Here is a 56,763-nt window from a genome sequence, read left to right on the forward strand (position 1 = left end):
GTGAACGGCGGCTTCGCGGAATATGTGATCGCCTCTGCGGCATTCGCCGCGCGCCTGCCGGCCAATGTGAACTTCGCCAAGATCGCTCCGATCCTCTGCGCAGGCGTGACGACCTACAAGGGCCTCAAGGAAACCGACACGCGTCCGGGCGAGTGGGTGGTGATCTCCGGCGTCGGCGGCCTTGGTCACGTTGCGATCCAGTATGCAAAAGCGATGGGGCTGAAGCCGATCGGCCTCGACATCGCCGAGGACAAGCTGAAGCTCGCGCTGGAGGCGGGGGCCGAGCATGCGGTCAACGCGCTCGACAAGGATGCCGTGGAGCGGGTGATCGCCATCACCGGCGGGGGCGCTCATGGCGTGCTGGTCACGGCGGTGTCGACGCCGGCTTTCGCGCAGGCGCTGCACATGGTCCGCCGCAAGGGCACGGTCAGCCTCGTGGGCCTGCCGCCGGGTGAATTCCCGACGCCGATCTTCGATGTCGTGCTGAAGCGCATCACCGTCCGTGGCTCGATCGTCGGTACCAGGCGCGACCTCGACGAGGCGATCGCCTTTGCCGCCGAAGGCAAGGTGACGGCCGAGGTGACGACGGCGCCGCTGTCGGAGATCAACACGATCTTCGACCGCATGAAGGCCGGCAAGATCGACGGTCGTGTGGTGCTCGACTTCAACTGATACGTCGGCCCTCATTGAGGCGCCGCCCCGCAAGACGGAGCGGTGATTTGATCTGGATCAGGATGCTGACGCGCGGCGCTGGCACAAATTGCCGATGACCGCCGTCACCAAGATCGTCTTCCTCGGCGCGAGCAGCGCCTCGTTCGGTCTCAGCGTGTTTCGGGACCTGTTCTCGACGCATGATCTGGCCGGCTCGACGCTGGTCCTGGTCGGGCGCGATCCGACCCGGCTGGCCCGATCGGAGCGATTGGCCAGGCTGCTGAACGAGATGTCCGGCGCGGGGCTCAAGATCGAGGCGACGACGGATTGGCGAGCGGCTCTCGACGGCGCCGGCTTTGTGATCCATGCCACCGCGATCGACCGCAACCGGCTCTGGAAGCTCGATTTCGAGGTGCCGCGCAAATACGGCATCCGCCATACGCTGGGCGAGAATGGCGGGCCGGGCGCCTTGTTCTTCACGCTGCGCACCCTGCCGGTCGTCTTCGATTTCGTGCGCGAGATGGAGCTGCGCTGCCCGGATGCGCTGTTCATCAATTTCTCCAATCCCGAGAGCCGCATCATCCTCGCGCTGGGGCGTCACAGCCGCCTCAAACATATCGGCCTCTGCCACGGCATCTTCATCGCGCGCAGCCAGGTGGCGTCCATCCTGGGGCTGGCCGAGGAACGCGTCGAAGTATGGGGCGCCGGGCTGAACCATTTCCAATGCCTGACGCAGATCCGGGACCGCGAGACCGGCGAGGATCTCTATCCGCAGCTTCGCGAGATGGAGCGGAGTTACGACGCCAAGGTCGCCCCGTTGACGCGCGCGCTGCTGCGCGACTTCGGGGTCTGGCTCGGCTGCGGTGACAGTCACGTCGGCGAGTATCTCGCCTATGGCTGGGAGGCGGGCGAGGGCGGTTACGACTTTGCGTGGGACGAGGCGGAGCGGGCCAAGCTGATCCGGCAGATCGATGAGGTCCTGTCCGGTCGTGCCGAGATGCCGGACTGGTGGCGAATGCCCTCCGGAGAGCGTGCCATCGCCGTGATCGGCTCGGTGCTGCACGACCGCAGGCAGGTCATCGAGTCCGGGGTCGTGCATAACCGTCACGTCATCCCCAACCTTGCTGCCGACGCGGCCGTCGAGGTGCCCGTGGTGGCGGATCGCGTCGGCATCCATCCGGTCTCTCTGGGCCCACTTCCCGATGCTGTGGCGAAGCTGATGTCGATCCAGGTGCAGGTGCAGCAGCTGGCGGTGCAGGCGGCCATGACGGCATCCAAGGAGATCGCGCTGCACGCGCTGCTGATCGATCCCGTCGTCAATTCGGCTGCTGCCGCGCGCCAGCTTCTGGACGAGCTCTGGGAGATCAATCGGCCCTACATCAGGCCCTGTGTCTGACCCGTCCGGTTGACTGTCTCGGACGTCCGAGCCGTCGCCTGGGAGGGCCCTCCCAAACCAGCTCACGTGAAACCGCTTTACATTGACTGACTAGTCAGTCATATATCTTCCATGAAGGAACCAACGAAACTGCGTCGAGGCAAGGCTCAGGCGGGCAGGCCAGCGGAAACGGGAGCCGCCCCCTCGCGCCGGGCCGATCGAGCGGCCGAGCGGCGCACCGCGATCGTGCAGGCCGCGATGGATGAGTTCATCGCCCGGGGCTTTGCGGCGACCCGGCTCGACGACATCGCCAAGCGCGCGGGCGTCGCCAAGGGCACGATCTATCTGCACTTCAAGGACAAGGAATCGATGTTCGAGGAATTGATCCGGACCGCGATCGTGCCTTTTGTCGGCCGTCTTGCGGCCCCACTGCCGGCAGGCGGCTCGGTCCGCGACATGGTCGAGGCCCTCGCGAAGATGTTTCTCCAGGAGGTCGCCGGCACGCGCCGTGGCGATCTCGTCCGGCTCATCATCGCGGAAGGGCCGCGCTTCCCGGCGATTGCCGACTTCTACTACCGAGGGGTTGTGTCCCGCGGGCTCGCCGCGATGCGTGCGCTGATCCAGTTGGCGATCACGCGCGGCGAGATCCGCGAGCCAAAGCTCGTCCAGCATCCGCAGCTGATGATCGCACCGATGATGGTGGCGGTGCTCTGGAAGAGCCTGTTCGAGCGCCATGCGCCGCTCGACGCGGAGGCGATGCTGCAGACGCATCTCGATCTGATCTTTGGCCCGAGGAGGCCGACATGAGCCTGCTGCACTGCCTCGCCGTGCTGGTCACGGCGTTCAGCTTCAACGGCTGCAAGGACACGCGCGATCCCGGCTATCAGGGCTGGGTCGAGGCCGACATGATCTTCGTGAGCCCCGACGAGGCGGGGCGGATCACGAAGCTGAACGTGCATGAAGGGGACGAGGTCAAGGTCGGTGATCCGCTCTATTCGGTCGATGACGACCTGCAGCAGGCCGATCTCAATCAGACCAAGGCCACGCTCGCCAATGCGCAGCAGACCTATGATCGCGCGGCGGCCCTGAGCAAGACCGGGGCGGGAACGCAGGCGACGCTGGACTCGGCCGTCTCGGCGTTGCGCGTCGCCGAGGCTCATCTGGTGACATCGCAGACCCGGCTGGCGCGGCGCAAGGGCGTGGCGCCCGTCGCCGGCACCATCCAGCAGATCTATTTCCGCGAGGGCGAGATGGTCGCTGCGCAGCGTCCGGTGCTGTCGATCATGCCTCCGGGCAACATGAAGCTGCGCTTCTACGTGTCGGAGCCGGATCTGCCGAAGTTCGCCGTCGGCGACGAGGTCCGCGTGACCTGCGACAATTGCGCCGCCGACCTCACCGCGCGGGTCTACTTCCTCGCGACGTCCGCGGAGTATACGCCGCCGGTCATCTACAGCCTCGATGAGCGCCACAAGCTGGTCTACCTGATCCAGGCACGACCTTCGCGGCCGGATGCGCTGCGCGTCGGTCAGCCCGTCAGCATCTATCCAAATCCCAAGACTCCGGTGGCGGACAAGCAATGATCGGCGCCGCGCCAGCCGAGATCGCGATCGACGTCCGGGGACTGACCAAGTCCTTCGGCGGCCGCGAGGTCGTGCATGATCTGTCGATGCAGGTCAGGCGCGGCTCGATCTACGGCTTCCTTGGGCCCAACGGCTCAGGCAAGACGACGACGATCCGCATGCTGTGCGGTCTGCTGACGCCTGATGGCGGCGAGGGCACCTGTCTCGGCTTCGACATCCTTCGCGATGCCGACAAGATCAAGCGCCGCGTCGGCTACATGACGCAGCGCTTCAGCCTGTATCAGGACCTGTCGGTGCGCGAGAATCTGGAGTTCGTCGCAAGGCTCTACGGCATGACCGATCCGCAAGGTGCGGCGCGCGATATGGTGCGGCGGCTCGGTCTCGCAGGGCGCGAGCGCCAGCTCGCCGGCGAATTGTCCGGCGGCTGGAAGCAGCGGCTCGCGCTCGGTGCCTGCACCCTGCCGAACCCTCAATTACTGCTGCTCGACGAGCCCACCGCCGGCGTCGACCCCAAGGCGCGGCGCGACTTCTGGAACGAGATTCACGCGCTGGCCGGCGAAGGCCTGACCGTGCTGGTCTCGACCCACTACATGGACGAGGCCGAACGTTGTCATGAGATCGCCTACATCGCTTATGGCCATCTGCTGGCGCACGGCTCCGTCTCCGAGGTGATCGCGCAATCGGCGCTTACCACATACACGGTGAGCGGCGCTGATCTGCGCGAGCTCACCACGGCGCTGGCCGGCAAGCCCGGGGTGGACATGATCGCGCCGTTCGGCACCAGCCTGCACGTGTCCGGCCGCGACCGCCGCGCGCTGGATGCCGCGATCGCGCCCTGGCGCGACAAGGCTGATCTGCGCTGGGAGGAGGCAGCGCCCTCGCTCGAGGACGTCTTCATCGACCTGATGAACCGCTCGCGGGACAATTTCCAATGAGCACCCCGGGCAGGCTCGATCATTCCGCCCCCGAGCGGTGGTTCGGCTTCTGGCGCCGCACCTATGCAATGCTGGTCAAGGAGTTCATTCAGCTCAGGCGCGACCGGGTGTCGTTCGCCATGATCGTAATGATCCCGGTGATGCAGCTGATGCTGTTCGGCTACGCCATCAACACCACGCCGCACCACCTGCCGGCGGCGGTGCTGCTGCAGGAGGACAGCGATCTCGGCCGATCGATCCTGAAGGCGATGGAGAACACCGCCTATTTTCGCTTCACCCGCGAAGTCAGCAGCGTCGCCGAGTTCGACGACCTCCTGCTGTCCGGCAAGGTGCTGTTCGGCGTCGAGATCCCGCGCGGCTTCGAGCGCGCGGTGCGTCGCGGCGACCGTCCGGCGCTGCTGGTGGCCGCGGATGCCACCGATCCGGTGGCGGCGTCCTCGGCGCTGTCCTCGCTCGGCATGATCGTGCAGACCGCGCTCGCCCACGATCTCTACACCGGCAACCCCGTCACGACCCCGTTCGAGATCAGGGCCCACGCCCGCTACAATCCGGCGGCGTCGTCGCGGCTCAACATCGTGCCGGGCCTGGTCGGCACCATCCTGACCATGACGATGCTGATCTTCACCGCCCTGTCGGTGACCCGCGAAATCGAGCGCGGCACGATGGAGAGTCTGCTGTCGATGCCGATCAAGCCGGTCGAGGTCATGCTCGGCAAGATCATCCCTTATGTGATGGTCGGATTCCTGCAGGCCACGATCATCATCGGCATCGGCGTGCTCCTGTTCGGCGTGCCGATCATGGGAAGCCTGCTGCTGCTGGCGCTGCTCTCGACCCTGTTCATCGCGACCAACCTCTCGATCGGCTACACGTTCTCCACCCTGGCGCAGAACCAGCTGCAGGCGATGCAGCTGTCGATGATGTTCTTCCTGCCCAGCATCCTGCTGTCCGGATTCATGTTTCCGTTCCTGGGCATGCCGCAATGGGCGCAGATCCTCGGCGAGTGCCTGCCGCTGACGCATTACCTTCGGATCGTCCGGGCCATCATGCTCAAGGGCTCGACGCTCCAGAACCTGCAACATGATACGATCGCCCTGGTCGGCCTCATGCTGTTTGCGATGACGGTCGCCGTCTTCCGCTTCCGCCGCACCCTCGATTGAGGCACAATGCCGGCCGGGCATGGAGGCGGCTGGGGCACGATGACGATCTCCGGGGGGCTAGAGACCGGCGAGAGGTTGGCGGGAACGTCGGCAGCGTTCGATCTGGCGCTGATGCGTCAGACGTTGAACACCGAGCTGCTGCGCGTGAAGGCCCTGATCGCGACCGCCGCGTTGTTTCTCGTGATCTCTGTGCTGGTCGAGATCTTCCAGCCGAAGATCTCGGAGTGGATCTGGCCGAGCCGGGTGGGGGTGCTCTACGTCTACGCGATCATCGCTGCATTCATCGGCTTCGAGACGCTCATCCTGTTCAGGATCAAGGCGGACATCCGCCTCGGCCGGGATGTCCCTGTGATCTGGCGCTACGTCAGCGCGCTGGTCGAGACGTCGCTGCCCACATTGGTGCTCATGCTGCAGATCGAGGGCATCGGCCACGACAAGGCGCTCGGCTTCGGCGCGCCGCTGGTCTATTTCATCTTCATCATTCTCTCGACGCTTCGGCTCGATTTCTGGCTGTCGAGCTTTACCGGCCTGGTGGCCGCGGCCGAATTGCTGATCGTGGCGCTGGTGGATCGTCCCTCCATCGACGTGAGCCAGAATCCCGAGATCTATTATCATGGTGAGCGCAGCTTCATCATCCTGCTGTGCGGCCTGCTCGCGGGAGCCGTCAGCGTGCAGCTGCGCCGGCAGTTTGCGGCGAGCATCGAGGCCGCATCGGCGCGCGATCGGGTCACCGATCTGTTCGGCCAGCACGTCTCACCGCAGGTCGTCGAGCGTTTGATGAAGGAAGGCACGGCAGAGGCACGCGACATCCGCGAGGTTGCCGTCATGTTCGTCGATTTCCGTGGCTTCACCGCCGCCGCGCGATCGAAGCCCCCGCAAGAGGTCGTGGATCGTCTGGACGGCGCATTCGCCGTGCTCGTCGAAATCCTCGAGCGGCATGGCGGCATCGTCAACAAGTTCCTCGGTGACGGCTTTCTGGCGCTGTTCGGTGCACCGTTCGAATCGCGCGATGCCGCCGCGCAGGCGGTCCTGGCGGCGCGCGAGATGGTGATCGCGATGGAGCGCGTGAATGCCTTGTCGTCCTGGCCGCTGCGGATCGGGATAGGCATTCACCTCGGCGAGGTCGTCGCCGGCAGCATCGGCTCGCCACGCCGCAAGGAGTACACCGTCATCGGCGACACCGTGAACTTCGCCTCGCGGCTGGAGGCGCTGAACAAGGAGTTCGATTCGCAGCTCCTGATCTCTTCCGAGGTGCGGCAGGCGGCGGGAGACGGGGCGCACGACGCCGTCTTCCACGGCGAGGTTTCGGTGCGGGGCTATGACAGGCCCTTCGAGGTGTGGCAATTGCAATAGGCCGTGCGCGGATGCTGCACGACCTGGGCAATTTACATTGCCCGAAACCCGCGCTTAACTGCGCGCAACGAACAGAATATCAGGGGGGAATGCATGATCCGAACCGGTATGTCGCTTGTGGCCGGGCTGGCGCTCGTAGGCGCGGCCGGCTCTGCGCAGGCCGAGGATGCTGGCTGCAGCAAGGTGACCGCGGAGGCGCTGAAGGTCTCCGGGCTGACCCTGACCGGATCGAAGCTTCAGGAGGCTGCGGATGGCCTGCCGCGCCACTGCATCCTCTCCGGCAAGGTCAACGAGCGGACCGGTGTCGACGGCCGTGCCTATGCGATCCAGTTCGAGATCCGCCTGCCGGAGACTTGGAATGGCCGCTTCCTGCATCAGGTCAATGGTGGCAATGACGGCGTCGTGGTCCCGGCGCTTGGCGACAAGGCCGATGGTCTCGTCAGTGGCGGCGTGACGCCGCTCGCCCGCGGCTTCGCGGTGCTGTCGTCCGACAGCGGCCATTCCGGAAGCGATCCCGCCAACAAGCCGCGCGGCCTTGCGGCCGGTTCGGCCTTCGGTCTCGATCCGCAGGCCCGGCGTGATTACGGCTATTCGGCCGACATCACCCTGGCGCCGATTGCCAAGGCGATCATTGCGGCGCACTACGGCAAGAAGCCGGATTATTCCTACATTGCCGGCTGCTCCAATGGCGGTCGCCACACCATGGTGGCTGCCGAGCGCATGCCCGAGCAGTATGACGGCTTTCTGGTGGGCAATCCCGGCTTCAACCTGCCGCGCGCCGCCGTGCAACACGCCTGGGACGTGCAGGCGCTGACCAAGGCCGACGCGGACATCCGCAAATCGATCACCCGCGAGGATGCCAAGCTGATCTCGTCCAAGATCATCGAGCTCTGCGACGGGCTCGACGGCGCCAAGGACGGGCTGACGGCGAACCTCAAGGCCTGCCAGAAGGCATTCAGTTTCGACAGCCTGCGCTGCGCGGCGGGGGCCACGGAGGCCTGCCTTCCGGCCGCCAAGGTCGACGCGCTGAAGAAGAGCTTTTCCGGTCCGCACAATTCGAAGGGCGAGCCGCTCTACTCGGATTGGCCGGTCGATGGCGGCGTCGGCACCGGCAACTGGCGTGCCTGGAAGGTCGAGAGCCCGGTTGCGCCCTGGAATAACCTTCCGATCATTGCCACCATGGGCGGGGCTTCGCTCAACTACATCTTCTCGACTCCGCCGGTCGAGATCGAGGGCTCGCCCGACAAGCTGGTCGAGAAATTGCAGACCTACGACTTCGACAAGGACGCACCGAAGATCTACGCCAAGGACGGACCGTTCACGGAATCCGCGATGGATTTCATGACGCCGCCCGCCGTGGACAATCCGACCTTGCCGGCCTTCCAGGGCGGCGCGCGCAAGATGCTGATCTATCACGGCCAGGCCGATCCGGTGTTCTCGGTCAACGACACCATCCGCTGGTACGAGAAGCTCAACGCCAATCTGCAGGGCAAGGCCGACGGTTTCGCGCGGCTGTTTGCGCTGCCCGGCGAGACCCATTGCGGCGGCGGCGTCACCCTGGAGAAGTTCGATGCGCTGGGCGCGCTGATGGACTGGGTCGAGAAGGGCAAGGCGCCGGAGGCGATCACGGCGACGGTGAATGCAGCCAACAAGGAGGTCCCCTCGAACTGGAGCCCGCAGCGCACCCGGCCGCTTTGCCCGTGGCCGAAATTTGCCAAGTATGTCAGCGGCGACATCGAGCAGGCGTCGTCCTTCAGCTGCGCTGCGGAGTAACAGCCGGAGCGCAACGGCCTAAACCTGAGGCGCGACCAGATTCTCGATCCGGACCTTGTCGCGTTCCTCGATGATCTCGGCGATCCATTGCCGGTGACAATGGGCGTGGTCGCGCTCGTAGCACAGCAGGCATACCGGGCCGGCGCTCTTCACCAGTGACGCCAATTCGTCCATCTGCTCCTTTGCCTGCGGCGTCTTCAGATGCTGGCTGTAGATCCGATGCAGCGTATCGTAGTGGCCGCTGCGGGCGGCCTCGCGGCCTTCCTTCGGCGTGCCGAGCCCGCGCAGATGAACGTAGGCGATGCCGCGCTCGTCGAGCCCGGCCGCGAGCTGGCTCTTGGAGAAGCCCGGCCGGCGCGAGGCGGCGACGGCACGGACATCGACCAGCAGCTTGACGCCGGCCGATTGGAGCTCGTCGAGCACGGCCTTGGCCGGGGTGTGCTCATAGCCGATGGTGAACAGCGTCTTGCTCTTGGCCATTATGTTCTTGGCCATCATGCGCCTCCTTGACGTCAGCTCACGCGCTCGATGAGCTCCATTGCACCCGCCGGCGCGCGCACCTTGCCTTCGTGGATGACATAGGCGAACACGTCGCGCGGCGTCTTCTTCAGCGACGTCTCGTCAACCCGCGGCAAATCATCCGGTTCGTCACCGGCGGCCCAGAGCTGCAGCCGCTTGGCCCAGGCATCGAGCTGCTTCGGCGGATAGCAGGTCTTCAACTCGTCATTGCCCTTCTGCAAGCGCGCATAGACGAAGTCGGCGGCGACGTCGGCAATTGCCGGATACTTGCCGTGCTCCGCGAACACCACCGGCGTTGCGAATTCGCGCAGCAGCGCGACGAAGCCGGGCACGCAGAAGCTATCGTGCCGCACTTCGACCACATGGCGCAGCTTGCGGCCGTCCAGCTCGCGCGGCAGCAGCTCCAGGAACTTGCCGAAATCGGCCTCGTCGAATTTCTTGGTCGGCGCGAACTGCCACAGCACCGGGCCGAGCCGGTCGCCGAGCTCGAGCACGCCGGTGTCGTAGAAGCGCTTCACGGAATCGCCGGCCTCGGCGAGCACACGGCGATTGGTCGCGAACCGCGGGCCCTTCAGCGAGAAGATGAAGCCGTCCGGCACCTCGCGCGCCCATTTGCGAAAGCTCTCCGGCTTCTGCGAGCCGTAATAGGTGCCGTTGATCTCGATCGAGGTCAGCTTGGACGCGGCGTATTCCAGCTCCTTTGATTGCGGCAGCTTGTCCGGATAGAACACGCCGCGCCAGGGCGCGAAGGTCCAGCCGCCGATGCCGATATAGATCTGGCTCTTGGATTGCGAAGCGCGTGCAGGAGCTTTGCTCACTGGAGGTTCCGTTGCTGGCAAGAGGGGAGGTAGCCTGCGGCAGAGTAGTCAACTGCGGCGCTTCTGACCAGTTTCGGCGGTGTTGCGTTGCCGCTCTTCCAGCCATGCTGAGCCTCGTGTATCGAGGGGACGGCTGGGAAGGGGAGATGTGACCATGAAAGCGGAATCGGTCGGCGGCCTGCTGGGCGCGATCGTCGCGGCGGCCGTGCTGGCGGCGGCGTTCTATTACGTTCCTGTGGGGCCGATGGCCCGTCCGGTGCAGCCGGCCAAGGTCGAGGTGCCTCCGACGGCCGTGCAGACCGTCCCGGTCGCGCCGGCGGTGCGTGGTCCCGTCGTGCGCGAGGTTCCAAACTAGGAGGTCAAATGAGCGTAAGCGACATCCGGGACCCGACGAGCTGGACCGGAGAACCCGGATGTCGCTGCGCTCATCTGGGCTACGGAATTGGGCGCCTCTTGAATCCCGTCCGGGGCACCCCATTTGGGTACAGACGGTGACGTCGAGCTCCGCAAGGGTTCCGGCACCGAGACGACCACGGCAGAGCGGCTGCGCCGGATGTACGCGCACCCTTTGTTTGTGGTCGTTGTCGTTTTTGGGCCGGGCGGCCTCGAGCCATGCCTTCTGGGCCCGTTGCGCAGCAGCGCCACATGCCGGGCTTTTTGCACCGTTGGCCGACCGCCGCGCTTGGCAGGGTGGGGTGCGGCGGATATACGCATCCGCACCATGAACGAAGCCATCCGAACGGCCCCGCCAGTGCCGCTGCAAACCGCTGATATTCCGATCGTTTCGGTGGTCGTGCCGACCTTCAACGAGCGCGACAATGTCACCACGCTGTACCGGCGGCTGGAGGCGACGTTCAAGGACGTGCCGTGGGAGGTGGTGTTCGTCGACGACAACTCCCCTGACGGCACCTGGCAGGTGGTGCGCGAATTGTCGCGCAACGACAACCGGGTCCGCGGCATCCGCCGCATCGGACGCCGTGGATTGTCGGGCGCCTGCATCGAGGGCATCCTCGCCGCCAGCGCGCCCTATGCGGCCGTGATCGACGCCGATCTGCAGCATGACGAGACCCAGCTGCCCAAGATGCTGGCTCTGTTGCAGAGCGGCGCTGCCGAGCTCGTGGTCGGCAGCCGCTACATCGCAGGCGGCAGCGCGGCCAGCTTCGACAGCAAGCGGGCAGGGGCCAGCGCCTTCGCCACCGAGATCGCGCGCCGCGCGCTCAAGGTCGAGGTCAACGACCCCATGAGCGGCTTCTTCATGATCCGCCGCGACCGCTTCGAGGAGATCGCGCCGAAGCTCTCGACCCAGGGCTTCAAGATCCTGCTCGACATCATCGCCAGCGCGGAAGGTGGGCTGCGCACCCTGGAGGTGCCCTATACGTTCGGCTCGCGCCTGCATGGCGAAAGCAAGCTCGACTCGATGGTCGCGCTCGACTTCCTCGGCCTCGTGCTGGCCAAGATGACCAACGACGTGGTGTCGCTGCGCTTCCTGCTGTTTGCCATGGTCGGCGGCACCGGCCTCGTCGTGCATCTCGTCACGCTCTTTCTCGGTCTCAACGCGTTCGACCTGCCGTTCGCGGAGGCGCAGGCGCTCGGCGCCTTCGTCGCGATGACCTCGAACTTCATCCTCAACAACTTCCTCACCTATCGCGACCAGCGGCTGAAGGGCTTTGCCATCCTGCGCGGCCTGCTTGCATTCTATCTGGTCTGCTCGGTCGGACTGCTCGCCAATGTCGGCGTCGCCTTCTCGGTCTACGACCAGGAGCCGATCTGGTGGCTGGCGGGCGCCGCCGGCGCGCTGATGGGCGTGGTCTGGAATTACGCGATCTCCGGATTGTTCGTCTGGCGCAAGCGATGACCTCTGCGGCAGGCGCCGACGATGCCCGGCTGGTCCGCAACGTCTGGCTGACCATCGCGGGCCTCGTCGTGCTCAGGCTGGCCGCTGCAGCGGTCACGCCGATCACCTTCGACGAAGCCTATTACTGGATGTGGTCGAAGCATCTGGCCGGTGGCTACTACGACCATCCGCCGATGGTCGCCGTCGTGATCCGCCTGGGCACGCTGATCGCCGGCGACAGTGAGTTCGGCGTGCGTCTGGTCTCGATCCTGCTCGGCCTGCCGATGAGCTACGCGGTCTATCGCACCGCGCAGATCCTGTTCGGCAGCGTGCGCGTGGCGGCCACCGCGGCGCTGCTGCTCAACGTCACCCTGATGGCGGCGGTCGGCACCCTCATCGTGACCCCTGATGCGCCGTTGCTCGTGGCCTCCAGCTTCGTGCTGTTGTTCTGCGCCAAGGTACTGGAGACGGGCAGGGGCGTGTGGTGGCTCGCCGTCGGTGCCGCAGTGGGCGCGGCGCTGCTGTCGAAATACACCGCGATGTTCTTCGGCGCGGCGATCCTGATCTGGCTCGTGGCGGTGCCGAAGCTGCGGCATTGGCTGGCCTCGCCTTGGCCCTATCTCGGCGGCATCGTGGCGTTCGTGATCTTCTCGCCGGTGATCCTGTGGAATGCCGATCACCAATGGGTGTCGTTCATCAAGCAGCTCGGCCGCGCCAAGGTCGAGGACTTCCGGCCCGTCTACATCGCCGAAATCGTTCCGACCCAGTTCGCCTTCGCGACCCCGCTCGTCTTCATCCTCGGCGTGATGGGCCTCTATGCCCTGGCGCGGCGCCGGGCAGGCGAGGCGGCGTCGCGCGTCCTGATCGAGGCGATGGTCTGGGTCATCGTGGCCTATTTCGTCTGGCACTCCCTGCATGCACGGGTCGAAGCCAACTGGTTCGCACCGATCTATCCGGCCTTCGTCGTTGCCGCTGCAGCTGCCGCGCATCTCGTCGCCTGGACGCCGCGCGAGCGGCGCACCGCCGCCTTCTGCCTGCGCTGGGCGCTGCCGGCCGGCATCGTCATGTTCGTCGCCCTGATCGTGCAGGCCAACACCGGCTGGCTCTCGGGCTACAAGCGCGATGCCACCGTGCGCAGCGTCGGCGTCGGCTGGCAGCCGCTCGCGGCGGCGATCGAGGCGGCGCGCGCTCGCGCCGGCGCGAACTGCGTCCTCGCGATGGATTATGGGACCACCGCCTGGCTGTCGTTCTATCTGCCGCCCGGGACCTGCGTGCTGCAGCCGATCCAGCGCATTCGCTGGGTCAATTTCCCCGAGCCTGATCCGGCCAAGCTCGCGGGCACGCAGTTGCTCGTCGACGAGGCGCAGATCGCGACGCGGTTCTACGTCGAAAACACGTTCGCCCGGGTCGAGAAGGTCGGAGAGGCCGAACGCAGGCGCGGACCCCTGACCATCGAAACCTACGCCTTCTATGCGCTCAGCCAGCCGAGGAGCGAGATCATCGATCGCACGCCGCCGCCCGAGCTGCTGCGCTGAGGCGCGCCTCAGGCCTGCTGCGGGATGACGTCCGCCAGCGTCCTGTCCCGGCCATGGATTGCGACCATGTTGATGCCGGCGTCGATGGTCTTGTAGCCGCGGCGTTCGAGCCATTGCCGCAACTGCTCGGCATCGGTCTTGATCTTCTCGATCAGCATGATCGGCGTGCAGCGCTCGATCGTCGCCGCTGCCCCTTCGAGCGCCTCGATCTCCATGCCCTCGACGTCGAGCTTGATCAGATCGCAGCGTGGCAGGTTGAAATCGTCCAGCGGCAGCTTGCGTACCTCGACGGTGTTGTTCGCGTAGTCGATGGCCTGACCGATGAACTCGGTGTTGGGCCGCTGGCGCAGTTCGAGGCTGCCGAAGCTCGACGGCGTCAGATAGTTCGGGCTGGGAATGTCGAGCACGCCGCGCTCCGAGGACACCGCGGCATGGACGGCAATGGCGTTGAAGCAGTTGTTGATCGCGATGTTGCCGGCGAGCGCGTAGTAGATGCGCTCCTGCGCCTCGATGGAGAGCACGGAGCCCCAGCCGGTCATCGCCTTCGCCCACTCGATGGTATGGACGCCGATGTTGGCGCCGCAGTCGATCGCGACCGCGCCATCGCCATGGTGCCTGCGGCGCAGGTTGAGCAGGCGCACCGCGAGCTGCACCTCGCTTGGATCGAAAGCTCCCGTCTCCAGGATCTGGTAGCCGACGCCGTAGCCCCTGTTGGCATCGACCATGCGGTAGTCGAGCCGGTTGACGATCATCGTGCCGTTGTTGCTGGAAGCCAGGACGAAGGCCAGCTTCCGGTCGGGGATCTGCATGGAAGTCCTTCTCGTGTCGTCTCGGCAGGAGCGGACGCGGTACGATATGCCGACGGGGTGATGCGAAGAATCGGCCGCTACCATACTGCCGCCAATCGAAAGAAGCCGCCAAATCCGGACTCTTACGGACGCAATCGGCCGGCCGTGGTCGCGGCTGACCGGAGAGCCGTGGCCATCCGGCGCCGTAGAGAGCGATCTGCGCCCGCGCGCCGGCTCGGCCGCCGGCTGCGCCTCGGCAACCGGTGCTTGCACGGCTTGACGTATTCAATACTTGCGCGGGGAGCGGGAACGTCGGTTTCGCAGCGGCTGGGCCGGGACCTTTGACGACCCACGACTTGGACTTTTACCTGGTTGATCTGCCGAAGCGAGAGATCATCGGCCGCCCCCCTGTATTGGAGGCCAATCGTTAACGCGACCTGCGATGTTTTACGGATTCCGGCGGCCGTCGAATGCTGCCGCCCCGGAATGCCCCGGTGCGGCATTATTGCTTCCGCCTGCAATTTTGCCCTGTTTCCGCCCTCTTTGCCGGCAAAACAGACCTTCATGGTTAACCCGCCCTTAATCCGCCAAAACTTAATCAGCATTTAACTAAAAGTCGCCTTAATGAAGCTTGGTGCTTCTGCGAGATGCAAAGCGGGTGTCCGTGACGCATCGCGTGAGAGTTTTCGAGTATTCGTTCGGGCGTGAGTGAATGAGTAAAAGTCGAGCTGCGTTGACCGCACGAAACCGCAGGAAGTCTTCCCTGGTCGCTTTCTCTCATAAATTGATCGGTGGCGCGGCGATCGCATGCCTGATCGGCGGCTGCGCCGTGACGGTCTACACCAAGATCATCGCCGCCGACGCCTATCCCACCCTTGGCAGCATCGAGCAGGACGAGCCCGTCGTGCGCCCGACGCCGCGGCTTGTGACGCGGAACGCTGCGGATGCCGTGGGGGACGCCTTCTCCGCATTTCCAGAAACTCCGGCCGTGACCACCGTCGCCGCCATCACGCCGCAGATGTTCAACGACCGGTTCGGCGCCGCCGTGCCGCAGGGCGTCGCCTCCAATGCCGCCGCCGGCGCCCCGCCGCTGCCCCGGCTCGCTGAGGCCGCGCCGCCCAAGCTGCTCGAAGCTCCGAAGGCGCCGGAGGCGCCCAGGGTCGCCGAGGCGCCGAAGAAGGACGCCCGGCCGCCGATGCAGCTGGCGCTGGCCAACACCAATTCCAAGCCGCAGGCGCAGCCGGCCACCACGCCGGCGCAGGCCGCCGAGGCGAATGCGCCGAAGAACAGCTTCTCGCTGCGCGCGATGACCGAGCGCGCCAAGGCGGCCGTGCTGTCGATCGCCGGCGAGCGTCACTCGATCCAGGAAAAGCTCTGGGGCAAGCCGGAGAGCCAGGACGGTGGCCTGCTGGCATATGCCTCGGCTGACTCCAACATCACCGCGTCGATCGCCAAGGATCCGACCCGTGGCGGCCGTCCGCCTTACGATCTGAGCACGGCGGTGTACGACATCTCGGCCAAGGCGGTGTATCTGCCCGACGGCACCAAGCTCGAGGCGCATTCCGGCCTCGGCGACAATCTCGACAAGCCGAGCTCGGAGAAGATCAAGATGCGCGGCGTCACGCCGCCGCACATCTACGAGCTGAAGCCGCGCGAGGCGCTGTTCCATGGCGTGCCGGCGCTGCGGCTCAATCCGATCGGCGGCGAGGACGCCATCCACGGCCGCAACGGCCTGCTGGCGCACACCTTCATGCTCGGACCAAACGGCGATTCCAACGGCTGTGTGTCGTTCCGCGATTACTACGCGTTCCTCGATGCCTACAAGAACAAGGGCATCCGCAAGCTCGCCGTCCTCGCCCGCATCGACTGAGCCGGGCAGGGGGCGACGTCCTCCTGTTGCGATCTCCGTCATCCCTCCAGATCTTCCCGCGTCGTCATTCCGGGGCAGCCCACAGGGCTGAGCCCGGAATCCAAAACTCTATCGGGCCTATGGATTCCGGGCGCAGCCGCGTGCGCGGCTGTCCCGGAATGACGAACTGAGTTAGCAGACCGCATCACAGTCTTGTTGCTACGAGGCGCAATGCTCCGAAGCAGCCCCGCGATCCTGCGAGAGCAATTGCGTCGCTTCGCTCGCAATGACGCGGCATGCATCGTCGTTCTCGCACCCGCTTTCGCGTCCGAGCGTTGGATCGAATCGCCCCTCGAAATTCACGAGAGGGCGCGGGGAATGCCGGGTGAGGGCCTCACCCATGGCCCGCCTGCAGAAAAAAAGCAGGCGGCAGTCACCACAGGTTCAGCCGGTCACTCCGGCATTCCCCGCGCGATGGCTTGACGGCTTATACGTGGTCTCCCTGGTGCGCCGGCTGTCTGGCCACCATCGGTCGGAGCATGTCGGGCCCCAAGACCTTGACACCAGCGTCGGGGTGTCAGGACATCACGACTTCGCCGTGCGCACCGTCTCGTTCGTCGGCATGACCGAGGTCACGCTGCGAGGCGACACGCCCACCGCATCCCGCCCTCCACGTTCGTGACGATCGCGAAGCGCCCCTCTCATGAGGACGGGACGGAGAGCAGAATGCATAAATTCCGATTTTTGGAAACAGAAAATGCGCGGCCTGTCGGACGGAGCGGCTGATCTCATTGAAGGGTTTCAACAAATGAGTTCTTCCGCGCGGGCGTTTGGCCGCCGTCCGACGGGGCTGATGAGCCTGATGATCAGGCAAAACGCACAACTGATTTGCCCGACGAGCAGTCCGGCTGTTGCCGATCTGCCGCGCTCGACCGCATCGCTATCATCTGCCATCGCCATCCGGCCTTGACGGCTTCGGAAAATTCTGCGCATAGCTCTGCCCCATCGAAAATGGGCAGCCGCTATCAGGCGCTCCCTTGAGGACCACGACCGTGTTGAGCCTAAGCTCACATCTCGCGAACACCCCCGCCAACGAACGGCCATTCACCTGGTCGCGCGGCTGGTTCGGCATGGGCGTCGCCTGTCAGGGTCCTGACAATCTCGCACTGTCCCCGGCGAAACCGGGACTTCAAATTCCAGCAGACGTGTAATTCGCGGCGGGATCCGACCCTCCGCACATCGAGCGGAGGGTCAGATGACCCGCATGACGAGCGAAGACCCTGAGATTTGCGACCACGCACGCGCGCTGTCCTCGCCGGTGGCGCTTGCCTTCGTGCGCATCGCGATGGCCTGCCGCGGCGTCAGCGAGGCAGCCGCGCGGGAGATCTATCTCGACTACATCCATGGCGCCGCGACCGCGCACGCGCCTGACGAATCCGGTCGTCCCGTCGGACATCCGCAATCATGAGCCGGCCGAGCCCGAGAAAGGAGGTCGACGATGTCAGCAACACATCCCGCGCTCGTTCTCAACGCCGACTTCCAGCCGCTGAGCTACTTTCCGCTGTCGGTGGTCAGCTGGGAGGATGCGATCCGCGCGGTGGTCAGCGGCTCTCACGTCGTGGCCGCGGAGTACGACCGGGTTGTCCGCAGCCCGAGCGTCAGCATGCGGCTGCCGTCGGTGATCGCGTTGCGCGACTATGTGAGGCCTGCGATGCGCGTGCCGTTCACGCGCTTCAACGTCTTCCTGCGCGACCGGTTCGAATGTCAGTATTGCGGTGGCCGTTATCTCCACGGCGAGCTGACCTTCGACCACGTCGTGCCGCGCGCCGATGGCGGCGAGACGTCGTGGGCCAACATCGTCGCGGCCTGCAGTCCGTGCAACGCGCGCAAGGACCGTCGCTACCTCAAGCCGCGGCGGCCGCCGTTCGAGCCGACGCGGCACGAGCTGATGGCCGCCCAGCGCCTGTTCCCGCCGAGATTCCTGCATGTGACATGGCAGGATTATCTGTATTGGGACGTGGAGCTGGAGCGGTGAAAGGGCGTGGAGCCCGGATGCGCCTGCGTCGATTCCCAAAGGGCGTCGGCGCAGGCGGCGTCCGGGTTCCTATCGGCTGCGCGTGTGAACCCGGATGTCGCTTACGCTCATCCGGGCTACGAAGTTGCGTGCCGTATCATGATCTGCATCGACACAGCGGTCATTCCGGGGCGCGCGTAGCGCGAGCCCGGAATCCATAGCCACATCTGCTCATGTGGCGCGAGATGCGAGTGGCGCTCATCTTCGTCAAATGTCCGCTCGTGGTTATGGATTCCGGGCTCGCGCTGCGCGCGCCCCGGAATGACGACGTGGCGAGATCCCGAGGTCATTAGCTGAGTTCGAGTCAAAAATATTGATGCATCTACAAACTAACACTTGCCATGTCGTATTAGTCGATCTATACGCGCGGTCCTTCGCTTCGGCCATGGGTTCGGGCTCGTTGAGATCCCGACTTGTGCGCGCCGGTCTCCGGTGGCGTATTCCGCTGAAGAGAAGATACGCGTCGAAGCTCATGGTGAGCATCGGGTGAGAGCCCGACGGCATCGGTTCGAATCCGATCGACACCACCAAGGATAGCTCAGATGGTTAGAGCAGATGACCATGAATCATCCTGTCGCGGGTTCGACTCCCGCTCCAGCGCTCCGCGCGTTAGCTTTGCAAGCTAATTTCCTCTGACGAGGACCGGACGCGCGCTTCAGTCGCGGTTCGGCCGTTCTGCTCCGGGGCAATGCCTCGGTCATGGCGACCTGATCAGGACACTGCAGAGCCGGCTCTGCGCCGCGGTGGATACCGCGTCGGATAAGGCCGGGACAGCTCGCGCATCGCCACGTCCGCTTCGGCGGCCATGAGGTGTGCGGGCGCCCGGCCGCACCCGACGCTCAAGCCGCGGCCCGCTCGGTTCAGGCAGGAAGCGCCGTCCGGTCCTCACGTCCTTTGAATTTCAAACTGCTGCGGGCGTGGGCCGGCAGCCAACAGAGCGGGGCCCGGCATCCGGCCGGACCTTGCGTGACAGGAGAGTGCCATGAGCTGGCATGTGATGATGAAGACGCAGACGGTGGCGGATGGCGAGCGGGCGCTGGTCTGGCGCGATGGCCAGCTCGTGCGCGTGCTCGGTCCCGGCCGTCATGCGCTGCTCGATCCGGTGCACCGGCTGACCGTGCAGGTGTTCGACGTGGTCAAGGCCGAATACCCGGCCGATCGTTTCGCGGTGCTGAAGGCGGCGCGGCCCGATCTCGCGGCCGAGCTGTTCGAGGCGGTGGAGACGGGCGCGAACGAGATCGCGATCGTGAGCCTCGACGGCCGGCCGGCGCACCTGCTGACGCCGTGGCAGACCCGCGTCTACTGGAAGGTGGCGACACGGGTCGAGGCCGAGCGGGTCGACATCACCAGCGACGTGCGCGTGAGCGCGCGGCATCTGGCGATGATCGAGCGCAACCGCCCGGGCATCGTGACCGAGGTCGTGGTCGAGAACCACGAGGCCGGTCTGCTCCACGTCGACGGCAAGCTGACGGAGCGGCTGGCGCCGGGCCGGCATGCGTTCTGGGCGATCGGCCGCAAGGTCGAGGTCAAGCGCCTCGATCTCAGGCCGACCGCGCTCGAGATCACCGCGCAGGAGATGCTGACCAAGGACCGCATCGCGTTGCGGGTGACGCTCACCGCGTTCCGCCGGATCGTTGATCCGGAGGCGGCGCTGGCGACGACGCCGGACGTGGATGCGTGGCTGTACCGGCTGGTGCAGTTCGCGATCCGCGAGGCGGTGGCGTCACGCACGCTCGACGAGGTGCTGGCGGCGAAGGCCTCGCTCGACGCCGAGCTGCGCGACTACGTGCGCGCGCGGCTCGACGGCTCGGGTGTGGAGGTGACGGAGCTCGGCGTGAAGGACGTGATCCTGCCCGGCGAGATCCGCGAGCTCGTCAACAAGGTGGTGGAGGCGGAGCGGCTGGCGAAGGCCAATTTGATCCGCCGCCAGGAGGAGACCGCGGCGACGCGCTCGCTCCTGAACACCGCCAGGTTGATGGAGGAGAACCCGCTGCTGCTGCGGCTCAAGGAGCTGGAGTCGCTGGAGCGCCTGGTCGAGAAGGTCGGCCGCATCGACCTGCATGCCGGTGAGGGTGCGGGCTTGGATGCGCTGCTGACGAGGCTGGTGCGGCTGAAGGCGCCGGATGCGGCGTGAGGCTGCATCGCCGAGTGACTGATGAGAAAGGCCGCCTACGGGCGGCCTTTCGTTTGTTTGTGTGATGGGAGGAGCAAGTTGCAAGTTCAACTGAGTTTCGGGAGTATGGATTCCGGGCTCTCGCTTCGCGAGCCCCGGAATGACGAGCGGATAGGGTACGGGCTCTCTCCGCCGTCATTCCGGGGCTCCCGAAGGGCGAGCCCGGAATCCATAACCACGGCTGTCCGATGGCGTACTACGTCTATCTGCCTGCGAGCAAGAAGCATGGCACGCTGTACCTTGGCGTGACGAATGATCTCGTCCGCCGGGTCCATGAGCATCGGTCTAAGGCCACGCCAAGCTTCACGTCCCGCTACGACGTCGGCAAGCTCGTCTGGTTCGAGATCTATGATGATCCAACGAGCGCCATCTCCCGCGAGAAAGAGCTGAAGAAGTGGCGGCGGGATTGGAAGATCAGGCTGATCGAGGAGCAGAACCCGAGCTGGGATGATCTGTATCCCGGAATCTGTAGATGAGCAGCTCGGCTCAAATCCTCATAATGAGTATGGATTCCGGGCTCAGCCGCTGCGCGGCTGCCCCGGAATGACGGGAGGAGAGAGTACGTGGTCTCTCCGCCCGTCATTCCGGGGCTCGCGTAGCGAGAGCCCGGAATCCATAGCCACGATCCTTAGTGATGAGGTCGATCGAAGCCACATCGCAATGATTTCCGACGAGCTGCACCATCGTCACTTTACAAGTCCAAAAACACCCTGTATCTGCACGCGCCAACTTCCACGCGGTTGATCCGCAGCGAGAGACCCATGTCGTATCCGACCCCACGCCACATCAAGGACAGCGCGCTGCCGCAATCGCGGCGCCGTGAGCTGGTCCTGCGCGTGCCGGCGGTCTCCGCAGCCAACGTGCTACCCGTCAATATCAGACTGATAGCCTAACGCGGCAGCGGGATCGTCCCTCTGCCGACCCGGCCAGAGCGACGATCATCCCGAGACTGGGCTCCCCACGCGGAGTCTCCCTCAACTCAGATCCACCTCCTGGCCTGCACAACCCGCTTGCGCGACGGTTCGCGCGAGCGTCGATGGCGGAAGCACCGTGTTGGTGCTCCGCGTCCTGATGCGAGCAAAGAGGAGGATCCGATGCGAGCCGATCCCTACAAAGACCGTGCGCGAGAGTTGGCCGTCGAGGCCGGGCTCGATCCGGATGCGCGGGTCGAGCGGCCCGGCCAGCGCTCGATGCCGTTGTGGTGCACCTTCCGCGACGCCGCGCGCAAGGAGCAGCTCGCGCGCGAGGCCGCGGCGCTGCCCGACACGGTGGCCAACCGGCCGCAGGCGGCGCAGTACCAGAACAGCCCGCTGAAGGTTTTCGGGACGCATGAGGCTGCCACGATCGCGCAGATGAAGAACTGCATGGCGGTCGGCAATGCCGTCGCCGGCGTGATCTGTGCCGACGGTCATCTCGGCTACGCGCAGCCGGTCGGCGGGGTGATCGCCTATGAGAAGCAGATCAGCATCTCCGGCGTCGGCTTCGACATCGGCTGCGGCAACATGGCGGTGCGGCTCGACACGCCGTTCAGCGCGATCGAGGACAAGGTCGGCGCGATCATCAAGGACGTGTCGAAGGTGATCTCGTTCGGCGTCGGCCGCAAGAACGCCGAGCGCGTCGAGCATGAGCTGTTCGATGATGCCGATGCGTGGCGGGAGTCCGACATGGACGCCTACCGGCAGAAGGCGGTCGGGCAGCTCGGCACGGTCGGGTCGGGCAACCACTATGTCGATCTGATGCGCGACGAGGACGGCTTGGTCTGGATCGGCGTGCATTTCGGTAGCCGTGGTCTCGGCCACACCTCGGCGACGCGCTACCTCAAGGCCGCCGGCGGCAAGGACGGCATGAACGTGCCGCCCGCCGTCGTCGACGAGGACTCGGAGGTCGGGCAGCGCTACATCGCCGCGATGCAGCTCGCCGGGCGCTACGCCTATGCGGGCCGCGAGTGGGTGGTGGAGCGCGTGCGCCAGATCATCGGCGGCGCGGTGACCGACAGCGTGCACAACCACCACAACTACGCCTGGCGTGAGACCCACGACGGGCGCGATCTGTGGGTGGTGCGCAAGGGCGCCACGCCGGCCTTTCCGGGGCAGCGCGGCTTCGTCGGGGGCTCAATGGGCGACGACGCCGTCATCATCGAGGGCGTCGAGTCGGAGGAGGCGAAGGCGTCGCTGTACTCGACGGTGCATGGGGCCGGGCGAATGTTCGGGCGGCGTGAGGCAAAGCGGCGCTTCACCCGCGACGAGATGGACGCCTGGCTGCAGAGCCGCGGCGTCACCCTGATCGGCGCCGACCTCGACGAGAGCCCGATGGCCTATCGGCGCCTGCCCGAGGTGCTGGCCGAGCACGCCGGCTCGGTGAAGGTGGTGCACACGCTGCGGCCGTTCGCGGTCGTGATGGCCGGCGAGGGCGAGTTCGATCCGTTCAAGGATTGAGCGCGTCCTCGTTCTCCCCTCGTCATTCCGGGGCAGCCCGCAGGGCTGAGCCCGGAATCCATAACTACGAGGGGAGTTGAACGAACGGGAGCGCCATTTGCATCTCGTACCACACGAGCGGCAGTGGCTATGGATTCCGGGCTCGCGCTGCGCGCGCCCCGGAATGACGGCGGGAATGGAGGATATGATGATGACCGAGCTCACTTGGCACGCTGACGACATCGAGACGATCGCGAGCTTTCTGTCGGCCGAGGAGTGCGATGACTACATCCGCTGGGGTGAGGCGATCGGCTTCGGGGATGCGCCGATCTCGACCTCGATGGGTATGATCATTGCCAAGGACGTGCGCAACAATGAGCGCGTCATGGTCGACGACGCCGAGCGGGCGCAGAGTCTCTATGCACGGCTCGCCGGTCATCTCGCGCCGTCGTTCCAGCATCGCTGGCAGCCGGTCGGGCTAAACGAGCGGTTGCGGCTGTATCGCTACGACGTCGGCCAGAAGTTCGATTGGCATCGCGACGGCCATTTCGCCCGCGACAACGGCGAGCGCAGCCTGTTCACCTTCCTGATCTATCTCAACGATGATTTCGAAGGTGGGGCCACCTCGTTCTGCGACGACACGGGCCTGATGCCGGAAGGTCCGCTCCGCATCACCCCGCAGCAGGGCATGGCGCTGCTGTTCCACCACCCGATCATGCATCGCGGCGATCGGGTGACGCGGGGACGTAAATACGTGCTGCGGACCGACGTGATGTACCGGCGTGCGAGGTGAGACGCCAAACTCTCTCCTTGTCATTCCGGGGCAGCCGCGCAGCGGCTGAGCCCGGAATCCATAACCCCGATCGGGGATGTGGCGAAGACAGGCGCCACGGCCATCTCCGTGCCTCATCTCTTGCTGTGGCTATGGATTCCGGGCTCGTCGCTTCGCGCCGCCCCGGAATGACCGCGGTCGGAGTGTCGCGTGTGAACGCGATTGCGACCTGCGGCAACAAACGAATCCGACCGAACGCGAGACCTGCCATGATCGACGGAAACACTCTGATCGCCTGGGGCTTCAAGCCGGGCCGCTGGTTCAAGGACGCGCTGGCGACCGCGAACGCGCTGCGCGCCGAGGGTGCCGATGATGACGCGATCTTCGTCGCGTTGCAGGCGCTGCAGCCGGCGGAGGCGTTGATGCGCACCAATGGCGTGCCGTTTGCGATGCTGATCGAGGCCGAGAACGAGCTCGAGCGTGCCAATGTCGCGGCGGTCGCGCAGCACATGGATGCGCTGATGCGGGTGCCGACCATCGTGGCCGGCGCCGTGATGCCCGACGCCTGCCCGTCGGGCACGGCGCTCGGCACCATTCCCGTGGGCGGCGTGGTGGCGTGCGAGGACGCCATCCATCCCGGCTTCCATTCGTCTGATATCTGCTGCTCGGTGGCGGTGACCGTGTTCGCGCGCAAGGACGATCCCAAGCGCATCCTCGATGCCGTTCACGCGGTGACCCATTTCGGTCCCGGCGGCCGCGACCGGCTGCACCAGCCGCCCGACGAGGTGATGCAGGGTTTCGACACCAACCCCTTCCTCAAAGGTCTGGAGCGCTTCGCCGTCGGCCATTTCGCCACGCAGGGCGACGGCAATCACTTCGCCTTCGTCGGGCATCTCAAATCGACCGGGCAGGCCGCGCTGGTGACGCATCACGGCTCGCGCGGCTTCGGCGCGCAGCTCTACAAGCGCGGCATGGCGGTCGCGCGCAAACACACCGCGATCCACGCGCCGAAGGTCCCGGAGCACAGCGCCTGGATCAGGGCGTCGAGCGACGACGGCCGTGCCTATTGGGAGGCGCTGCAGGTGGCGCGGTTGTGGACCAGGGCCAATCATCACGCGATCCATGATCTCGCAGCGGCCAAGCTCGGCAATGCCGTCGCCGACCGGTTCTGGAACGAGCACAACTTCGTCTTCCAGAAGAGCGATGGCCTGTACTACCACGGCAAGGGAGCAACGCCGAACTGGTCCGGCTTCTCGGCCGACGATGACGGCCGCACCATCGTGCCGCTCAACATGGCCGAGCCGGTGCTGATCATCAAGCATCGCGACAACAAGGACGCGCTCGGTTTCGCGCCGCACGGTGCCGGCCGCAATCTCGGCCGCAAGGCATTCTTGCGCGAGCATCGCCCCGACCTTCCCGAGGGCATCGACGCGCGGTTCTATTGCGGCAAGCCCGACCTCTCGGAGCTGCCGCAGGCCTACAAGAATGCGGCGTCAGTACGCGCGCAGATCGCGCGCTTCGGGCTCGGCGAGGTCGTCGACGAGGTGATCCCCTACGGCTCGATCATGGCCGGCGACTGGGAGGACGACGCGCCGTGGCGGAAGAAGCGATCGGTGCCGTCGTAGGCGGGCTCTGCCCGTGCAATAACCTTTGCGCTTTCGCTTGCGCGCGCGGCATGATTGACCGCAATCATGTCGCGCGCGGCTCAAGTGAAGCTGTGCCGAATGAGGATGATCCATGTCCGATAGCATGTCCGTGACGACGCCCGAGGGATCGCCGTTCGTGTCGGTGTGGCTGCACCCGCGGCGCACGATTGCGCGCATCGTCGCGCGGTTGCCGCATCCGCTCGTTGTGCCGCTCGCGGTTGCAGGCGGGGTCGCCTCGGCCATCAACACGGTGCTCGGCTTCGGGACGGCGAACGATCTGTTCGACTGGCGCGCGCTCCTGTTCTGCTTGGCGATCGGGGGCGCGCTAGGCGTGATCAATCTCTATGTCCTCGGCGCGATCGCTGCATGGTTGGTGCGTCGACTGGGCGGCCAGGCGTCGGCCGCGGCGATGCGCGCAGCCCTCGCCTTTGGCGGACTGCCGATGATTCTCGGCGGCGTCGCGATCGTTGCGGCATCAGCGAGCGCGGGCCAGGTCTCCGGCGTCTCGATGCCGTTGCAGATTCTGGGCGCCATCTGCGGCCTCTGGGCGATGGCCGTGACCGCAGCGATGATGGCCGAGGTCGCAGGCCTCCGTCTTTGGCGGGGCATCCTCACCTATGCCGTTGCGGCGCTGCTGGTGCCGGCGCTCGGCGCGCTGGCCGTCAGAACCTTTGCCTTCCAGCCGTTCAGCGTGCCCGCCGCCTCGATGATGCCGACCCTGCTGGTCGGCGACAACGTGTTCGCGACGAAATACGCCTATGGCTACAGCCGCTATTCGCTGCCATTCGCGCCGCCGCTGTTCGCGGGGCGCATCTTCGGCGCAATGCCCGCGCGCGGCGACGTCGTCGTCTTCCGCCTGCCGCGAGGCGAAGGCGGCGTCGACTACGTCAAGCGGGTGGTCGGCCTGCCCGGAGATCGCGTCCAGATGCGCGACGGCGTGCTTCATCTCAACGGACAGCCGGTCGCGCGCGAGCGGCTGGCCGATGTCGCGGGCGAGGAGGCTTGTGCGGGAAGTTCGCGTCCGGCGAAGCGCTGGCGGGAGACGCTGCCGAACGGCGCGAGCTATGAGACGATCGATTGTCTCGACCACGGCGCCTTCGATGAGACGAACCCGACCACCGTTCCGGCCGGACATCTGTTCATGCTCGGCGACAACAGGGACAATTCGACCGACAGCCGCATGTCACAGATCGGCGCGATCCCGGTCGAGAACCTCATCGGCCGCTTCGGCATGATCTTCTTCTCGGGGGCCGGCGGTGTCGACGAAGGACCACGGGCCCGGTTCGAGCGGATCGGGACGATGGTGCGCTGAAGCACGCGCCGGCGTGAGGTCGGCAGAGTGTGCGGAAAGCGGCCGCTGAAAGGCGGCAGCGTGCCCGCCATCGTCCTGCAAACTCATCAGCAAGATGGTGGGCATGGCGCCACCCGTTCGCGCCTGCGGCGACGGCGTGGCCGCCTTTGCCCATTCTACACGTCCAAAGCAAAAAGGGCGCAGCTTGCGCTGCGCCCTTGGTATTCGCGTTGGGAGCCGGACTTAGAAGTCCATGCCGCCCATGCCGCCGCCCGGAGGCATCGCGGGGCCGCCGGCGTTCTTCTTCGGCAGCTCGGCGACCATCGCCTCGGTGGTGATCAGCAGGCCGGCAACGGAGGCCGCGTTCTGGATCGCGGCGCGCACGACCTTGGTCGGGTCGATGATGCCCTTGGACACCATGTTCACGTAGTCGCCCGACTGCGAGTCGAAGCCGTACGCATACTGCTCCTTCTCGAGGATCTTGCCGACGATGACCGAACCGTCCTCGCCCGCGTTGATCGCGATCTGGCGGGCCGGGGCGGAGAGCGCCTTGCGGACGATCTCGATGCCGGTCTTCTGGTCCTCGTTCTTGGCGCGGACGCCCTTGAGCTGCTCGGAGGCACGGAGCAGGGCGACGCCGCCGCCCGGCAGGATGCCTTCCTCGACAGCCGCGCGGGTCGCGTGCATCGCGTCATCCACGCGATCCTTGCGCTCCTTCACCTCAACCTCGGTCGCGCCGCCGACGCGGATCACCGCGACGCCGCCGGCGAGCTTGGCCAGACGCTCCTGCAGCTTCTCGCGGTCGTAGTCCGAGGTGGTCTCCTCGATCTGCGCCTTGATCTGCTGAACGCGCGCCTCGATGTCGGCCTTCTTGCCGGCGCCGTTGACGATCGTGGTGTTCTCCTTGTCGATCATCACCTTCTTGGCGCGGCCGAGCATGGAGAGGTTGACGTTCTCGAGCTTGATGCCGAGGTCTTCCGAGATCGCCTGGCCGCCGGTCAGGATCGCGATGTCCTGCAGCATGGCCTTGCGGCGGTCGCCGAAGCCCGGAGCCTTGACGGCAGCGACCTTCAGGCCGCCACGCAGACGGTTCACGACCAGGGTGGCCAGCGCCTCGCCCTCGACGTCCTCGGCGACGATGACCAGCGGCTTGCCGGTCTGCACCACGGCCTCGAGCAGCGGCAGCAGCTCGTTCAGCGAGGACAGCTTCTTCTCGTTGATGAGGATGTAGGCGTCGTCCATCTCAACGCGCATCTTGTCGGCGTTGGTGACGAAGTAGGGCGAGATGTAGCCGCGATCGAACTGCATGCCCTCGACGACGTCGAGCTCGGTCTCGAGCGACTTGGCTTCCTCGACGGTGATGACACCCTCGTTGCCGACCTTCTTCATGGCGTCGGCGAGGAACTTGCCGATCTCGGAGTCGCCGTTGGCGGAGATGGTGCCGACCTGGGCGATCTCGTCGTTCGACGTGACCTTCTTGGAGTTCTTGACGAGATCGGCGACGACCGCCTCGACCGCGAGGTCGATGCCGCGCTTCAGATCCATCGGGTTCATGCCGGCGGCAACCGCCTTGGCGCCTTCGCGCACGATGGCCTGGGCCAGCACGGTCGCGGTGGTGGTGCCGTCGCCGGCCGCGTCAGCGGACTTCGAGGCGACTTCGCGCACCATCTGCGCGCCCATGTTCTCGAACTTGTCGTCGAGCTCGATCTCCTTGGCGACGGTGACGCCGTCCTTGGTGATGCGGGGAGCGCCGAACGACTTGTCGAGGACGACGTTGCGGCCCTTCGGACCGAGCGTGACCTTCACGGCATTGGCGAGAATGTCCACGCCGCGCAGCATGCGGTCGCGGGCTTCGACGCCGAACTTTACGTCTTTCGCTGACATATTGGGTTTCCCTGAGTTGAATTGTCTGTCTCACCCCTTGGCGAGGCGCCCGCAGGCGCGCTCCTCAGGGTGAGCGTTGTGCGAGCTTGGATCAGGCGGCCTTCTTCTTGGCGCCGACGTCGGTCAGGACGCCCATGATGTCGCTTTCCTTCATGATCAGCAGCTCCTGGCCGTCGATCTTGACCTCGGTGCCCGACCACTTGCCGAACAGCACGCGATCACCGACCTGGACGTCGAGCGGGACCAGCTTGCCGCTCTCGTCGCGAGCGCCGGGGCCCACCGCGATCACTTCGCCCTGCGAGGGCTTTTCCTTGGCCGAGTCGGGGATGATGATGCCGCCAGCGGTCTTCTCTTCGGCGTCGATGCGCTTGACCACGACGCGGTCGTGAAGCGGACGGAAAGCCATACAGTCCTCCTAAGCAATTGAAGCGATTGTCAGTTTCTGGAGATTTGGCAGTCGATGCCGGCGAGTGCCAGCACGCGGGCTGGATTTAGGGGAGAGTGTCCAGCCGGGCAAGGCCTTGTAGCAGAAAAATTAGCAGTCAACTGCGCGCTCTGCCAAAGCGTTCCGATAGCGTTAACACGAGCGGAACGAAACGCGAAACACCGTATTAGCACCTGGGCTAAGTGGCTGCTAATGCAGCATTTTTCAACATGCCGTTAAACATTTAAGCTTGAGATGGGTTGAGGACATGCGTCACATTTCTTTTGCAGTGAGCGCATCTTTGCCGGGTGGCTCCATCCCGGTTGCCACGCGGACATGCGCTCCAGAAACGGAGGGTTGGCATGGTGTCGAGGGTTGAGGTTTCCGAGGACTTTCGGAAACAGGTGCTGGGTTATGGGCTGACGACCGCGCAGATCCTGTATCGGATGCCGGACCATCGCTCGCTGCTGCAAACCTATGTCTGGCAGAACTACGACCTGTTTCCGAAATTCCCGGCGCTGCAGGATTTCCTGGCGTTCTGGCAGGAGAAGATCGAGGGCCCGCTGCACTCGGTGACGGTGGCGCATTCGAAGCTGATCAAGCCGGCCGAACTGCGCGCCGTCGACGGCGTGTTCCGGCTGCATTGAGCTGAAGGGCACCGCAGCCGTCCCACCACCGGTGTCATTCCGGGGCGCGCGTCAGCGCGAGCCCGGAAACCATCGGGCGGCATAACGCGCGGAGGAATGGATTCCGGGCTCGTGCTTCGCACGCCCCGGAATGACGGCCGTTTTTTGCAGCGGCTCCTGAGCTTTTCCAATGTGGGTGCTTGCCCTGCGTCGAGCTCGCCGCCGTCCCACCACCGGTGTCATTCCGGGGCGCGCGTTAGCGCGAGCCCGGAATCCATCGGGCGGCATCATCTGCGGAGGAATGGATTCCGGGCTCGTGCTGCGCACGCCCCGGAATGACGACCGTTTTTTGCAGCGGCTCCTGAGCTTTTCCAATGTGGGTGCTTGCCCTGCGTCGAGCTCGCCGCCGCCCTATCACCGGTGTCATTCCGGGGCGCGCGTCAGCGCGAGCCCGGAATCCATCGGGCGGCATAACGCGCGGAGGAATGGATTCCGGGCTCGTGCTGCGCACGCCCCGGAATGACGACCTTTGTGGGAGAAGCTGCTGAGGTTCGACAACATGTGCTACCCTCGTGATGAGGACTCGCAGGGAGAGCACCATGGCCAGCAAGAGCCGTACGACAAAATCAGTATCACGCGCCGCCACCAAGGCTGCGGCGCTGAAGATCAGTAAGGGCAGCAAGACGGCGGCGAAGGCGCCCGCCAAGGCCAGCGCAAAGGCCATCGCCAAGACCATCGCCAAGACGCTTGGCAACACGCCCGCCAGGCCGGGCAGGGCGGCCGCGCCGTCCGCGCGCAAGGCGCTCGTGAGCAAGGGGCGGCCGGCGCCGGCGCCGCGGCGGCCGAAGCAGAAGGTCGCGATCTCTCACCACCGCGAGGAGGACTTCAAGGCCGACGGCCTGCGTGCCTATGCGCATTATCGCGATCTCGGCATCGCCGCCGCCACCCATGGCCTCGCACGCGCGCATGTCATCCGCATGCTGCCGCCGTGCAATCCGCAGGAGGTGTCGAAGCTGCACACCCATGCCGTCGACTTCCAGATGGTCTATGTGCTCAAGGGCTGGGTGAAGAGCTACCTGGAAGGCGTTGGCGAGACCCTGATGAAGGAGGGCAGCTGCTGGACGCAGCCGCCGAAGATCCGGCACATGATCCTCGACTATTCCGACGACGTCGAGCTGCTCGAAGTGATCCTGCCGGCCGACTTCAAAACCGTCGAACTTACGACGTAAAGGCGACAGAAACGGATGGAAACATTTCACGCGCGATGGACGGCGGCCGTCGCGCGTGTGTGTTGACGTCCAGTCCCGCGTGATGGGGACGGACGGGCCGGCGACGGATGCGGAGCGGCGTTCGGCGCGGGCTTGTGTAAGGCGTATCCGTCCCGTTGCCCTCCTTCGTCGTTCAATACGCTCCCACGGCCAAGCGCGCGCCACGGCTGCATGCGCCCGCGCAGCCCGGTGTTGCCGGCTCGACCGCAGCGTCAGCTCCCGCGCATCGTGAGGACATCGACTGGCTCCGCGCCATCGCGGTGCTCGCCGTCATCGGCTTCCACTTCGAAGCGCCCGCCATCTTCGGCGGCTTCGTCGGTGTCGACATCTTCTTCGTGATCTCCGGCTATCTGATCACCGGCATCATCACGGCCGAGATCGCCAAAGGGCAGTTCTCGTTTGCCGGCTTCTATGAACGGCGCGTGCGGCGACTGCTGCCGGCGCTCTATGTCATGGTGGCGTTTGCCGCGATCCCGGCATCCTGGGATCTGCTGAGCTCGGAGCGCGCCGAGTTCTCCCGCTCGGCCATGGCCGTCGTCACCTTCACCTCGAACATCTTCTTCTGGCAGCAGTCCGGCTATTTCGACCATGCCGCGGTGGAGAAGCCGCTGCTGCACACCTGGTCGCTCGCCGTCGAAGAGCAGTTCTATCTCGTGCTTCCCGTGGCGATCTGGGGCGTGTTGCGGATCGCGCGCGGCCGCCGGCTGGCGCTGCCCGTCACGCTGCTGCTGCTTGCGGCCGGCTCGTTCGCGCTTGGCCTCATGCTGATGCGAGGAGGCGCCTCCGCGAGCGCCTTCTTCCTGAGCCCGCCGCGGGCCTGGGAATTCCTGCTCGGCAGCCTCGTTGCTGTCTCCGGCCTTCCGGCTCCGCAGGCCGGCCTGGTCCAGCGCTCGACCCGCATGCTGTCGCTGCTGCTGATGGCGGTCCCGATCCTGTCGCTGCGCCCGGGGCCCGGCTTTCCCGGCATCAACGCGCTCGCGCCGTGCCTCGGCGCCGCGTTGTTCTTGTGGAGTGGCGCCGGTGTCGCCAACGTGCCGCGCAGCCGGCTATCGCCGCTCGGCGTGGCGGCGTTCGTCGGCCGCATCTCCTACTCGCTCTATCTCTGGCATTGGCCGTTGTTTGTCTTTGCGCGCTTCGCCAAGCCCGGCCTTGCGCTCGATGGTTGGGAACGGGCGGTCGTGTTCGCCCTCACAGTCGCCCTGGCCACGCTGTCCTGGCGATTCATCGAGCAGCCGTTTCGCCAGCGTCAGCTCGCCGCGACGCCGCGCGCGGCCTTCGCTCTCGCCGCACTCGCGAGTGTCGCGCTACTCGCCGGCAGCGCGACGGCTCTGCTGCCTGCCGGCGCCACCTCGGATGCGGACCGCGCAGCCCAGCGCCTCGACGCCTACAACGGCTACGACATCAAGCCGGTCTATCGTTACGGCAGCTGCTTCACGACCCCGGACGGGCGGGTACCCGACGACTGCCTGCGTCATGTCGACGGCAAGGCCAATGTGCTGCTGTGGGGCGACAGCTATGCCGCGCACTATTATTACGGCCTCAAGGCGCAGCTCGATCCGGACGCCGTCAACCTCATGCAGGCGAGCCAGCCGACCTGCATGCCGACCTTCAGCGCCGAGACGCAGGGCGTCGCCGCCTGCCGCGCCCTGGCCAGCCAGATGCGCGACTATCTCGCCTCGAACCGGCCCGATCTCGTCGTGATGTCGGCGGACTGGCTCGAGGATGCACGCCCGCCGCGCTTCGCCGGCATGGTTCGCGACCTCCGGCAGACGCTGCGGCGTCTGAACGAGAGGGGCATTCCGGTGGTGCTGCTCGGCCCTTCCGTGCAATTCCGGGCGCGGTTACCCTCCATGCTGGCCCGCGCCATGCTGCGCGGAGTAACGCCGGATCCAGCGGACTTTGTGCGCTCGGACATCTTCGCGCTGGACCAGGCCATGCAGGCGGCGCTGCCGGCGGGCGAGGGTTTTTCCTATATTTCAATCCTGACGGCTGCTTGCGAGGGCCGGGTTTGTCCATTGATGGCGAACGACGTTCCGCTGTCTTTCGACCATGCGCATCTCACCGCCGAGGGTTCGGTGCATGTGATGGCGAAGATTGCGCCGAATCTTCTGCCGGGTGCGAGCGAGCTTGGCTCCAATCAGCGCGCGGACGACCGCGCCCGTCAGGCCGGCCGCGAGCGAGCACGCGACGATTGATCCGAAGAAGGCCAGGCCGCGCAGTGGATCGCGGGAAGGCGCTGGTCCTACGAAATCGGGCAGTTACCGATCCGCTGCGTTCGGCGCTAAAGCAGCGGGCGGCGCAACTCCTCAAAACAATCCGCGATCATCCAAGCGCGAGGCGGCTCGGGGATCAGATCTGCTCTCTGGGGATGGCAGAATGCGCTGAAGATGCCCGGACGAAAAGGTGTATCCGGTCTTCTCAAAATCTCAAGTTGCGTATCATGTGATCGTGCGATTAGGATGCTTGAAGATTGATGCAGCGAGACGGCATCATGTCCAGCTCCCGATCTTTCATTCCGTGTCCGCAAGGCCGGAGACAGACGTTCAGCGTGCCGGCCCGGAAGGCGCGGCTCTCGCGGCCAATCCCTCCTCAAAAAGGCCGGAGTACAATCCTGGACGTGCTGGGATATGTCTATGAGCACTTCTCAACAATCGTAGCGAAATTGCTGGGAGCATCTGCAGCTCTCCTGTTGGTGCTGATCGTGGTTCGGGGGCTCATGCAACATGCTCTCGTCATTGACCAGATTGCTGTGCCAAAGGTCCTCGCCGATCGAGGCTATTCATCGGATGTCGCTGCGCATCTTTTGCGTGATAGTATCTTGAAGTACCTCAACTCGGTTGAGACTCGTGTGGAGCGGTCGCAAGTCGCGCTTCATGGAGAACTGCCAAATATCGTCGTGCCCACCGTCGGAATCTCCATTGATGCGGTGCTGTCATACGTACGATCGCTATTCCGGAGCACGCGAAGCCAATCGGTAAGTGGTGAATTCGTGGTCAACCAAGGCAAGCTTCAGCTCCGGCTCAGGATCAACGGGCAGCAATTCTATGAGCGCGATGCGGATGAATCCGAAGATCCGGAGAAAATCATCGCTGCGGCAGTTACAGAATTGATGAAGAGAACCCGGCCATATCTGGCGGCTTTATATCTTGCGTCCAACAAGGAGATGGACGCCGCACTCGATCTGGCCGAACAGATCATCACCGAGGATCCAAATAGCAAAGACGTTGCCTGGGCCTACAATTTGAGGGGTGCAATTCTCCATCAGCGAAAGGAAGACGATGCTGCGATAGAAGCGTTGAATATTGCTATCGCGCTCAACCCAAATTTTGCTGCAGCGCATTTGAATCTGAGTAACGTGCGGCGGGACGCAAAGGACATGGACGGTGCGCTGAGTGAGGCTCGCGCGGCTGTTCGGGTGGATCCGACATATTATCTCGCGCACGATCAGTTGGGTCGGCTTCTAAGGCGAGCTAACAGACTCGACGAGGCTCTCGGTGAGCACAGGACGGCGGTGAGACTAAAGCCGACCGACGCGGCCGTTCACAACAACCTTGGACTTGCATTGATAGCGTCAGGCAAGAAGTCTGAAGGCGTTGAGGAATACAAGAAGGCAATACGCTGGGATCCGGCTTTCGCAATAGCCCATCATAATTTGGCTATTGCTCTCGAGGGAGACGGGAAGATCAAGGATGCGATTGAAGAAAATCGGAAAGCGACAAAGCTCGATCCTGCATTCTCAGACGCCCACAATGGCTTGGGTGACCTGCTCATGCGGGAGCATCTGATCGACGAGGCAATCGTCGAATACCGTGCGGCCGCCGACTTCGAAAAAGGGAGTGAGAAGTATAACGTCAATCTCGGACGTGCGCTGAATCAAGCGGGCAGAGTTGGTGAAGCCGTCGAAGTGTTTCAGTCCGTATTGACCATCAACCAATTCAACGAGGAGGCCAAAGGGTATTTGAGCCTTCACGCTCCGGACCGCTTGAAATAGTCCGGTTCTGTCGCGAGGAGGTGCTGTCGAATGACGGCCTTCGGTCAGGTCAACACCCCGACAATCGCGCCCATCAGGCAGGTGGTAAGGGTGCCCGAGACGATTGACTTGAGGCCGAGCGCGTTGATCTCGTCGCGGCGCGTCGGCGCCATCGTGCCCAAGCCGCCGATCATGATGCCGAGGCTGGCGAAGTTGGCGAAGCCGCACATCGCATACAGCATGATCAGCCGCGCCCGCGGGTCGAGCGCGGCAGGGTCGAGCTTCGCCAGCTCGACATAGGCGATCAGCTCGTTGAGCACCGTCTTGGTCCCCATCAGACTGCCGGCGGTGACGGCCTGCGACCAGGGCAGGCCCATCAGCCAGCACACCGGCGCCATCAGGAGGCCGAGCAGCCGCTGCAGCGAGATGGCGGCGCCGCCGACGGCCGGCAGCAGCGACGGGATCGCGTTCGCAAGATAGACCAGCGCCACCAGCACCAGCAGCAGCGCGACGATGTTCATCAGGAGCTCCAGCCCGGCGCTGGCGCCCTTGACGATGGCGTCCATCGTCGAGGAGGCCTGCATGTCCGGATCGCCGAGCGCGCCGCCGGTGAGCTGTTTCGAGGTCTCCGGCACCATGATCTGGCTGATCAGGATCGAGGCGGGCGCGCCAAGCACCGAGGCGATGACAAAATGTGCGGCGGCGTCGGGAATGAGCGGCGCAAGCAGTGTCGCGTACAGCACCAGTACGGTGCCCGCGATACCGGCCATGCCGCCGGTCATGACCAGGAACAACTCGCTCCGCGTCATCTGCGCGAGATAGGGGCGGATGAACAGCGGCGCTTCGACCATGCCGAGAAAGACGTTGGCGGCGGTGGAGAGGCCGACGGCGCCGCCGACGCCGAGCGTCCGCTCGAGTAGCCAGGCCATGCCGCGCACCAGAGGCGGCAGCACGCGCCAGTAGAACAGCAGCGTCGTCAGCACGCTCATGACCAGCACGATCGGCAGCGCCTGGAAGGCGAGCACGAAATCGGCGCCGGGCGCCTTGAGGTCGAACGGCAGGGCGCCGCCGCCGACATAGCCGAACACGAACGACGTCCCCGCGCGCGAGGCCGCGGAGATGGCGCCGACCGCGTCGTTGATGGCGCCGAAGGCGCGGGCGACGGTGGGGACCTTGAGCAGGACGAGCGCCGACAGGATCGTCACCACCAGCCCCAGCGCGGCCTGCTTCAGCGAAACGGCCCGCCGGTTCTCGCCGAGCGCCCACGCGATCGCAAGCAGCGCGACGATCCCGAACGCCGATTGCAGCTGAAGCATCAGATCCCCCGAACCGATGGCATTATGAGCTGATGGAACAGCCCCGCGCAATGCCGTGCGGCCATGCGGGGCTCGCGATTGACAAGCAGTTGGGCCTGCGTCACGCAAGGCGCCATCATGTCCACCACCGCTCCGACCGGCGCGCAGGATCTCCTGAAGCAAGCCGCGTTCCTGTTCTTCCTGTCGTCACGCAGCCTGTCGCGGTTCGCGAGCCAGATCGCCGCGGTGGCGATCGGCTGGCAGATCTACGATCTCACCGGGCGCGCCTTCGATCTCGGCATGGTCGGGCTGATCCAGTTCCTGCCGACGGCGCTGCTGGTATTCGTAGCCGGGAGCGCCGCCGATCGTTATCCGCGCAAGCGCGTGGTGCAGCTGTGCCAGCTCGCCGAAGCGATCACCGCGCTCTATTTGTGCTGGGGGGCGTATGCCGGCCAGCTCGCCGAGCTGCAGCTGTTCGCGGCCGTGTTCGTGCTCGGCATCGCCGGTGCGTTCGAGAGCCCGGCCACCGCCGCGCTGCTGCCGCTGATCGCGCCGGCAGGCACGCTGCAGCGGGCCAGCGCGCTGTCGAGCGGCGCGGCGCAGCTCGCCACCATCGCCGGCCCCGCCATCGGCGGCTTCGCCTATGCCGTCGCGCCTGGGCTGCCCTACGGCATCATGATGCTGTTCTGGCTCGGCGGCATGGCGCTGACCGGCCTGATGCAGGTGCCGGATGATGTGCCGGCCGAGCGGCTCGACGGCGGCAGTGCCGACCTGTTTGCCGGCGTCCGCTTCATCCGCGCCAATCCGGCCATTCTCGGCACCATCTCGCTCGATCTGTTTGCGGTGCTGCTCGGCGGCGTCACGGCGCTGCTGCCGATCTATGCGCGCGACATTCTGCAGACCGGGCCGTGGGGGCTCGGCGTGTTGCGCGCCGCGCCTGCCGTCGGCGCGCTGATGATGACGGCGGTGCTGGCGCGCTACACGATCCGTCGCCGCGTGGGACTGCGGATGTTTCAGGCGGTGATCGTGTTCGGCGCGGCGACCGTCGTGTTCGCCGTCTCGCACGTGATGTGGATCTCGGTGCTGGCGCTCGCCATCCTCGGCGCTGCAGACACGATCAGCGTCGTCATCCGCTTCTCGCTGGTGCAGCTCGCCACGCCGAACGAGATGCGCGGCCGCGTCGGCGCGGTGAACTTCCTGTTCATCAACGCCTCCAACCAGCTCGGCCAATTCGAGAGCGGCTTCACCGCCGCGCTGCTCGGCGCCATGCCCGCCGCCGTCCTCGGCGGTGTCGGAACGATGGCGATCGCGCTGGCGTGGATGAAGCTATTTCCGGAGCTCCGGAAGGTCGAGCGGCTGGAGTAGGGCCTTTCGCTCTCTTCGTTCACGCCGGGACGCGCGCAAATCTTTCCGCCGTCATTCCGGGGCATCGCGGAGCGATGAGCCCGGAATCCATAGCCACAACAAGTTGTGAGGCGAAGATCGTCGCCACTGCCATCTCCCGCCACGTCACCGCCTGCGGCTATGGATTCCGGGCTCGCGCTGCGCGCGCCCCGGAATGACGAGGGGAGAGAGCAGGGGCGCGATCGCGACGAGCTCGTCAGCCTCGGCCGACGAACGGCATTTTCGTCGCCATCACGGTGATGAACAGCACGTTGGCACTCAGCGGCAGGCCGGACATGTAGACCACGGCGTCGGCGACCGCCTTCACGTCCATGCGTGGTTCCGGCATCATGCGGCCGTCGGGCTGCAGCACGCCGCCGACCATGCGCTCGGTCATCGGCGTCTCGGCATTGCCGATGTCGATCTGGCCGACGGCGATGTCGTAGGCGCGGCCGTCGAGGTTGGACGCTTTCGTGAGGCCGGTGATCGCGTGCTTGGTGGAGGTGTAGGGCGAGGAGAACGGCCGCGGCGCATGCGCGGAGATCGAGCCGTTGTTGATGATGCGGCCGCCGCGCGGGTTCTGGTCCTTCATGATGCGGAAGGCGTGCTGCGTGCACAGGAACGGCGCGGTGAGGTTGGTCGCGACCACCGACTGCCACTGCTCCATGGTGAGGTCCTCGAACGGCACCGGCGGCGCGCCCATGCCGGCATTGTTGAAGAGAACGTCGAGCCGGCCATAGGTCGACTTGACCGTGTCGAACAGCGCCGCGATCGAGGCGGGGTCCATCATGTCGGCCGAGACGGGCAGGCTCATGCCGGCCGGGCCGAGCTTGGCGGTCTCCTCCAGCATCTCCTTGCGGCGGCCGGCCAGCACCACGGTGAAGCCTGCGTTCATCAGCGCCAGCGATGTGGCGCGGCCGACACCCGTGCCTGCGCCCGTCACCAGTGCGATCTTCTTTGCCGCTTCAGCCATGAGTCCTCACCTTCAGTGGTTTTGCAGTTCGCGTGATCTGCAGTTTCAGTGTTTTGATTCGCTTTGAGTCTTATAGGGCGGCCTTGGAATGTTGTTATGCGCCGCGCGCAAGGCCGCCGACCAGCGCGAGCGGAGATCGTGGAAATAGGGCTCGCCGGCCTCGATCCGGTGATTGAGGTCGGCCTCGCAGGCTTCGGCGCGCACCACCAGCACGTCGATCGGCATGCCGACGCCGAGGTTCGAGCGCATCGTCGAATCCATCGAGATCAGGCCCGTCTTCAGGGCATCGTAGAGCTCGACATCGTAGTGCATGGCGCGGTCGAGCACCGGCTTGCCGTATTTGTGCTCGCCGATCTGCAAATAGGGCGTGTCGGTGGTGCATTCGATGAAATTGCCGGCGGTGTAGACCATGAACAGCCGCATCCGCGAGCCCTTGATCTGGCCGCCGAACAGGAAGGACACGTCGAACGAGATATCCTCGGCCTTCAGCGCCGGCCCTTCGGTCGCGTGAACCATGCGGATCGCCTTGCCGATGCGCTGGGCTGCCTGGAACATGGTCGGCGCGTTCATCAGGGTCTCGACGTCGCCGGTCTCCGGGTCTTCGATGCCTTCGGTCAAGGTCGACAGCACGGACTGGCTGATGGCCAGATTGCCGGCACTGGCGATCGCCAGGATGCGCTCGCCCGGATTGGAGAAGATGTGCAGCTTGCGGAAGGTCGAGACGTTGTCGAGACCGGCATTGGTTCGGGTGTCCGCGATCATGACGAGCCCGTCACGCACCAGAATTCCGCAGCAATACGTCATCGTCGTCCCCTCGAGCCAGAGCGCGAATTAGTAGCGAAATTCGGTGGCGCGTCCAACCCCGCCGAGACGGTGGTGGCTCCGGCGAGCCGCTGCTCCACGATAGGTCGTCATTCCGGGGCGGCGCGCAGCGACGAGCCCGGAATCCATTGTCCCGCGTGCTCCGTCGCCCGATGGATTCCGGGCTCGCCCTTCGGGCGCCCCCGAATGACACCGCTGGGAAGGCTGCGGGCGCGTTCCGGAATTCAGGACTGGCGCTGCGACTGCGATTGCGACTGGCCGCCGCGGCCGACCTGCTCGACCTTGACCTTCACGGTGAGGGTCTCGGTGCCGCCGCCATAGCGGGTGCCGCGCACCGGGGCGGCGCCGAGATAATCGAGCCCGATCGCGACCCGCACATGCGCATCCGTCGTGCAGATGCAGTTGGCGGCGTCAAATCCGACCCAGCCGAGATCCGGAATGAAGGCCTCGGCCCAGGCATGGCCGGCCTCCTGGTGCACTGCACCATCGGAGCGCAGGAAGTGCCCGGAGACGAAGCGGGCCGGGATGCCCGCGGCGCGCGCGCTGGCAATGAAGATGTGGGCGTAGTCCTGGCAGACGCCGCGCTTCAGGACGAAGGCCTCCGCCGCCGAGGTGCCGCTATGGGTCGGGTCCTCGTCGAAGGTCATGTGCTCGTAGACCTGCATCATCAGCGTGTGCAGGAAGCCGAGCACGTCGCTTTCCGACTCCGCGCGCAGATCCCGCACGATGCCGGCCATGGCCGCATTGGCCGTGGTGAGCGGGGTCTGCCGTAGGAAGAAGCTCGGCGGAAACCGCTCGTCCGCGCCCTTCAGCACACCGCCGGTGTCGTGCGTCTCCACCAGGCCTTCTGCCGTGATGGTGAGGTCCTCGAGCGGTCCGTGGGTGATCACGTGGGTGACGTTGCCGAACGCATCCTCATGCATGTCGAGACGTGAATCGGTCGACACGTCGATCTGCCATTCCGCCACATATTGGCCGTCATGGCTGCCGGGCGTCATCCGGATGATCTGGATGGCGCCGGTCGCCGCCGGCTCGTAGCGGTAGGTGGTGGAATGAGAGATACGCAGGCGCATGGTCGTGTCCGATGGGATGCCGGTCAATCCATCGTCATGCCCGGGCTTGACCCGGGCATCCACGCGCGTCTCACCGGGAGAACAAGGAAGACGTGGATGGCCGGGTCAAGCCCGGCCATGACGACGGCCGAGAACTTTTCACCTTACTCGATCAGATCAGATATTGCTTGGTGATGATCTCTCCCAGCCGCGAATTGTCCGAGATGAACTCCTGGATGAACTCGTGCACGCCGCGCTGGAAGATGTCGTCCATGTTGGAATGCTCGAGCCGGTTGCGCACGCCGCGGGCATGTCGCTGCGACGGACCCTGGCGGCCATAGGCCACGCCGATCTGGTCGAGATTGCGGACGAGATTGCCGTAGCAGCTGGCGAGCGAGCGCGGCAAGGTGTCGTTGAGGATCAGGAGGTCCGCGATCAGCCAGGGTTTCAGCGTCTCGCGATACACCCAGTGATAGGCGGTCAGCGCCGACACCGAGCGCAGGATCGAGGTCCACTGATAGTAGTCCAGCGGGCCGCCGACATGCTCCTCCTCGGGCAGCAGCACGTGATATTTCACGTCGAGAATGCGCGCGGTGTTGTCGGCGCGCTCCAGATGCAGGCCGAGCCGCGAGAACCAGTAGGCGTCGTTGCGCAGCATGGTGCGATAGGCCGAGCCGTCGAAGCGCAGCGAGGTCTCCTGCACGAAGCGCAGGAAGCGCGCCAGCTCCTCGCGAGTCTTCGTGCCCTTGCTCCAGACCTCCTGCAGCTCGATCCAGGAGCCGTTGATGGTGTCCCACATCTCCGAGGTCAGCGCCGTCCGCACCGAGCGCGCATTGAGGCGGGCGGCCTCGATGCAGTTCTTGATCGAGGACGGGTTCGACTGGTTGAACGAGAGATATTCGACGACGTTCTGCTCGTTGGCCTCGGAGTAGGCCTCATAGAAGCTGGCGCTGACGCCGGCGGTCAGCAGCGCCGATTCCCATTCGTTGGTCTTGCCGATATAGGCGGCGGGAAGCGCGGTGACGCGCAAGGTGGCGTCGATGGTGCGGGCGAGATACTCGGCGCGCTCGACATAGCGGGCCAGCCAGTACAGGTTTTCGGCGGTGCGCGACAGCATGGGCAATCTATGAGGTGCGGAAGAGACGGTGCGCTCCCTCTCCCCGTTCTTTACGGGGAGAGGGTTGGGGTGAGGGGCAGCCGCACGGGTGGTGCGAATTGATAGACCTGTCCCCCCTCACCCGGATTGCATCTGGCGATGCAATCCGACCTCTCCCCGCAAGCGGGGAGAGGTGACCGAGCCGAGAGACATGTTCATACCCTCTACTCATCCAGCACCCATGTGTCCTTGGTGCCGCCGCCCTGGCTGGAATTGACCACCAGCGAACCTTCCTTCAGCGCCACGCGGGTGAGGCCGCCGGGCACGATGGTGGTGCGGTCGCGTCCGGTCAGCACGAACGGCCTGAGGTCGACATGGCGCGGCGCGAGCCCCGAGGTGACGCAGGTCGGGCAGGTCGACAGCGCCAAGGTTGGCTGCGCGATGAAGCCTTCAGGCTCGCGCTTCAGCTTGTCGCGGAACGCCTCGACCGTCGCCTTGGTCGCGGCCGGGCCGATCAGCATGCCGTAGCCGCCGGAGCCGTGCACCTCCTTGACGACGAGCTCGCCGAGATGGTCGAGCACGTAAGAGAGATCCTGCGGCTCGCGGCAGCGCCAGGTCTGCACGTTCTTGAGGATCGGCTCCTCGTCCAGATAGAACTTCACGACGTCGGGCATGTAGGAATAGATCGCCTTGTCGTCGGCGATGCCGGTGCCGACCGCATTGGCGAGCGTGACGTTGCCGGCGACATAGGCCGACATCAGCCCGGGCACGCCGAGCGCCGAATCGGGCCGGAAGGTGAGGGGATCGAGGAAGTCGTCGTCGACGCGGCGGTAGATCACGTCGACCCGCTTCAGCCCCTCGGTGGTGCGCATGAACACCTCGTCGTTCTTGACGATGAGGTCGCGGCCCTCGACCAGCTCGATGCCGAGCTTGTCGGCGAGAAAGGAGTGCTCGTAATAGGCGGAATTGTAGATGCCGGGCGTCATCAGCGCCACCGTCGGCTCGGCCGAGGCGCTGAGCGGCGCGACCGAGCGCAAGCACGACAGCAGCTCGTCCGGATAGCGCTCGACCGGCGCGACGCGGTGGCGCGCAAACAGGTCCGGAAACAGCCGCATCATGATCTCGCGGTTTTCCAGCATGTAGGACACGCCGGACGGCGTGCGCGCGTTGTCCTCGAGCACGATGAAGTCGTTGGCGTCGACGCGGACGATGTCGATCCCGGCGATGTGGACGTAGACGTCGTGCGGCACGTCCTGGCCGTTCATCTCGGGGCGGAACACCGGGTTCTGGAAGATCAGGTCATCCGGCACCACGTTGGCGCGCAGGATGTCGCGGCCGTGGTAGATATCGCGCAGGAACATGTTCAGCGCCTTGACGCGCTGCTTCAGCCCCTTCTCCAGCAGCGTCCATTCCTTGCCGGAAAGGATGCGCGGGATGACATCGAACGGGATCAGCCGCTCCTGCGCCTCCGCCTCGCCATAGACGGCGAAGGTGATGCCGATTCGCCGGAACAACAGCTCCGCCTCGTGGCGGCGATATTCCAGCGCTTCCGGCGGCGTTTCCTTCAGCCACCGCGACAGCTCCTGATAAGCCTGACGGACGTCGCCGCCCGGCTCGTTCATTTCGTCGAACGCAACTGCCATAGATGCCCGTGTGTCCCAGCCTCGCCATACACTGCATGACTCCACGGGATGGTAGCAAGGGCCGGGCCAGCGAGATATGCATTCTCCTGCGGCATTTCGTGGGGGGTGCGGAAGTCGTGCCCGAAAAACCGGCTGCACGATGCTCAAATCCGCGGCATGGGCTGCGACGTTTCGGATGACTTTGGTGACGGCTCGGGCCAAAAGAGACGCCAGATGCGAGGAGATACCATGAGCGACATCGTCACCGCGGGATTGCTGGTCATCGGCGACGAGATCCTGTCCGGGCGGACCAAGGACAAGAACATCGGCTTCATCGCCGAATACCTGACCAATCTGGGCATCGACCTCAAGGAGGTCCGGGTGGTCTCGGACGACGAGGGCGATATCATCGCCGCGCTGGATGCGCTGCGGCACCGCTACACCTATGTGTTCACGACCGGCGGCATCGGGCCGACCCATGACGACATCACCGCGGACGCGATCGCCAAGGCCTTCGGCGTCGGCATCGACCACCACCCCGAGGTCGTGGCGCGCTTCCGCGAGCGCTGGAGCGAGCAGGAGCTGAATGAAGCCCGTCTGCGGATGGCGCGCATCCCTGATGGCGCCGAGCTGATCCAGAGCGCAACCATCCTGGCGCCGGGCTTCAAGCTCGGCAACGTCATCGTGATGGCCGGCGTGCCCTCGATCATGCAGGCGATGATGGACATCGTCGCGCCGAAGCTGAAATCGGGCGTCCGCATGCTCTCGGAGACGGTGCGCGCCAACGCCCGCGAGGGCGACATCGGCGGCCCCCTGCGCGAGATTGCCAAGGCGCATCCGGACACCATCATCGGCAGCTATCCCTTCACCGACGAGGACCAGAAGCCGAACACGCATCTGGTGGTGCGCTCGCGCGACCAGGACAAGCTGACGGCGGCGATGGCCGCGGTGAAGGAGATGCTCGCCGGGCTCAACGTGACGCGCTAAGTTTACGACGTCGCAAAGAGCCAGGCGGCTTGCGCGCTCGCCGTCATTCCGGGGCAAGCGTCAATGCGAAGACGCGAAGCGGCGAAGCGTTGACGATTGAACCCGGAATCCCGAGATTGTCAGAAATGAACGCAAGACAATCTCGAGATTCCGGGTTCAAGGCCTCTCGGCCTTGCCCCGGAATGACCGGGACTTTGCGCGGCAGGTGTCATCAGAGGCGGCGGGCGAGGGCGGACGGGACGACATGACAGACAAGACCTTGAGCGCAGAGGAGCGCGCCGGCCGGGCCTTTCCGGTGTCCTGGGACCAGTTTCACAGGGATTGCCGGGCGCTGACGTGGCGGCTCAACGAGATCGGGCCGTTTCACGCCGTGGTGGCCATCACCCGCGGCGGATTGGTGCCGGCGGCGATCGTGGCGCGCGAGCTTGGCGTGCGGGTCATCGATACGATCTGCATCGCGAGCTATGATCACACCAAACAAGGCGAGCTGCAGGTCTTGAAGGGCATCTCGGCCGACACCGCGCAACTCGGCGGCGGCACCGGCAAGGGGCTCCTGATCGTCGATGATCTCGTCGACACCGGCAAGACCGGCCGCATGGTCCGAGAGATCCTGCCCGACGCCCATTTCGCCACGGTCTATGCCAAGCCCAAGGGGCGGCCGCTGGTCGATACCTTCATCACCGAGGTGTCGCAGGACACCTGGATCTTCTTTCCCTGGGACACCGCGCTGTCCTTCGCGCCGCCGCTGCGCGACGGAGCGGCGTGAAATCGACTCTCGCGGTCATTCCGGGGCACGCCCGCAGGGCGTGAGCCCGGAATCCATAACCACGAGCGGGAGTGTGGATTCCGGGCTCGTCGCTGCGCGCCGCCCCGGAATGACGACGGAGAGAGCGGAGCGCCGCCATGCCGCTGCAGAACCGCGTCACCCCGACCGGCGACATCGTCGCAACGCCGCACCGCGGGCTGTTCACCGGCAATCGCGGCATCATCCATGACCCCGCGACCAAGACGCTGCTGAAGAAGCGCTGGTCGAGCCCGGCCTGGCTGGTCTGCCTGTGCGACTTTCGCGGCAAGCGCCGCGAGGTGATGGCGACGCAGAGCTGGACCGAGCTGTTCTTCCTCGACGAGGCCACCGCGCTCGCTGCTGGCCATCGTCCCTGCTTCTACTGCCGCCGCGACGATGCGAACCGGTTTCGCACCGCGTGGGAGACGGGCAACGGCGTCGGCGATATCCGTGCGTCCGAGATCGACAAGGTGCTGCATCGCGAGCGGCTCGACCGCGGCCGCAAGCGGTTGCATCCGCTGCCGCTGCCGTTGGCGAAGCTCCCTGACGGCACGATGGTGCACTCCGGTCAGGAGAGCTTCCTGATGCTGCACGGTCGGGCGCGGCCGTGGTCGCTCGCCGGCTATGGCGCGGAGCGCGAGCACGTCCCTGCGCCGCAACTGCTGACGCCGCCCTCGACGGTGCGCGCGCTCCGTGCCGGCTATCGGCCGGTGCTGCACGCCGGGCTGTCGGGGACGTTCGATCTGGATGGCTAGGTGGCGTCCATGAGATCCGCTGATCAAACTGCGTCTCGCAACTGCACTCTGTGAACGGCTTCACATTTCCACCCGTTCCGGTTGCGATAGCATCGCAACGCGTGATCCATCGCGATGCAAGCGATGAGACGGCACACGCGACAAACGGGAGAGCGTCACATGGCTTTCGTTGCGCTGGACACCAATCAGAACTCGACTCGCATGATTCCGTGCATGCAATCGCAGGGCATCATCGCGATCGGCCGCTACTACACCCGCAACCGGTCCAACCCGAAGATTCTGAAGCCGGACGAGGCGCAGGCGCTCTCGGCGGCAGGAATCCGGATCTGGCCGGTCTATCAGATCCGTCACAGGCTTCGCGCCGATTTCAGCGCAGTCAAAGGCAAGAGCGAAGCAGAGGATGCGCTCGACTACGCACGCCACGTCATCGGTCAGCCGGCGGGCTCGGCCATCTATTTCTCGGCAGATTTCGATGCGTCCGACGCCGACGTCAACATCGCCATCCGGCCGCACTTCGAGGCCATCAATGCCGCGTTCGCGGCCGCCGGCCGTCCCTACCGGATCGGCGTCTACAGTTCGGGAGCGGTGTGCAAGACCCTGCTGGATGCCGGTCTGGTGCAACTGACCTGGCTGTCCCAATCGAGCGGCTTTCGCGGCACGGCCGAGTTCAAGGCATCGGGCCGCTGGAACATTCTTCAGGCCCTGCCGGTCCGGCGGTTCTGCAACTTCGATGACGACGTCGATCCGGACCGGTTCAATGTTGATTTGCCCGACTTCGGCGGCTTCCTGCTCGGTCAGGCGGCGCAGCCGCAACCCGCCGCCGACGCCGCAGCTCCCGTGATTGCGGTCGCAGCCGGCGCAGTCGCGGCCCAGCCGGACTTTCCCGCGGCTCCCCCATTTCCGGGCCAGCCCCTGCATCGCGGCCAGTTCGGCTCGGACGCGGTCAGGGTCGTGCAGGCCAGGCTCAAGGAGCTCGGCTTCGGTCAGCTGGTGACCGACGGCGATTTCGGCGAGGGCACCCAGAACGCCGTGTTCCACTTCCAGGCGCGCAACTCTACGCCTGGTGGCAAGCCGCTACACATCACCGGCGAGGTCGATGCATCGACATGGGCGGCGCTGTTCGGGCCCGGTGCGGTGTTCGATGCGGCCGCCTTCGACCGCAACACGCCGATGCGTGATCTGGTGATCGACATCGCCGCGTCCCAGATCGGCGTCGTCGAGCAGCCGCGCGGCACGAACCGCGGGCCGGAGGTCGACGTCTACATTCGCACTGCCGGCCTTGATCCTGCGACGGACAGCTTCCCGTGGTGCGTCTGCTTTCTCTATTGGGTGTTCAATCAGGCCGCCAGGGTCAAGGGGATCGAAAATCCGTTGCCCAAGACGGCAGGCGTCATCGCGCTCTGGACCATGGCGCGCCGGACCGACGCGCAGATCGTGCACAGATCCGAAGTCAGCGCGCAGACGGTCAAGCCCGGCATGATCTTCGCGCTCGACCTCGGCGGCGGCAAGGGCCATGCCGGCCTGGTCATCGAAGTGGTCGGCGACCATGTCGTCACGATCGAGGGCAACACCAATCCGGGCGGCTCATCCGACGGTTTCGGAGTCTTTCGTCGGGACTCGCGGCCGTTGAGCAACAGCGTGCTGCTGGGCTATCTCGATTTCTGCGAGTCGTGAGCGGCCCGGATCACGCGCGTAACCCGGATGCGACATCCGGGTTACCACGAATAACGCACGACCGCCTTGCCGCCATAGCTTCGGGTGACGTTGGAGAATTCGCCTTCGAAGGTCCCAGCGGCCGACCAGCCGTTCATCCACTTCATCTCGGCCGATGCCGAGGTCAGCGCGGCGTCGCTGGCCTGCCGGGCTCCGTTGACGACGAAGGAGGCGCCGGGCAGAGCCTGGAACGTGGCGGAAATCGAACGGTCCGGATTGAAGTCATGCGCCCAGGCGACACGGCCGCGCAGCGTGAAGATGCCGTCGGTCAGGGCGTAGGACTTGTCGGTGCGCAGACCGAGTTCGCTGCGCGTCGCCGTGATGGTCCTGGCGCCATAGGTGAGCGCGAAGGTGTTGTTGCCGACGACGGCCCGCTCGGCATAGCCCGGCAGCGCGAAGGTGGTGAACTGAGCGGCCGCGTAGGGCGTGAGGCCGACGGTCGTCCAGGGGGTGACGAAGCGGTGGCCACCCTCGATCCGGCCCGAATAGGAGTTGGCGTTGAAGTCGGCGCGCAACTGATCGATCCCGGCCACGGTCACGGTCCGGTTCGTGGTGACGTCCTGCCAGCCATAGGCCAGGGCGCCGGTCACATAGCCCGCGCCGATATTGTGCCTGACGAAGCCGCCGGCCTGGAACAGATCCGACCTGCCGCCGCCTCCATTGAAGACGCTGAAGTTTGTGCCGCCCCCTGCCATCGCGAAGCCGGCGACGGTGTAGGGCGAGAAGCGATAGTCGGCTCCGACCGCGGTGCCGTAGAGGTTGCTGGTGGCGGTGTTGGAGCCGAGCGCGGCGTTGCCGTCGGTGGTCTGGGCTCCGCCGAAGGCGGCCGCCCACACGCTCCAGCCCGTCCTGGCGACGGGCGCGGGCGGCGCCTTGGTGTAGATCGCGGCCAGCGCGTCGTTCGGATTGCGCTTGGCCGCATAGGCCAGCGTTTCCTCCGCGTAGCCGATCGCGCCGTTGGGCGCAGCGCCCTGGTCGCCGCGACCGCCGACGAAGGGATCGGTCATGACGCCCATGAACTGCGTCATCGCATTGAACGTCGCCTGCTGACCGCCGGTGGCGGTCTCGCCCGAGAGTTGCGTCAGTCCGGTGGGGGTCAGTCCGGTGAAGACGACGGGAATGCTGCCGTTCGTGGTGAAGTAGTTGCTCAGCGCCGTGTTGACGTTGACCTGGTTGGTGTTTCCCGCCACCACGGCGAGATCGAGGTTGAGGAAGACATTGTTGGCGTCATAGCTCAAGGATGACGCGAAGCCGGCGGGCGCGCTGGTCGCCGTCACGGCGCTGAAGGTGCCGCTGACGCCGCCCGTCGCGGTCAGGATCGTGTATTTCTTCGCGACATAGGTTCCGGCGGCGTAGACCGCGTTGACCGTGGCGCCGTTGAGGGTCGCGATGCCGGTCACGCTGGCGCGCGAGGCGGTCGTCGGATCGACCTGGACCAGGTAGATCGCGCCCGACTGGAACGCGAGGCTGCCGCTGACCGTCATCGTGCTGGCGGCCGTCCCGTTGCCGGGCGCGAAGGTGCCGCCGGCATTGATCTGGGTGCCCTTGACCGTGCCGACACCGGCCAGCGTACCGCCGGAATTGACCGAGGTCAGGGCCGAATTCGCCGCCGTACCGTTCACCTCCAGCGTTCCGCCATTCACGACGGTGTTGCCGGTGTAGGTGTTGGCGCCCGTCAGCACCAGCTTGCCGGCGCCGGTCTTGACGAGGGCGGTGTTGATGCCGCCGGTGGTCAGGCCGGTACCGCCGATCGTGTTGGCATAGGTGAGGGTGCCGCTCGAGACCGCGATATTGGCGGTGACGCCGCTGATGAAGATGCCGGCTCCCTGCGCGGCGCCGGCCGCTGCTGAAAACCCATTGATGGCGCTCGGTCCGATGCCGATGCCTGGGGTGCCGGCAGCACCACCGGCGACGGTGTTGCCCGAGATCGGCGAGTCGAGAATCGTGAGCGTGCCGCCGGTGGCGACGTAGATGGCGCCGCCATTGCCGGCGCCGCCATTGCCGCCGGCGCCGCCGTCGGAGCCGGGTCCGGGACCGCCCGCGCCGCTGGCGTTGGTGGCGCCGTCACCGCCGGTGCCGCCGTTGCCGCCATTGGCGTTGCCGGTGCCGCCGGGATTGTTGTTGGTGTAGACGTTGCTGTTGGTGGTGCCGGAGCCGCCGCCGCCACCGCCGCCGTCACCGACCGAGGGGCCCGCCGTGCCGGCCGTGCCTTGCGTGCCCGCATGTCCGCCGGTGCCGCCCGCGCCGCCGCCGCCGCTGGCGCCGCCATTGTTGGCGGCACCGCCGGTGCCGCCATTGCCGCCATTCACCGGGTCAGCCGCCGCGTTCTGCGCACTGCCGCCATTGCCACCGGCGCCGCCTGTGGCGCTGTTGCTGGTGAAGGTCACTGCGGCAATCGTGACATTGGCGCCACTACCGACGAACAGGCCGCCGCCGGCCCCGAGGCCGCCACCGCCGCCGCCGCCGGAGCCGTAGGCCAGACCGCCGCTGTAGTAGCCGTTCTGACCGTTGGTGCCATTGCCGCCGATCGCCGCCATGTTGGTGATCGACAGGCTGGAGATGTTCACGGTCGGCGCGTTGGCGCCATTGACGACGATGCCCTGGAAGGAGGAGGCGCCGTTGATCGTCTGGCCGTTGCCGGTGATGTTCACCGTGACGTTGGCGTTGGCGGCCTGCAGCTGCGCCAGCGAACTCGACAAGGTGAAGCCGCTGGTGATGTTGATGGTGACCGTCGAGTTGGCGCCGGCGGCTGCGACCGCAGCAACGGCCGTATTCCAATCAGCCTGGTTGGCGACGTCGATCGCCAAGGCCTGGGTGCTCAGCATCGTTCCCGCGAGGAGGATCGACATGGCCAGAAAGCGACGCGCCTTTGACTTCGGCGCAGCAAACATCGTTCTCGCAAAGCAAGCCATCTCAGTCCCCAGCAATGAAGGCAAGTGTCAGACTCGAACTAATTTAGGCGGCAGAAATTTCACGCCAAACTTGTGTTCCGAAATGAAATGTCGCGACACATCTTGTCAAGAACAGCAAAGACACACTCGGAAACGAATGATGTTCTATGGGTGTTAGAATACCATGGTGCCGATTGAGCTGTGGACCGGCGTGTGCGGCGGATGCCGGCACGGCCTCTGGTGCGGATGACGTGATGGCCGCAACGCATCGTATGATGCGCAAGCGATGCCGTGTCTCGCATCGCTTCCGCGTCATTGTCGCAGGTGAGCCTGCGGATCGGTGATTCCCTTACGCGAACCGCTGCCGCGCCAGCTTCGCGCCGGTGCCGAGCGCCATCAGCTTCGCCTCGGCGACCTCGCGCCGCATCGGGGCCATGCCGCAATTGGTGGTCGCGATGATGTTCTCTTTCGGCACCACTTTCATGACGTCCTCGAGCGTCTTGCAGACGTCCTCGGCGGTCTCGATCTCGTCGCTGGCGACGTCGATGACGCCGGCCTGAACGATCTTGTTCTTCAACAGTCCGAGCAGCTCGATCGGCACCTTCGAATTGCGGCATTCGACCGCGACCTGCTGAATGCTGCTGGCATCGATCACCGGGAAAGTGTCCTCATATTGCCGCCACTCGCTGCCGAGCGTTTCCTTCCAATCGGTGTTGGCCTTGATACCGTAGCCGTAGCAGATGTGGACGGCGGTCGGGCACGTCAGGCCTTCGGCGGCGCGCTCCAGCGCCTTGATGCCCCAGTCGCGGACCTCGTCCATGTAGACGTTGAAGGCGGGCTCGTCGAACTGGATCATGTCGATGCCGTCATCGTGCAGCGCCTTGGCCTCCTGGTTCAACAGCTCGGCAAAGGCGAACGCCATCTTGACGCGGTCGCCATAGTAGTTGTCGGCGATGGTGTCGATGATCGTCATCGGCCCCGGCAGCGTGAACTTGACGGCGCGCGTCGTATGCGTGCGCGCGATCCGCGCCTCGTCGCCATGGACGCGGCCCTTCAGCGACAAGGGCGCCACCACCTGCGGGACCATCGCCTTGTAGCGATCCTTGCGGATGCCCATCTCGACCTTGTGCGCGAAGTCGATGCCCTCGACGCGCTCGAGAAAGCCGTGCACGAAATGCTGCCGCGACTGCTCGCCCTCGGTGAGGATGTCGATGCCGGAATCCTCCTGCAGCTTCAGCGCCAGGATGGTGGCGTCGCGCTTGGCGCGCGCGAGCTCGTCGCCCTTCGACTTCCACGGCGCCCACAGCACGTTCGGCTCGGCCAGCCATTCCGGCTTGGGCAGCGATCCTGCGATGGTCGATGGAAACAGCATGGTCGAACTCCGTCGGCATAGGGGCGGTCAGGCTTGAGCGCCTGTCTGCCATGGCTTAACTGTCAGGTACAGAAAGAACCAAGGCCGGCGCGCGTTCCGCAGCGCGGCATAATGGTCCGGACATGGATTGGGGAAGGACGAAGAGAGGCATGATCGACCTCCACTACGCGCCGACGCCGAACGGCTGGAAGATCTCGATCATGCTCGAGGAACTCGGGCTGCCCTATACCGTCATTCCCGTCGACATCCGCGCCGGCGACCAGTTCAAGCCGGAGTTCCTGGCGATCAGCCCGAATAACCGGATTCCCGCGATCGTCGACCATGCGCCGGCTGACGGGGGAGAGCCGTTCTCGGTGTTCGAGACCGGCGCGATCCTGATCTACCTGGCCGACAAGACCGGGAGGTTTTTGCCGCAGGAGATTCGGGCGCGTTCGCGCGTCATCCAATGGGTGATGTGGCAGATGGCGGGGCTCGGGCCGATGATGGGGCAGCATGGCCATTTTGCGCTCTATGCGGCCGAGAAGATCCCTTACGCGATCCAGCGCTACCGCGACGAGGTCGCGCGTCTGTTCCACGTGCTCGACGTCCAGCTCGGCAAGACCGGCGCCCATGTCGCCGGCGACGACTATACGATCGCCGATATCGCCTGCTTTCCCTGGATCATGACGCACAAGGCGCAAGGCTTCACGCTCGACGACTATCCGAACATCAAGCACTGGTACGCAAGCTTGCGCGCGCGGCCAAAGCTGCAGGCGGGGCTTGCGATCGGCAAGTTCGTCAAGGAGCCGTTCAACGACGAGACGCGCCACGTGATGTTCGGCGCACGGGCGAAGGAGATGACGGGGAGATCGTGAACGAACTCCACGGCATCGCGAGGAGAGTGGTGCCAAACGGTTCAGACTGTGCCGCGTAGCCCCTGGATTGCTTCGTCGCTCCGCTCCTCGCAATGACGGAGAGAGCGGCGTGCGCCAACTCCCACCTCTGTCATTGCGAGCGAAGCGAAGCAATCCAGGGCCACGATCGACACCGTTAATTTCTGCGCGCGCGATGACGAACTCATCAAGACCTTGAGGACACACGATGATCGAATTCTTCTTCGACTGCTCCAGCCCCTGGACCTATCTCGCCTTCCACAACATCCAGCCGCTCGCGAAGGAGTTCGGCGTCGACATCGTCTGGCGTCCCATCCTCGTCGGCGGCATCTTCAACACCATCAATCCCAGCGTCTACGCCCAACGCGAGAAGCCGGTGCCAGCCAAGGCGGCCTACACGCTGAAGGACCTCGGCGACTGGTCACGCTCGGCCGGGCTCAAGATCAAGATGCCGCCGACGGTGTTCCCGGTGAACAGCGTCAAGGCGATGCGCGGCTGCATCTGGCTCGGCAACGAGGCCATGGTGCCGTTCGCGCGGGCGGTGTTCGAGATCTATTGGGGCGAGGACCAGGACATCTCGCAGGATGCGGTGCTGACCGAAGTGTGCCGGCGTGTCGGCGTCGATGCGAAGGCGTTGTTCGACGGCATCGCACAGCAGGGGATCAAGGATCAGCTGCGCATCAACACCGAGGAGGTCGTCAAGCGCGGCGGCTTCGGTTCGCCGACGATTTTCGTCGATGTCAACGACATGTATTTCGGCAATGACCGGCTGCCGCTGATCCGCGAGGCACTGGCGAAGCGGAAGGCGGCCTGATGCCGCGTGCGATCGTCTGCCGCGAGCTCGGGCCGCCGGAGAGCTTGCGGCTTGAAGAGCTGCCGCCGCGCGTTCTGCGCGAGGGCGAAGTGCGGGTGAAGATCCGGGCCGCCGGCATCAACTTCCCCGACATTCTGATGGCGGCCGGCGAGTATCAGCTCAAACCGGAGTTGCCGTTCACGCCTGGCGTCGAGGCGGCGGGCGCCGTCGTCGAGCTCGGGCCCGATGTCAACGGCTACGCGGTCGGCGACCGGGTGATCGTGCGCATGCGGTTCGGCGCCTACGCCGAGGAGGCGGTGGTCGCGGCCAGCCAGCTCACGCCGCTGCCGTCGCCGTTCGACTATGCGGAAGGTGCGACCTATCTGGCCGGCCACGGCACCGCGTATCACGCACTGGTCGATCGCGGCCAGCTCAAGCCCGGCGAGACGCTGCTGGTGCATGGCGCCGGCGGCGGCGTCGGCCTTGCCGCCGTCGAGCTCGGCAAACTGCTGGGGGCGACCGTGATCGCGGCGGCGTCGTCGGAGGAGAAGCTCGCGGTGGCCCGTGCGCGCGGCGCCGATCATCTCATCCTCTATGCGCGCGAGCCGTTCCGCGACGCCGTCAAGCGCATCACGGATGGTCGCGGCGTCGATGTCGTGTTCGATCCGGTCGGCGGCGAGGTGTTCGAGAACAGCGTCCGCTGCATCGCCTGGGGCGCGCGGCTGCTGGTGATCGGCTTCACCGGCGGCATCGGCCTGGCGCGGACCAATTTGATCCTCATGAAGGGCGCGAGCGTGCTCGGCGTTCGCGCCGGAGAGGCGGTTCGCAAGGATCCCGCGCTCGGCGAGCGCCGGATGGCCGCGCTTCTGGTCTGGGCGGAGGAGGGCAAGCTGCGACCCAACGTGTCACATCGCGTGCCGTTCGATGACTATGCCGCCGCGATGCGGCTGCTGATCGATCGCAAGGCGATCGGCCGCGTGGCGCTGGTGATGGATTAAGGCACTGAAGCTCCACACCCTCGGTGTCGTCCCGGCCTAGAGCCGGGACCCATACCGCGTGATCTATCTTGTGGCACCTTGAACGTCGTTCTTCGCCTAACAGCCCCTTGTGGCTATGGATCCCGGATCGGCGCGCGCGTGCCGCGCGCTTGTCCGGGACGGCAGCGGAATATGTGGCGCGAGCGTGGCCGATAACTACTACTTGTACTCCCGCTCGTCCCACCACGGGAAATAGTCCGGCATGTCAGCCGTGACTGTGTTCTTGAACTGCGCGGGACGCTTCTCCAGGAACGACACCACGCCTTCCTTGACGTCATCAGAGCGTCCCCGCGCGTAGATGCCGCGGCTGTCGACCTTGTGCGCTTCCATCGGATCGTCGGCGCCCATCATGCGCCACATCATCTGGCGGATCAGCGCGACCGACACCGGCGCGGTCTTGTCGGCGATCTCGCGCGCCAGCGCCCGTGCGGTCGGCAGCAGATCGTCCGGCGGCACCACCTTGCTGACGAGACGGCCGGCGAGCGCCTCCTGCGCCGGAAACACGCGGCCGGTGTAGCACCATTCCAGCGCCTGCGAGATGCCGACGATGCGCGGCAGGAACCAGCTCGACGCCGCCTCCGGCACGATGCCGCGCTGGGAGAACACGAAGCCGAACCGCGCCGCTTCCGACGCAATGCGGATGTCCATCGCGAGCTGCATGGTGACGCCGATGCCGACCGCCGGGCCGTTGACCGCGGCGATGACCGGCTTCAGCGATTTGAAGATCCGCAGCGTGACCTGGCCGCCGCCGTCGCGCACCTGCGGATCGGAATAGTCGACACGGCCATCGGCGTGGCGCTTGACCGGCCCGCGTTTGACATCGCGATCGAAGGTGTCGGCGCCGGAGGAGAGATCCGCGCCCGCGCAGAACGCGCGGCCCGATCCGGTGACGATGATCGCCCTGACGCCGTCATCCTTGTCGGCGCGATCGAAGGCGTCGATCAGCTCCTCCATCATGGTGCCGGTGAAGGCGTTCAGCTTCTCCGGACGGTTCAAGGTGATGGTGAGGATCTTGTCGGCGACGTCGTAGAGGATGGTCTGGTAGGCCATGAGCGTTTCCCTGATGTCGTTGTCGTGGCGTTTGTTAGTCGGTTGCTCGTGCCACAATCTCCGCCGTCATTCCGGGATGCGCCCCCTTGGGTGCAGGCCGGGAATCCATGACCACGATCGTGAGTCTGGATTCCGGGCTCGTGCTTCGCACGCCCCGGAATGACGACGAAAATTGAGATCGGCGATCGGGATACAGTAGTTCAGCGCGCGGCCAACGCAAAGTGTGCATGACATTCCGCAGGGCGGGCAAAAACACTGCGCGCAGCATTGCTCTCTCAGCAAGCGATGCAGCAGTGATTGAGTTCACACCCTCTCCACGTCATTGCGAGCGCAAGCGAAGCAATCGAGAGTCGTGGGCTGGACTCTGGATTGCTTCGCTCGCAATGACGGAGGAGGGAGCAGTGGATAGGCTTCACTTCACCGGCGCCTTCGGCCACGGCCGCTGCTCGCCGCGCAGGCCCTCGAACGTCTTCGCCATTCCCAGCACGCCGACATCGTCGAAGCGGCGGCCGACGATCTGCAGGCCGATCGGGAAGCCGTCGGAATCGTAGCCGGCATTGACGGAGATCGCCGGGTTCTCCGACATGTTCCACGGCACGGTGTAGGTGATGTGCTCGAACGGTGCTTGCGGATCGTTGACGGGGGAGGCGTACTCGGCCGGAAACTTCACGCCGGGTGAGACCGGCGAAATGATGTAGTCGTACTCGCAGAACAGCTTTGCGGCAGCCGCCCGCAGCGCCATCGTGACATTGAATCCCCTGACGACCTCGACGCCGGACAGCGCCGCGCCGCGCTCCGCCCATTGCAGGATGTAGGGCAGGGTTTTCGCGCGCACCCCGGGCGCGAGCCGGGCCAGATCGTCCCACAGCCGCGCGCGCCAGAAATTGTCGAGGCCGTCGAGCATCTCCCGCGTGAGAAAGCCTTTCGTCTCGGTCACAACCGCGCCGGCGTCCTCGAAGGCCTTCGCTGCCGCAAGCGTCGTCGCGCGCACCGGCTCCTCGAGCGCCTGGCCGACGCCGCCGAGGTCGAGCATCAGGCCGAGGCGCAGCTTGCGCACCGGCTTCTCCGCGACCTTCCAGTGCAGATCTGACGGCGGCAGGCTGGTGCCGTCGCGGCGGTCAGGCTTCGACAGCACGCTCATCATCAGCGCGGCATCGTCGACGATGCGCGTCATCGGACCGGCGACGCGGCCGACATAGGGCGGGTCGATCGGTACGCGGCCGAAGCTCGGCTTGAGGCCAACCAAGCCGCACCATGACGCCGGCAGCCGGATCGAGCCGCCGATGTCGGTGCCGACATGCAGCGGGCCGTAGCCCGCGGCGGCGGCGGCACCCGCGCCGGCGCTGGAGCCGCCGGGGTTCATGCGCAGATCCCAGGGATTGCGCGTCAGCGGGTGGAAGCTCGACAGGCCCGATGACAGCATGCCGTAGTCGGGCATCGTGGTCTTGGCGAAGATGATCGCGCCGGCTTCGCGCAGGCGCGCCACCGGCGGCGCGTCGGCCGCGAGCGGCGCCCGCGTGACGCTGGCCGCGCCGAGCGGCATCGGCTGGCCCTTGG

Annotated in this window: 49 protein-coding genes and 1 tRNA gene (2 of these 50 running past the window's edge); 35 read left to right on the forward strand and 15 right to left on the reverse strand. The window is 65.5% G+C overall.

The window, feature by feature from the left end; genetic code table 11:
* The 8 genes from adhP to QXZ94_RS04550 form a co-directional block, all read left to right on the forward strand.
* Nucleotides 1–672: the 3' portion of an alcohol dehydrogenase AdhP gene (adhP, locus tag QXZ94_RS04515; RefSeq protein WP_315719417.1), read on the forward strand. The gene continues 354 nt to the left of window position 1, outside the view; only the last 672 of its 1,026 coding nucleotides appear in the window; its start codon lies beyond the left edge, outside the window; it ends in the stop codon at nt 670–672.
* Nucleotides 673–766: 94 nt separating this feature from the next.
* Nucleotides 767–2,047 carry an alpha-glucosidase/alpha-galactosidase gene (locus QXZ94_RS04520; RefSeq protein ID WP_315719418.1) on the forward strand — a complete coding sequence of 427 codons (1,281 nt, stop codon included), beginning with the start codon at nt 767–769 and terminating at the stop codon, nt 2,045–2,047.
* 111 nt (nt 2,048–2,158) lie between these two features.
* The gene (locus tag QXZ94_RS04525; protein WP_315719419.1) at nt 2,159–2,833 is read left to right on the forward strand and encodes a TetR/AcrR family transcriptional regulator; all 675 of its coding nucleotides are present in this window, start codon (nt 2,159–2,161) and stop codon (nt 2,831–2,833) included.
* Entirely contained in the window at nt 2,830–3,606 is a 777-nt protein-coding gene (locus QXZ94_RS04530) for an efflux RND transporter periplasmic adaptor subunit (RefSeq protein WP_315719421.1), read from the forward strand. The genes QXZ94_RS04525 and QXZ94_RS04530 overlap by 4 nt, the downstream gene beginning before the upstream one ends.
* Complete coding sequence (locus QXZ94_RS04535; protein WP_315719422.1) at nt 3,603–4,541, forward strand: ABC transporter ATP-binding protein; 939 nt, start codon at nt 3,603–3,605, stop codon at nt 4,539–4,541. Before QXZ94_RS04530 ends, QXZ94_RS04535 begins: the two co-directional genes overlap by 4 nt.
* On the forward strand, nt 4,538–5,698 hold the full coding sequence (locus tag QXZ94_RS04540) for an ABC transporter permease (RefSeq protein ID WP_315719423.1): 1,161 nt from the start codon (nt 4,538–4,540) through the stop codon (nt 5,696–5,698). The genes QXZ94_RS04535 and QXZ94_RS04540 overlap by 4 nt, the downstream gene beginning before the upstream one ends.
* A 111-nt stretch (nt 5,699–5,809) precedes the next feature.
* Nucleotides 5,810–7,051 carry an adenylate/guanylate cyclase domain-containing protein gene (locus QXZ94_RS04545; RefSeq protein ID WP_315719424.1) on the forward strand — a complete coding sequence of 414 codons (1,242 nt, stop codon included), beginning with the start codon at nt 5,810–5,812 and terminating at the stop codon, nt 7,049–7,051.
* Nucleotides 7,052–7,144: 93 nt separating this feature from the next.
* Complete coding sequence (locus QXZ94_RS04550) at nt 7,145–8,824, forward strand: tannase/feruloyl esterase family alpha/beta hydrolase (protein ID WP_315719425.1); 1,680 nt, start codon at nt 7,145–7,147, stop codon at nt 8,822–8,824.
* An 18-nt stretch (nt 8,825–8,842) separates the two neighbouring features.
* On the opposite strand, the gene QXZ94_RS04555 is transcribed toward QXZ94_RS04550, so the two are convergent.
* Both QXZ94_RS04555 and QXZ94_RS04560 read right to left on the reverse strand, forming a co-directional pair.
* Nucleotides 8,843–9,304, reverse strand: coding sequence for a DUF488 domain-containing protein (locus QXZ94_RS04555; protein WP_315726096.1), 462 nt, complete (start codon nt 9,302–9,304; stop codon nt 8,843–8,845).
* Nucleotides 9,305–9,336: 32 nt separating this feature from the next.
* A complete protein-coding gene (locus QXZ94_RS04560) occupies nt 9,337–10,161 on the reverse strand; it encodes a DUF72 domain-containing protein (RefSeq protein WP_315719426.1) in 825 nt (274 codons plus the stop codon).
* Between the two features lie 154 nt (nt 10,162–10,315).
* On the opposite strand from QXZ94_RS04560, the gene QXZ94_RS04565 reads away from it, so the two are divergent.
* The 3 genes from QXZ94_RS04565 (at nt 10,316) to QXZ94_RS04575 (ending at nt 13,530) form a co-directional block, all read left to right on the forward strand.
* Nucleotides 10,316–10,516: a hypothetical protein gene (locus QXZ94_RS04565; RefSeq protein ID WP_315719427.1), complete on the forward strand. Its 201-nt coding sequence runs from the start codon at nt 10,316–10,318 to the stop codon at nt 10,514–10,516.
* A 366-nt stretch (nt 10,517–10,882) separates the two neighbouring features.
* Nucleotides 10,883–12,016 carry a glycosyltransferase family 2 protein gene (locus QXZ94_RS04570; RefSeq protein ID WP_315719428.1) on the forward strand — a complete coding sequence of 378 codons (1,134 nt, stop codon included), beginning with the start codon at nt 10,883–10,885 and terminating at the stop codon, nt 12,014–12,016.
* Nucleotides 12,013–13,530 (forward strand): glycosyltransferase family 39 protein, encoded by a 1,518-nt coding sequence (locus QXZ94_RS04575; protein ID WP_315719429.1) that lies wholly within the window; start codon nt 12,013–12,015, stop codon nt 13,528–13,530. The genes QXZ94_RS04570 and QXZ94_RS04575 overlap by 4 nt, the downstream gene beginning before the upstream one ends.
* Before the next feature lie 8 nt (nt 13,531–13,538).
* Here QXZ94_RS04575 and QXZ94_RS04580 read toward each other — a convergent pair whose 3' ends face one another.
* Nucleotides 13,539–14,339 carry an FkbM family methyltransferase gene (locus QXZ94_RS04580; RefSeq protein ID WP_315719430.1) on the reverse strand — a complete coding sequence of 267 codons (801 nt, stop codon included), beginning with the start codon at nt 14,337–14,339 and terminating at the stop codon, nt 13,539–13,541.
* A 691-nt stretch (nt 14,340–15,030) separates the two neighbouring features.
* Here QXZ94_RS04580 and QXZ94_RS04585 point away from each other — a divergent pair.
* The 12 genes from QXZ94_RS04585 (at nt 15,031) to lepB (ending at nt 26,558) form a co-directional block, all read left to right on the forward strand.
* Nucleotides 15,031–16,188, forward strand: a complete 1,158-nt coding sequence (locus tag QXZ94_RS04585) for a tlde1 domain-containing protein (protein ID WP_315719431.1) — start codon at nt 15,031–15,033, stop codon at nt 16,186–16,188.
* 736 nt (nt 16,189–16,924) lie between these two features.
* Nucleotides 16,925–17,137, forward strand: coding sequence for a hypothetical protein (locus tag QXZ94_RS04590; protein WP_315719432.1), 213 nt, complete (start codon nt 16,925–16,927; stop codon nt 17,135–17,137).
* A 285-nt stretch (nt 17,138–17,422) separates the two neighbouring features.
* Nucleotides 17,423–17,635, forward strand: coding sequence for a hypothetical protein (locus QXZ94_RS04595; protein WP_315719433.1), 213 nt, complete (start codon nt 17,423–17,425; stop codon nt 17,633–17,635).
* Nucleotides 17,636–17,665: 30 nt separating this feature from the next.
* Nucleotides 17,666–18,202: an HNH endonuclease gene (locus QXZ94_RS04600; protein ID WP_315719434.1), complete on the forward strand. Its 537-nt coding sequence runs from the start codon at nt 17,666–17,668 to the stop codon at nt 18,200–18,202.
* A gap of 570 nt (nt 18,203–18,772) precedes the next feature.
* Nucleotides 18,773–18,838 (forward strand) — tRNA-His (locus QXZ94_RS04605).
* Nucleotides 18,839–19,223: 385 nt separating this feature from the next.
* Nucleotides 19,224–20,375, forward strand: a complete 1,152-nt coding sequence (locus QXZ94_RS04610; RefSeq protein WP_315719435.1) for a slipin family protein — start codon at nt 19,224–19,226, stop codon at nt 20,373–20,375.
* Between the two features lie 227 nt (nt 20,376–20,602).
* Nucleotides 20,603–20,890 (forward strand): GIY-YIG nuclease family protein, encoded by a 288-nt coding sequence (locus tag QXZ94_RS04615; RefSeq protein ID WP_315719436.1) that lies wholly within the window; start codon nt 20,603–20,605, stop codon nt 20,888–20,890.
* Nucleotides 20,891–21,175: 285 nt separating this feature from the next.
* Entirely contained in the window at nt 21,176–21,307 is a 132-nt protein-coding gene (locus tag QXZ94_RS04620) for a hypothetical protein (protein ID WP_315719437.1), read from the forward strand.
* A 201-nt stretch (nt 21,308–21,508) separates the two neighbouring features.
* The gene (locus tag QXZ94_RS04625; protein WP_315719438.1) at nt 21,509–22,849 is read left to right on the forward strand and encodes an RtcB family protein; all 1,341 of its coding nucleotides are present in this window, start codon (nt 21,509–21,511) and stop codon (nt 22,847–22,849) included.
* Nucleotides 22,850–23,039: 190 nt separating this feature from the next.
* A complete protein-coding gene (locus QXZ94_RS04630; RefSeq protein WP_315719439.1) occupies nt 23,040–23,621 on the forward strand; it encodes a 2OG-Fe(II) oxygenase in 582 nt (193 codons plus the stop codon).
* 248 nt (nt 23,622–23,869) lie between these two features.
* Nucleotides 23,870–25,225 carry an RtcB family protein gene (locus QXZ94_RS04635; RefSeq protein ID WP_315719440.1) on the forward strand — a complete coding sequence of 452 codons (1,356 nt, stop codon included), beginning with the start codon at nt 23,870–23,872 and terminating at the stop codon, nt 25,223–25,225.
* A 124-nt stretch (nt 25,226–25,349) separates the two neighbouring features.
* Nucleotides 25,350–26,558, forward strand: a complete 1,209-nt coding sequence (lepB, locus tag QXZ94_RS04640; protein ID WP_315726098.1) for a signal peptidase I — start codon at nt 25,350–25,352, stop codon at nt 26,556–26,558.
* Nucleotides 26,559–26,780: 222 nt separating this feature from the next.
* Here lepB and groL read toward each other — a convergent pair whose 3' ends face one another.
* Together groL and groES are read right to left on the reverse strand one after the other, a co-directional pair.
* Nucleotides 26,781–28,421 carry a chaperonin GroEL gene (groL, locus tag QXZ94_RS04645; RefSeq protein WP_315719441.1) on the reverse strand — a complete coding sequence of 547 codons (1,641 nt, stop codon included), beginning with the start codon at nt 28,419–28,421 and terminating at the stop codon, nt 26,781–26,783.
* Between the two features lie 91 nt (nt 28,422–28,512).
* Nucleotides 28,513–28,827, reverse strand: a complete 315-nt coding sequence (gene groES / locus QXZ94_RS04650) for a co-chaperone GroES (protein WP_008969797.1) — start codon at nt 28,825–28,827, stop codon at nt 28,513–28,515.
* A gap of 380 nt (nt 28,828–29,207) precedes the next feature.
* Here groES and QXZ94_RS04655 point away from each other — a divergent pair, with 380 nt between their 5' ends.
* The 4 genes from QXZ94_RS04655 to QXZ94_RS04670 all read left to right on the forward strand — a co-directional run bounded on the left by QXZ94_RS04655 (nt 29,208) and on the right by QXZ94_RS04670 (nt 34,730).
* Nucleotides 29,208–29,492 carry an usg protein gene (locus tag QXZ94_RS04655; RefSeq protein WP_009030613.1) on the forward strand — a complete coding sequence of 95 codons (285 nt, stop codon included), beginning with the start codon at nt 29,208–29,210 and terminating at the stop codon, nt 29,490–29,492.
* Between the two features lie 578 nt (nt 29,493–30,070).
* Nucleotides 30,071–30,700, forward strand: a complete 630-nt coding sequence (locus tag QXZ94_RS04660) for a cupin (protein ID WP_315719442.1) — start codon at nt 30,071–30,073, stop codon at nt 30,698–30,700.
* 155 nt (nt 30,701–30,855) lie between these two features.
* Nucleotides 30,856–32,934 carry an acyltransferase family protein gene (locus tag QXZ94_RS04665; protein ID WP_315719443.1) on the forward strand — a complete coding sequence of 693 codons (2,079 nt, stop codon included), beginning with the start codon at nt 30,856–30,858 and terminating at the stop codon, nt 32,932–32,934.
* 422 nt (nt 32,935–33,356) lie between these two features.
* Nucleotides 33,357–34,730 carry a tetratricopeptide repeat protein gene (locus QXZ94_RS04670; RefSeq protein ID WP_315719444.1) on the forward strand — a complete coding sequence of 458 codons (1,374 nt, stop codon included), beginning with the start codon at nt 33,357–33,359 and terminating at the stop codon, nt 34,728–34,730.
* 44 nt (nt 34,731–34,774) lie between these two features.
* On the opposite strand, the gene QXZ94_RS04675 is transcribed toward QXZ94_RS04670, so the two are convergent.
* A complete protein-coding gene (locus QXZ94_RS04675; protein WP_315719445.1) occupies nt 34,775–36,025 on the reverse strand; it encodes a NupC/NupG family nucleoside CNT transporter in 1,251 nt (416 codons plus the stop codon).
* 117 nt (nt 36,026–36,142) lie between these two features.
* Here QXZ94_RS04675 and QXZ94_RS04680 point away from each other — a divergent pair, with 117 nt between their 5' ends.
* A complete protein-coding gene (locus tag QXZ94_RS04680) occupies nt 36,143–37,369 on the forward strand; it encodes an MFS transporter (RefSeq protein ID WP_315719446.1) in 1,227 nt (408 codons plus the stop codon).
* A 235-nt stretch (nt 37,370–37,604) separates the two neighbouring features.
* On the opposite strand, the gene QXZ94_RS04685 is transcribed toward QXZ94_RS04680, so the two are convergent.
* The 5 genes from QXZ94_RS04685 to QXZ94_RS04705 all read right to left on the reverse strand — a co-directional run bounded on the left by QXZ94_RS04685 (nt 37,605) and on the right by QXZ94_RS04705 (nt 42,973).
* Nucleotides 37,605–38,360: an SDR family oxidoreductase gene (locus QXZ94_RS04685; RefSeq protein ID WP_315719447.1), complete on the reverse strand. Its 756-nt coding sequence runs from the start codon at nt 38,358–38,360 to the stop codon at nt 37,605–37,607.
* Between the two features lie 45 nt (nt 38,361–38,405).
* Entirely contained in the window at nt 38,406–39,164 is a 759-nt protein-coding gene (locus QXZ94_RS04690; protein WP_172113848.1) for a peptidase, read from the reverse strand.
* Between the two features lie 242 nt (nt 39,165–39,406).
* Nucleotides 39,407–40,255, reverse strand: coding sequence for a transglutaminase family protein (locus tag QXZ94_RS04695; RefSeq protein ID WP_315719448.1), 849 nt, complete (start codon nt 40,253–40,255; stop codon nt 39,407–39,409).
* A gap of 151 nt (nt 40,256–40,406) precedes the next feature.
* Nucleotides 40,407–41,351: an alpha-E domain-containing protein gene (locus QXZ94_RS04700; protein ID WP_172113850.1), complete on the reverse strand. Its 945-nt coding sequence runs from the start codon at nt 41,349–41,351 to the stop codon at nt 40,407–40,409.
* Between the two features lie 203 nt (nt 41,352–41,554).
* A complete protein-coding gene (locus QXZ94_RS04705; RefSeq protein WP_315719449.1) occupies nt 41,555–42,973 on the reverse strand; it encodes a circularly permuted type 2 ATP-grasp protein in 1,419 nt (472 codons plus the stop codon).
* Nucleotides 42,974–43,201: 228 nt separating this feature from the next.
* Between QXZ94_RS04705 and QXZ94_RS04710 the strand changes: the two genes are divergently transcribed.
* The 4 genes from QXZ94_RS04710 (at nt 43,202) to QXZ94_RS04725 (ending at nt 47,152) form a co-directional block, all read left to right on the forward strand.
* Entirely contained in the window at nt 43,202–43,939 is a 738-nt protein-coding gene (locus QXZ94_RS04710; RefSeq protein ID WP_315719450.1) for a competence/damage-inducible protein A, read from the forward strand.
* A 244-nt stretch (nt 43,940–44,183) separates the two neighbouring features.
* Nucleotides 44,184–44,705 carry a xanthine phosphoribosyltransferase gene (gene gpt, locus QXZ94_RS04715; protein ID WP_315719451.1) on the forward strand — a complete coding sequence of 174 codons (522 nt, stop codon included), beginning with the start codon at nt 44,184–44,186 and terminating at the stop codon, nt 44,703–44,705.
* Nucleotides 44,706–44,842: 137 nt separating this feature from the next.
* A complete protein-coding gene (locus QXZ94_RS04720; protein ID WP_315719452.1) occupies nt 44,843–45,478 on the forward strand; it encodes a hypothetical protein in 636 nt (211 codons plus the stop codon).
* A gap of 159 nt (nt 45,479–45,637) precedes the next feature.
* Nucleotides 45,638–47,152 carry a glycoside hydrolase domain-containing protein gene (locus QXZ94_RS04725; protein WP_315719453.1) on the forward strand — a complete coding sequence of 505 codons (1,515 nt, stop codon included), beginning with the start codon at nt 45,638–45,640 and terminating at the stop codon, nt 47,150–47,152.
* 41 nt (nt 47,153–47,193) lie between these two features.
* Here the strand turns inward: QXZ94_RS04725 and QXZ94_RS04730 are convergent, their stop codons facing one another.
* Together QXZ94_RS04730 and QXZ94_RS04735 are read right to left on the reverse strand one after the other, a co-directional pair.
* Nucleotides 47,194–50,040 carry an autotransporter domain-containing protein gene (locus QXZ94_RS04730; RefSeq protein ID WP_315719454.1) on the reverse strand — a complete coding sequence of 949 codons (2,847 nt, stop codon included), beginning with the start codon at nt 50,038–50,040 and terminating at the stop codon, nt 47,194–47,196.
* 391 nt (nt 50,041–50,431) lie between these two features.
* Nucleotides 50,432–51,454, reverse strand: a complete 1,023-nt coding sequence (locus QXZ94_RS04735; RefSeq protein WP_315719455.1) for a methionine synthase — start codon at nt 51,452–51,454, stop codon at nt 50,432–50,434.
* Nucleotides 51,455–51,603: 149 nt separating this feature from the next.
* Between QXZ94_RS04735 and QXZ94_RS04740 the strand changes: the two genes are divergently transcribed.
* From QXZ94_RS04740 to QXZ94_RS04750, 3 genes are all read left to right on the forward strand, one after another.
* Entirely contained in the window at nt 51,604–52,308 is a 705-nt protein-coding gene (locus QXZ94_RS04740) for a glutathione binding-like protein (RefSeq protein ID WP_315719456.1), read from the forward strand.
* Between the two features lie 226 nt (nt 52,309–52,534).
* Entirely contained in the window at nt 52,535–53,140 is a 606-nt protein-coding gene (locus QXZ94_RS04745) for a 2-hydroxychromene-2-carboxylate isomerase (RefSeq protein ID WP_315719457.1), read from the forward strand.
* Nucleotides 53,140–54,117 (forward strand): NADPH:quinone oxidoreductase family protein, encoded by a 978-nt coding sequence (locus QXZ94_RS04750; RefSeq protein ID WP_315719458.1) that lies wholly within the window; start codon nt 53,140–53,142, stop codon nt 54,115–54,117. Before QXZ94_RS04745 ends, QXZ94_RS04750 begins: the two co-directional genes overlap by 1 nt.
* 198 nt (nt 54,118–54,315) lie before the next feature.
* Here QXZ94_RS04750 and QXZ94_RS04755 read toward each other — a convergent pair whose 3' ends face one another.
* Both QXZ94_RS04755 and QXZ94_RS04760 read right to left on the reverse strand, forming a co-directional pair.
* Nucleotides 54,316–55,206, reverse strand: coding sequence for a crotonase/enoyl-CoA hydratase family protein (locus QXZ94_RS04755; protein ID WP_315719459.1), 891 nt, complete (start codon nt 55,204–55,206; stop codon nt 54,316–54,318).
* A gap of 412 nt (nt 55,207–55,618) precedes the next feature.
* Nucleotides 55,619–56,763: the 3' portion of an amidase gene (locus QXZ94_RS04760; protein WP_315719460.1), read on the reverse strand. The gene runs 277 nt beyond the window's last position; the window shows 1,145 of its 1,422 coding nt (coding positions 278–1,422); its start codon lies beyond the right edge, outside the window; it ends in the stop codon at nt 55,619–55,621.

Source organism: Bradyrhizobium sp. SZCCHNS2022 (assembly GCF_032377575.1).
In the GTDB taxonomy this organism is placed as follows: Bacteria; Pseudomonadota; Alphaproteobacteria; order Rhizobiales; family Xanthobacteraceae; genus Bradyrhizobium; species Bradyrhizobium aeschynomenes.

What these genes read in the sequence shown, in the direction of transcription:
- QXZ94_RS04520 (WP_315719418.1), top strand. Translation starts at nt 767, where the DNA reads ATGACCGCCGTCACCAAGATCGTCTTCCTCGGCGCGAGCAGCGCCTCG.
- QXZ94_RS04525 (WP_315719419.1), top strand. Translation starts at nt 2,159, where the DNA reads ATGAAGGAACCAACGAAACTGCGTCGAGGCAAGGCTCAGGCGGGCAGG.
- QXZ94_RS04530 (WP_315719421.1), top strand. Translation starts at nt 2,830, where the DNA reads ATGAGCCTGCTGCACTGCCTCGCCGTGCTGGTCACGGCGTTCAGCTTC.
- QXZ94_RS04535 (WP_315719422.1), top strand. Translation starts at nt 3,603, where the DNA reads ATGATCGGCGCCGCGCCAGCCGAGATCGCGATCGACGTCCGGGGACTG.
- QXZ94_RS04540 (WP_315719423.1), top strand. Translation starts at nt 4,538, where the DNA reads ATGAGCACCCCGGGCAGGCTCGATCATTCCGCCCCCGAGCGGTGGTTC.
- QXZ94_RS04545 (WP_315719424.1), top strand. Translation starts at nt 5,810, where the DNA reads ATGCGTCAGACGTTGAACACCGAGCTGCTGCGCGTGAAGGCCCTGATC.
- QXZ94_RS04550 (WP_315719425.1), top strand. Translation starts at nt 7,145, where the DNA reads ATGATCCGAACCGGTATGTCGCTTGTGGCCGGGCTGGCGCTCGTAGGC.
- QXZ94_RS04555 (WP_315726096.1), bottom strand. Translation starts at nt 9,304, where the DNA reads ATGGCCAAGAGCAAGACGCTGTTCACCATCGGCTATGAGCACACCCCG.
- QXZ94_RS04565 (WP_315719427.1), top strand. Translation starts at nt 10,316, where the DNA reads ATGAAAGCGGAATCGGTCGGCGGCCTGCTGGGCGCGATCGTCGCGGCG.
- QXZ94_RS04570 (WP_315719428.1), top strand. Translation starts at nt 10,883, where the DNA reads ATGAACGAAGCCATCCGAACGGCCCCGCCAGTGCCGCTGCAAACCGCT.
- QXZ94_RS04575 (WP_315719429.1), top strand. Translation starts at nt 12,013, where the DNA reads ATGACCTCTGCGGCAGGCGCCGACGATGCCCGGCTGGTCCGCAACGTC.
- QXZ94_RS04580 (WP_315719430.1), bottom strand. Translation starts at nt 14,339, where the DNA reads ATGCAGATCCCCGACCGGAAGCTGGCCTTCGTCCTGGCTTCCAGCAAC.
- QXZ94_RS04585 (WP_315719431.1), top strand. Translation starts at nt 15,031, where the DNA reads ATGAGTAAAAGTCGAGCTGCGTTGACCGCACGAAACCGCAGGAAGTCT.
- QXZ94_RS04590 (WP_315719432.1), top strand. Translation starts at nt 16,925, where the DNA reads ATGCGCGGCCTGTCGGACGGAGCGGCTGATCTCATTGAAGGGTTTCAA.
- QXZ94_RS04595 (WP_315719433.1), top strand. Translation starts at nt 17,423, where the DNA reads ATGACCCGCATGACGAGCGAAGACCCTGAGATTTGCGACCACGCACGC.
- QXZ94_RS04600 (WP_315719434.1), top strand. Translation starts at nt 17,666, where the DNA reads ATGTCAGCAACACATCCCGCGCTCGTTCTCAACGCCGACTTCCAGCCG.
- QXZ94_RS04610 (WP_315719435.1), top strand. Translation starts at nt 19,224, where the DNA reads ATGAGCTGGCATGTGATGATGAAGACGCAGACGGTGGCGGATGGCGAG.
- QXZ94_RS04615 (WP_315719436.1), top strand. Translation starts at nt 20,603, where the DNA reads ATGGCGTACTACGTCTATCTGCCTGCGAGCAAGAAGCATGGCACGCTG.
- QXZ94_RS04620 (WP_315719437.1), top strand. Translation starts at nt 21,176, where the DNA reads ATGTCGTATCCGACCCCACGCCACATCAAGGACAGCGCGCTGCCGCAA.
- QXZ94_RS04625 (WP_315719438.1), top strand. Translation starts at nt 21,509, where the DNA reads ATGCGAGCCGATCCCTACAAAGACCGTGCGCGAGAGTTGGCCGTCGAG.
- QXZ94_RS04630 (WP_315719439.1), top strand. Translation starts at nt 23,040, where the DNA reads ATGACCGAGCTCACTTGGCACGCTGACGACATCGAGACGATCGCGAGC.
- QXZ94_RS04635 (WP_315719440.1), top strand. Translation starts at nt 23,870, where the DNA reads ATGATCGACGGAAACACTCTGATCGCCTGGGGCTTCAAGCCGGGCCGC.
- lepB (WP_315726098.1), top strand. Translation starts at nt 25,350, where the DNA reads ATGTCCGTGACGACGCCCGAGGGATCGCCGTTCGTGTCGGTGTGGCTG.
- groL (WP_315719441.1), bottom strand. Translation starts at nt 28,421, where the DNA reads ATGTCAGCGAAAGACGTAAAGTTCGGCGTCGAAGCCCGCGACCGCATG.
- groES (WP_008969797.1), bottom strand. Translation starts at nt 28,827, where the DNA reads ATGGCTTTCCGTCCGCTTCACGACCGCGTCGTGGTCAAGCGCATCGAC.
- QXZ94_RS04655 (WP_009030613.1), top strand. Translation starts at nt 29,208, where the DNA reads ATGGTGTCGAGGGTTGAGGTTTCCGAGGACTTTCGGAAACAGGTGCTG.
- QXZ94_RS04660 (WP_315719442.1), top strand. Translation starts at nt 30,071, where the DNA reads ATGGCCAGCAAGAGCCGTACGACAAAATCAGTATCACGCGCCGCCACC.
- QXZ94_RS04675 (WP_315719445.1), bottom strand. Translation starts at nt 36,025, where the DNA reads ATGCTTCAGCTGCAATCGGCGTTCGGGATCGTCGCGCTGCTTGCGATC.
- QXZ94_RS04680 (WP_315719446.1), top strand. Translation starts at nt 36,143, where the DNA reads ATGTCCACCACCGCTCCGACCGGCGCGCAGGATCTCCTGAAGCAAGCC.
- QXZ94_RS04685 (WP_315719447.1), bottom strand. Translation starts at nt 38,360, where the DNA reads ATGGCTGAAGCGGCAAAGAAGATCGCACTGGTGACGGGCGCAGGCACG.
- QXZ94_RS04690 (WP_172113848.1), bottom strand. Translation starts at nt 39,164, where the DNA reads ATGACGTATTGCTGCGGAATTCTGGTGCGTGACGGGCTCGTCATGATC.
- QXZ94_RS04695 (WP_315719448.1), bottom strand. Translation starts at nt 40,255, where the DNA reads ATGCGCCTGCGTATCTCTCATTCCACCACCTACCGCTACGAGCCGGCG.
- QXZ94_RS04700 (WP_172113850.1), bottom strand. Translation starts at nt 41,351, where the DNA reads ATGCTGTCGCGCACCGCCGAAAACCTGTACTGGCTGGCCCGCTATGTC.
- QXZ94_RS04705 (WP_315719449.1), bottom strand. Translation starts at nt 42,973, where the DNA reads ATGGCAGTTGCGTTCGACGAAATGAACGAGCCGGGCGGCGACGTCCGT.
- QXZ94_RS04710 (WP_315719450.1), top strand. Translation starts at nt 43,202, where the DNA reads ATGAGCGACATCGTCACCGCGGGATTGCTGGTCATCGGCGACGAGATC.
- gpt (WP_315719451.1), top strand. Translation starts at nt 44,184, where the DNA reads ATGACAGACAAGACCTTGAGCGCAGAGGAGCGCGCCGGCCGGGCCTTT.
- QXZ94_RS04720 (WP_315719452.1), top strand. Translation starts at nt 44,843, where the DNA reads ATGCCGCTGCAGAACCGCGTCACCCCGACCGGCGACATCGTCGCAACG.
- QXZ94_RS04725 (WP_315719453.1), top strand. Translation starts at nt 45,638, where the DNA reads ATGGCTTTCGTTGCGCTGGACACCAATCAGAACTCGACTCGCATGATT.
- QXZ94_RS04730 (WP_315719454.1), bottom strand. Translation starts at nt 50,040, where the DNA reads ATGTCGATCCTCCTCGCGGGAACGATGCTGAGCACCCAGGCCTTGGCG.
- QXZ94_RS04735 (WP_315719455.1), bottom strand. Translation starts at nt 51,454, where the DNA reads ATGCTGTTTCCATCGACCATCGCAGGATCGCTGCCCAAGCCGGAATGG.
- QXZ94_RS04740 (WP_315719456.1), top strand. Translation starts at nt 51,604, where the DNA reads ATGATCGACCTCCACTACGCGCCGACGCCGAACGGCTGGAAGATCTCG.
- QXZ94_RS04745 (WP_315719457.1), top strand. Translation starts at nt 52,535, where the DNA reads ATGATCGAATTCTTCTTCGACTGCTCCAGCCCCTGGACCTATCTCGCC.
- QXZ94_RS04750 (WP_315719458.1), top strand. Translation starts at nt 53,140, where the DNA reads ATGCCGCGTGCGATCGTCTGCCGCGAGCTCGGGCCGCCGGAGAGCTTG.
- QXZ94_RS04755 (WP_315719459.1), bottom strand. Translation starts at nt 55,206, where the DNA reads ATGGCCTACCAGACCATCCTCTACGACGTCGCCGACAAGATCCTCACC.